The organism is Acidisphaera sp. L21 (genome assembly GCF_009765685.1).
Taxonomy (GTDB): Bacteria; Pseudomonadota; Alphaproteobacteria; order Acetobacterales; family Acetobacteraceae; genus LMUY01.
On sequence record NZ_LMUY01000074.1, the window covers coordinates 1,794 to 49,559 of the forward strand.

Annotated in this window: 45 protein-coding genes and 2 tRNA genes; 28 read left to right on the top strand and 19 right to left on the bottom strand. The window is 64.6% G+C overall.

The window, feature by feature from the left end; all coding sequences use genetic code 11:
• Both GSQ76_RS14190 and GSQ76_RS14195 read right to left on the bottom strand, forming a co-directional pair.
• A partial coding sequence (locus GSQ76_RS14190) for a PAS domain-containing protein (protein WP_158744569.1) occupies positions 1–921 on the bottom strand: 921 nt, incomplete at its 3' end.
• A 64-nt stretch (positions 922–985) separates the two neighbouring features.
• Complete coding sequence (locus GSQ76_RS14195) at positions 986–2,350, bottom strand: PleD family two-component system response regulator (RefSeq protein ID WP_158744570.1); 1,365 nt, start codon at positions 2,348–2,350, stop codon at positions 986–988.
• A gap of 556 nt (positions 2,351–2,906) precedes the next feature.
• Between GSQ76_RS14195 and GSQ76_RS14200 the strand changes: the two genes are divergently transcribed.
• From GSQ76_RS14200 to GSQ76_RS14235, 8 genes are all read left to right on the top strand, one after another.
• On the top strand, positions 2,907–4,139 hold the full coding sequence (locus GSQ76_RS14200) for a branched-chain amino acid ABC transporter substrate-binding protein (protein WP_158744571.1): 1,233 nt from the start codon (positions 2,907–2,909) through the stop codon (positions 4,137–4,139).
• 10 nt (positions 4,140–4,149) lie between these two features.
• On the top strand, positions 4,150–5,079 hold the full coding sequence (locus tag GSQ76_RS14205) for a branched-chain amino acid ABC transporter permease (RefSeq protein WP_254070408.1): 930 nt from the start codon (positions 4,150–4,152) through the stop codon (positions 5,077–5,079).
• Positions 5,079–7,091 (top strand): ABC transporter permease subunit, encoded by a 2,013-nt coding sequence (locus GSQ76_RS14210; RefSeq protein ID WP_158744572.1) that lies wholly within the window; start codon positions 5,079–5,081, stop codon positions 7,089–7,091. The genes GSQ76_RS14205 and GSQ76_RS14210 overlap by 1 nt, the downstream gene beginning before the upstream one ends.
• Positions 7,084–7,830 carry an ABC transporter ATP-binding protein gene (locus GSQ76_RS14215; RefSeq protein ID WP_254070409.1) on the top strand — a complete coding sequence of 249 codons (747 nt, stop codon included), beginning with the start codon at positions 7,084–7,086 and terminating at the stop codon, positions 7,828–7,830. The genes GSQ76_RS14210 and GSQ76_RS14215 overlap by 8 nt, the downstream gene beginning before the upstream one ends.
• Positions 7,831–7,915: 85 nt before the next feature.
• Positions 7,916–8,407, top strand: coding sequence for a (2Fe-2S)-binding protein (locus GSQ76_RS14220; protein ID WP_158744573.1), 492 nt, complete (start codon positions 7,916–7,918; stop codon positions 8,405–8,407).
• Between the two features lie 12 nt (positions 8,408–8,419).
• A complete protein-coding gene (locus GSQ76_RS14225; RefSeq protein WP_158744574.1) occupies positions 8,420–9,211 on the top strand; it encodes a xanthine dehydrogenase family protein subunit M in 792 nt (263 codons plus the stop codon).
• A 2-nt stretch (positions 9,212–9,213) separates the two neighbouring features.
• Positions 9,214–9,516 (top strand): putative quinol monooxygenase, encoded by a 303-nt coding sequence (locus GSQ76_RS14230; protein ID WP_158744575.1) that lies wholly within the window; start codon positions 9,214–9,216, stop codon positions 9,514–9,516.
• Positions 9,513–10,787, top strand: coding sequence for an FAD-binding oxidoreductase (locus tag GSQ76_RS14235; protein ID WP_158744576.1), 1,275 nt, complete (start codon positions 9,513–9,515; stop codon positions 10,785–10,787). Before GSQ76_RS14230 ends, GSQ76_RS14235 begins: the two co-directional genes overlap by 4 nt.
• Position 10,788: 1 nt before the next feature.
• On the opposite strand, the gene GSQ76_RS14240 is transcribed toward GSQ76_RS14235, so the two are convergent.
• From GSQ76_RS14240 to GSQ76_RS14260, 5 genes are all read right to left on the bottom strand, one after another.
• Positions 10,789–11,259: a Spy/CpxP family protein refolding chaperone gene (locus GSQ76_RS14240; RefSeq protein ID WP_158744577.1), complete on the bottom strand. Its 471-nt coding sequence runs from the start codon at positions 11,257–11,259 to the stop codon at positions 10,789–10,791.
• A gap of 55 nt (positions 11,260–11,314) precedes the next feature.
• Positions 11,315–11,938: a hypothetical protein gene (locus GSQ76_RS30890; RefSeq protein ID WP_174247349.1), complete on the bottom strand. Its 624-nt coding sequence runs from the start codon at positions 11,936–11,938 to the stop codon at positions 11,315–11,317.
• Positions 11,939–12,449: 511 nt separating this feature from the next.
• Positions 12,450–13,283, bottom strand: a complete 834-nt coding sequence (cysW, locus tag GSQ76_RS14250; RefSeq protein ID WP_256366983.1) for a sulfate ABC transporter permease subunit CysW — start codon at positions 13,281–13,283, stop codon at positions 12,450–12,452.
• Positions 13,273–14,133 carry a sulfate ABC transporter permease subunit CysT gene (gene cysT / locus GSQ76_RS14255; RefSeq protein ID WP_158744578.1) on the bottom strand — a complete coding sequence of 287 codons (861 nt, stop codon included), beginning with the start codon at positions 14,131–14,133 and terminating at the stop codon, positions 13,273–13,275. The genes cysW and cysT overlap by 11 nt, the downstream gene beginning before the upstream one ends.
• On the bottom strand, positions 14,130–15,137 hold the full coding sequence (locus GSQ76_RS14260; RefSeq protein ID WP_158744579.1) for a sulfate ABC transporter substrate-binding protein: 1,008 nt from the start codon (positions 15,135–15,137) through the stop codon (positions 14,130–14,132). The genes cysT and GSQ76_RS14260 overlap by 4 nt, the downstream gene beginning before the upstream one ends.
• A 187-nt stretch (positions 15,138–15,324) precedes the next feature.
• Here GSQ76_RS14260 and GSQ76_RS14265 point away from each other — a divergent pair, with 187 nt between their 5' ends.
• Together GSQ76_RS14265 and GSQ76_RS14270 are read left to right on the top strand one after the other, a co-directional pair.
• Entirely contained in the window at positions 15,325–16,668 is a 1,344-nt protein-coding gene (locus GSQ76_RS14265) for an LLM class flavin-dependent oxidoreductase (RefSeq protein WP_158744580.1), read from the top strand.
• A 126-nt stretch (positions 16,669–16,794) separates the two neighbouring features.
• Positions 16,795–17,970, top strand: a complete 1,176-nt coding sequence (locus tag GSQ76_RS14270; protein WP_158744581.1) for a helix-turn-helix transcriptional regulator — start codon at positions 16,795–16,797, stop codon at positions 17,968–17,970.
• Positions 17,971–18,202: 232 nt separating this feature from the next.
• Here GSQ76_RS14270 and GSQ76_RS14275 read toward each other — a convergent pair.
• A tRNA-Ser gene (locus GSQ76_RS14275) sits at positions 18,203–18,292 on the bottom strand.
• A gap of 81 nt (positions 18,293–18,373) precedes the next feature.
• Here GSQ76_RS14275 and GSQ76_RS14280 point away from each other — a divergent pair.
• The 10 genes from GSQ76_RS14280 (at position 18,374) to GSQ76_RS14325 (ending at position 28,068) form a co-directional block, all read left to right on the top strand.
• Positions 18,374–19,363 (top strand): lipid A deacylase LpxR family protein, encoded by a 990-nt coding sequence (locus tag GSQ76_RS14280; protein WP_158744582.1) that lies wholly within the window; start codon positions 18,374–18,376, stop codon positions 19,361–19,363.
• On the top strand, positions 19,363–20,331 hold the full coding sequence (locus GSQ76_RS14285) for a lytic transglycosylase domain-containing protein (RefSeq protein WP_158744583.1): 969 nt from the start codon (positions 19,363–19,365) through the stop codon (positions 20,329–20,331). Before GSQ76_RS14280 ends, GSQ76_RS14285 begins: the two co-directional genes overlap by 1 nt.
• Positions 20,328–21,227 carry an SPOR domain-containing protein gene (locus tag GSQ76_RS14290; RefSeq protein WP_158744584.1) on the top strand — a complete coding sequence of 300 codons (900 nt, stop codon included), beginning with the start codon at positions 20,328–20,330 and terminating at the stop codon, positions 21,225–21,227. Before GSQ76_RS14285 ends, GSQ76_RS14290 begins: the two co-directional genes overlap by 4 nt.
• Before the next feature lie 9 nt (positions 21,228–21,236).
• Entirely contained in the window at positions 21,237–22,451 is a 1,215-nt protein-coding gene (locus GSQ76_RS14295; RefSeq protein ID WP_158744585.1) for a D-alanyl-D-alanine carboxypeptidase family protein, read from the top strand.
• A gap of 6 nt (positions 22,452–22,457) precedes the next feature.
• A complete protein-coding gene (gene tmk / locus GSQ76_RS14300) occupies positions 22,458–23,069 on the top strand; it encodes a dTMP kinase (protein ID WP_158744661.1) in 612 nt (203 codons plus the stop codon).
• Positions 23,066–24,067 carry a DNA polymerase III subunit delta' gene (locus GSQ76_RS14305; protein WP_158744586.1) on the top strand — a complete coding sequence of 334 codons (1,002 nt, stop codon included), beginning with the start codon at positions 23,066–23,068 and terminating at the stop codon, positions 24,065–24,067. Before tmk ends, GSQ76_RS14305 begins: the two co-directional genes overlap by 4 nt.
• Positions 24,064–25,599 carry a methionine--tRNA ligase gene (metG, locus tag GSQ76_RS14310; RefSeq protein ID WP_158744587.1) on the top strand — a complete coding sequence of 512 codons (1,536 nt, stop codon included), beginning with the start codon at positions 24,064–24,066 and terminating at the stop codon, positions 25,597–25,599. The genes GSQ76_RS14305 and metG overlap by 4 nt, the downstream gene beginning before the upstream one ends.
• Positions 25,600–26,370, top strand: coding sequence for a TatD family hydrolase (locus GSQ76_RS14315; RefSeq protein WP_158744588.1), 771 nt, complete (start codon positions 25,600–25,602; stop codon positions 26,368–26,370). It begins immediately after the preceding gene.
• Positions 26,370–27,161, top strand: coding sequence for an MBL fold metallo-hydrolase (locus tag GSQ76_RS14320; protein WP_158744589.1), 792 nt, complete (start codon positions 26,370–26,372; stop codon positions 27,159–27,161). Before GSQ76_RS14315 ends, GSQ76_RS14320 begins: the two co-directional genes overlap by 1 nt.
• 79 nt (positions 27,162–27,240) lie before the next feature.
• Positions 27,241–28,068, top strand: a complete 828-nt coding sequence (locus tag GSQ76_RS14325) for a hypothetical protein (protein WP_158744590.1) — start codon at positions 27,241–27,243, stop codon at positions 28,066–28,068.
• Positions 28,069–28,587: 519 nt separating this feature from the next.
• Here the strand turns inward: GSQ76_RS14325 and GSQ76_RS32340 are convergent.
• A complete protein-coding gene (locus tag GSQ76_RS32340; RefSeq protein WP_256366984.1) occupies positions 28,588–28,719 on the bottom strand; it encodes a hypothetical protein in 132 nt (43 codons plus the stop codon).
• Between the two features lie 326 nt (positions 28,720–29,045).
• Between GSQ76_RS32340 and GSQ76_RS14330 the strand changes: the two genes are divergently transcribed.
• Entirely contained in the window at positions 29,046–29,261 is a 216-nt protein-coding gene (locus GSQ76_RS14330) for a hypothetical protein (protein ID WP_158744591.1), read from the top strand.
• 265 nt (positions 29,262–29,526) lie between these two features.
• On the opposite strand, the gene GSQ76_RS14335 is transcribed toward GSQ76_RS14330, so the two are convergent.
• The 5 genes from GSQ76_RS14335 to ssb form a co-directional block, all read right to left on the bottom strand.
• Positions 29,527–29,602 (bottom strand) — tRNA-Lys (locus GSQ76_RS14335).
• A 44-nt stretch (positions 29,603–29,646) separates the two neighbouring features.
• Complete coding sequence (locus tag GSQ76_RS14340; protein ID WP_254070410.1) at positions 29,647–30,171, bottom strand: peptidylprolyl isomerase; 525 nt, start codon at positions 30,169–30,171, stop codon at positions 29,647–29,649.
• Between the two features lie 78 nt (positions 30,172–30,249).
• The gene (gene coaD, locus GSQ76_RS14345) at positions 30,250–30,792 is read right to left on the bottom strand and encodes a pantetheine-phosphate adenylyltransferase (RefSeq protein WP_158744662.1); all 543 of its coding nucleotides are present in this window, start codon (positions 30,790–30,792) and stop codon (positions 30,250–30,252) included.
• Positions 30,776–33,640: a DNA gyrase subunit A gene (gene gyrA, locus GSQ76_RS14350; RefSeq protein WP_158744593.1), complete on the bottom strand. Its 2,865-nt coding sequence runs from the start codon at positions 33,638–33,640 to the stop codon at positions 30,776–30,778. The genes coaD and gyrA overlap by 17 nt, the downstream gene beginning before the upstream one ends.
• Before the next feature lie 9 nt (positions 33,641–33,649).
• Positions 33,650–34,162, bottom strand: a complete 513-nt coding sequence (gene ssb, locus GSQ76_RS14355; RefSeq protein WP_158744594.1) for a single-stranded DNA-binding protein — start codon at positions 34,160–34,162, stop codon at positions 33,650–33,652.
• Between the two features lie 208 nt (positions 34,163–34,370).
• Between ssb and uvrA the strand changes: the two genes are divergently transcribed.
• From uvrA to GSQ76_RS14370, 3 genes are all read left to right on the top strand, one after another.
• On the top strand, positions 34,371–37,259 hold the full coding sequence (uvrA, locus tag GSQ76_RS14360) for an excinuclease ABC subunit UvrA (RefSeq protein WP_158744595.1): 2,889 nt from the start codon (positions 34,371–34,373) through the stop codon (positions 37,257–37,259).
• 178 nt (positions 37,260–37,437) lie between these two features.
• The gene (locus GSQ76_RS14365; protein ID WP_158744596.1) at positions 37,438–37,707 is read left to right on the top strand and encodes a DUF805 domain-containing protein; all 270 of its coding nucleotides are present in this window, start codon (positions 37,438–37,440) and stop codon (positions 37,705–37,707) included.
• Between the two features lie 68 nt (positions 37,708–37,775).
• Entirely contained in the window at positions 37,776–39,005 is a 1,230-nt protein-coding gene (locus GSQ76_RS14370) for a Zn-dependent hydrolase (protein ID WP_158744597.1), read from the top strand.
• Between the two features lie 35 nt (positions 39,006–39,040).
• Here the strand turns inward: GSQ76_RS14370 and GSQ76_RS14375 are convergent, their stop codons facing one another.
• Positions 39,041–40,615: an ABC transporter substrate-binding protein gene (locus tag GSQ76_RS14375; protein WP_158744598.1), complete on the bottom strand. Its 1,575-nt coding sequence runs from the start codon at positions 40,613–40,615 to the stop codon at positions 39,041–39,043.
• Positions 40,616–40,734: 119 nt separating this feature from the next.
• Between GSQ76_RS14375 and GSQ76_RS31820 the strand changes: the two genes are divergently transcribed.
• The 3 genes from GSQ76_RS31820 to GSQ76_RS14390 are packed head-to-tail and all read left to right on the top strand — an operon-like array spanning position 40,735 to position 42,789.
• Positions 40,735–41,211 (top strand): GtrA family protein, encoded by a 477-nt coding sequence (locus tag GSQ76_RS31820; protein ID WP_158744599.1) that lies wholly within the window; start codon positions 40,735–40,737, stop codon positions 41,209–41,211.
• A complete protein-coding gene (locus tag GSQ76_RS14385) occupies positions 41,208–42,167 on the top strand; it encodes a glycosyltransferase (protein ID WP_254070411.1) in 960 nt (319 codons plus the stop codon). Before GSQ76_RS31820 ends, GSQ76_RS14385 begins: the two co-directional genes overlap by 4 nt.
• 13 nt (positions 42,168–42,180) lie before the next feature.
• Positions 42,181–42,789: a DNA-3-methyladenine glycosylase I gene (locus tag GSQ76_RS14390; protein WP_158744601.1), complete on the top strand. Its 609-nt coding sequence runs from the start codon at positions 42,181–42,183 to the stop codon at positions 42,787–42,789.
• On the opposite strand, the gene galE is transcribed toward GSQ76_RS14390, so the two are convergent.
• A complete protein-coding gene (gene galE / locus GSQ76_RS14395; protein WP_158744602.1) occupies positions 42,774–43,781 on the bottom strand; it encodes a UDP-glucose 4-epimerase GalE in 1,008 nt (335 codons plus the stop codon). The two genes, GSQ76_RS14390 and galE, sit on opposite strands and share 16 nt — an antisense overlap.
• Before the next feature lie 127 nt (positions 43,782–43,908).
• Here galE and GSQ76_RS14400 point away from each other — a divergent pair, with 127 nt between their 5' ends.
• Complete coding sequence (locus GSQ76_RS14400) at positions 43,909–46,194, top strand: xanthine dehydrogenase family protein molybdopterin-binding subunit (RefSeq protein ID WP_158744603.1); 2,286 nt, start codon at positions 43,909–43,911, stop codon at positions 46,192–46,194.
• A gap of 45 nt (positions 46,195–46,239) precedes the next feature.
• On the opposite strand, the gene GSQ76_RS14405 is transcribed toward GSQ76_RS14400, so the two are convergent.
• From GSQ76_RS14405 to GSQ76_RS31125, 3 genes are all read right to left on the bottom strand, one after another.
• Positions 46,240–46,548 (bottom strand): putative quinol monooxygenase, encoded by a 309-nt coding sequence (locus tag GSQ76_RS14405; protein WP_158744604.1) that lies wholly within the window; start codon positions 46,546–46,548, stop codon positions 46,240–46,242.
• Between the two features lie 60 nt (positions 46,549–46,608).
• Complete coding sequence (locus GSQ76_RS14410; RefSeq protein ID WP_158744605.1) at positions 46,609–47,349, bottom strand: ABC transporter ATP-binding protein; 741 nt, start codon at positions 47,347–47,349, stop codon at positions 46,609–46,611.
• A partial coding sequence (locus GSQ76_RS31125; protein WP_216851062.1) for an ATP-binding cassette domain-containing protein occupies positions 47,336–47,766 on the bottom strand: 431 nt, incomplete at its 5' end. The genes GSQ76_RS31125 and GSQ76_RS14410, both read right to left, overlap by 14 nt.

The following is a 47,766-nucleotide window of genomic DNA, read 5'->3' on the forward strand; positions in this document are numbered from 1 at the left end:
CATCTGCCGGGCGGAGAGGGTCATGATCGGCTGATAGACCAGCTCGAACCGGCGCTCCACGATCGCGCGGCGCATCGCACCGGCATGCTCCATCGCGCCCTGCACGTAGCTGGCGAGCCCGCCGGCGAAGCCCGCGGAGGTGAGCCCTGTCATGCCTTGCCGGGCAAATACGTCCAATGCCTGGCGCAGCGCGCGCGCCGCCTGGCGTTGGCTTAGCCCCTCCGCATCCAGCGACAGCGCGCGGGACGACACGGTGGCGCTGACCCCGTGGTCGCGCAGCAGCGCTTCCAGCGATGCGGCGACTTCGATCAGGTTCGCGCCGCTCGCATCGGGGCCGAGCAGACCGAATCGGCCGGGTGCGATCTCGCTGGCCATCGCATCGGGCACCAGCGCTTCCAAAACCGGCCCAACGGCGTCGACGCCGTTGCCTTCGATCTCCAACAGACCCATTTCGCAGGCCAACCCGGCCCGCATCCGCATCTCGGTGGCGCGTGCCAGGGCGCTCACCGATCTGCCCTGCACGGTATCGCCCATCGGCGTGGGCGGTAGGGCAAAGGTGACACAAAGCCGCATCGGCCGTCCGGCCGCGGCCAGGCGAAGACCGGCCAGCGCCACCTGACTGCGTTGCTGATTTGCCAGGCGAACTGCGCAGGGCAGCAACCGCCCGCGCTCTCCAAGAACTGTCAAGGCGGACCCGAGTGCCTCGTGGTCCGCCGGGGCGATCATGTCGTATAGGCTACGCCCAACCCAAGATTCGGGTAACGAACCGAGTTTGCTGCGAAACGCTCCGGCGGCGTATGTGATGGACCCGGCCGAGTCGACCTCGGCCACGAGATCGGCCGCGGCGAAGGCAAAGGCGACGAATCGTTCGCTGTTATCTGTCCGTCGCAGCTGTATGCTATCCTTCGGCTGTTCGGACACCGTCAAACTCCCTGACACAAGGGACAGCATCTCGCATCCGGATTAATCACACGGTAACGGCGCGCTAATTGTCGACTAGCTCAACCTCGACGCGGTTACGGCCCTGGTGTTTGGCCCGGTAGAGCGCCCGATCCGCGGCCCCCAGCAATTCTTCGGACGTCACACCCACTCGGGTGCTACGGGACAGCCCGATGCTGATGGTCAGCCGATGCTGGCTGTGCGCCTCCGGGTAGAATTCCATGTTCTGGATCGCCAGACGCAGCCGCTCCGCCGCGCGCGTCGCTTCATCGGCGGAGGTGCCGGACATAATCACGACGAATTCCTCCCCGCCATAGCGTGCGAGGCTGTCGAACACCCGCGTGCGGCTACGCAGCGTATCCGCCACCTGCTTCAGCAAGGTATCGCCGGCGGCATGGCCCCAGCGATCGTTCACCGACTTGAAGTGGTCGATGTCGATCATGAGCGCAACTAGCGCGGCCGGCTCGGCGGCGATTAGGCTGGCGAGATGCCGGGTCAGGTAACGCTGGTTGTACAGGCCGGTCAGCGGGTCCGTCAGTGCAAGCTCTAGCGCGTGGCTCAGATCGGCGCGCAGCCGGTCCTGGTAGAATTTGCGGCGAATCTGGTTGCGGGCGCGCACCCGCAATTCATTATCGTCGACCGGGCGCGTCACCCAGTCATTGGCGCCCAGGTCGAAGCCGCGCAACAGCCGGTCCCGCTGTTCGAACTCTGCCACGAGAAGCAGCGGAATCTCCTGCGTCGCCCGTTCCGCCCGAAGACGGGAGGCGAGGCGAAGCGGGTCATTACCGGCAATGGAGAGGCTGAGCACGATCAGGTCGAAGTTGATCTGGCCGCAAATCTCCAACGCCTCGGCCTCGCTGCGGGCGCGCGTGGGCACGATACCCTCCCGCGACAGCGCGTCCTGTATGCCGAGCGCACCGATATCCAAATCATCCACCACCAGCGCGCGTGCTCCGGCGACAGAAAATTCGGTCCATGGTCCATTGGAAAGGCCCAGCGCATGCGCGGTTTCACTGCGGACCCGCCATTCGTCCAACAGCCGCTTCAGCCGCACCAACCCGCGAACTCGGGCGAGCAGCGTGTCATAATCCAGTGGCTTGGTCAGGAAATCGTCGGCACCAACTTCCAGCCCCTGCAGGCGTTCCGTTGGGTCGGCGAGGGCGGTCACCATCACGACGGGAATGTGGACTGTCTGGTTATCCGATTTCAGGCGCCGGCAGGTTTGATAACCATCCATCTCCGGCATCACAACATCCAGCAGAATCAGGTCGGGTTGCCACGAGTGGGCGAGCCGAATGGCGTCCGCTCCGCTATGGGCAATTTCTACCTGATAATACTCCGCCACTAGCTTCGCCTGGAGCAGCTTCGTATTCACCGGGACATCGTCGACAATAAGAATGCGGGCAGTCATGAACGCTATCCCAGGAAGTCGGCGGCCGGCATGTCGGTGTGTCGCGGCAGTGATAGACGCCCCGGACGGTCTATGAAAGCAGGCGGTGGAGGGGCGAACGACATCCTCAGCATGAAGGACGATCCTCGGTTAAATGGATCGTTTATGAGCGAACTCGACCGGGGTGGCATATCTTTTGCGACAGCGGGTCTCATTAACGGGGCACGTTATCAGTATGAGTGACGTGGCTTCAAGGTTCGTCAGGGGCGTAGCGTGACGCTCCGCGTTACTCGTCGTCGGATATAACGCAATCAGGCAAAGACTCCTCCGATGCGCCGTTGTCACTTTTTGTTAAGCACTGGCCCGTTGTCACGGGCCGTCCTGGCGTCCTCGTCAGAGCTAGGTGCCCGCGCAACCTTCGAAAGCGCAGCTTTGGCGTCAAATTGGCAACGCGCGCGACCGGCTGTATGCGGCTTCAAGGCGGCTACATAAATTTCCCACTAGCGCGAAACCTTCGGCTGTTTCACTGTCCGCATACCGTCTATGCGCCAGACTCATGCCTCAGGAGCTTTCTGCGATGATCACCCGCCGTTCTGCCGTCGGCCTGTTTGCCGGCACCGCAATCGCCACCACGCTGGGCGGCCACGCCTATGCGGCCGACAAGGTCATCAAGATTGGGATTAACTTCTCGCTAACAGGTGGCGATGCCGAGAGCGCCGCCCGCATGCGCGACGGCGCGCTGATGGCGATCGACGAGGCGAACGCCAAGGGCACCGTAAAGGGATACAAGCTGGAAGCGGTCGTGTTGGACGACGCAACCGCCACCGCAGGGCAGTATGACCCGGCGCAGGCCGCAACCAACGCGCGCAAATTCGTCTCCGACAAGCTGGTCGTCGGCGCCGTCGGCCCACAGATGAGCGGTGCCGGCAAGGCAATGGCCCCGATTCTGAGCCAGGGCGGCCTGGCCATCATCACGCCCGCCTCCACCAACCCGGACCTGACGGATCCGAAATTTGCCGCGCAGTATCGCCCTGCTGGCAAGCCGGTCTATTTCCGCACTGTCACCACGGATGCCTATCAGGGCCCGAACATGGCCGATTTCATGGCCACCAAGCTGGGCGTCAAGGCGATCTACATCCTGGACGACCAGGGCGCCTACGGCGTCGGCATGGCCGACGCCTTTCAAAAGCGGATTGCCGAAAAGGGTGTGAAGGTGCTGGGTCGTGACCAGCTGGACCCGAAGGCCGCCGACTATTCGGCGATCCTGACCAAGATCAAGTCGATGAATGCGGACAGCCTGTATTACGGCGGCGTTGGCACCGCCGGCGTGAAGTTGGTGAAGCAGAGCTACGATATCCTGCCGAACATCAAGAAGGCCGGTGGTGATGGCCTGTACGGCGGTGACCTGCTGAAGGGCGCCGGCTTCCCCGCCATGGACGGCTGGTATGCCACCATCGCCGCTCCTCATATGACGGAGGACACCAAACTTTCGACCTGGATGGCGGCGTTCAAGAAGAAGTATGGCGCTGCCCCGGAAGACTACTCCATCACCTCCTACGACGCCGCGACCATCATCATCGAATGCATCCGTGCCCTCGCTGCTGCCGGCAAGCCGGTAACACGCGAGGCGGTGCGCGACGCCATTCAAGTCGGCAAGTTCAAGACCTTGCAGGGCGAGATCACCTACGACACGAATGGCGACGTCAACAGCAAGATCGTCAGCGTGTTCCAAGTGAAGCAGGACGATAAGCAGCCACTGGACGATGTAGCCGCGCAGTTCAAATACATCGGGGTGGCCCCGCAGAGCTGAGCGCCCGCCCGTGACCGCGACCGACCTCCTGGTACAGCAGATCATCAATGGTGTGAGCTTGGGAGCGATGTATGCCCTCATCGCCCTTGGGTTCACACTCGTCTACGGCATTATGGAGCTGATCAACTTTTCCCACTTCAACGTCTTCATGGTGGGATCGTACATCGCTCTGTATGTGCTTGAGGCGTTTGGTATCTCCGGCCAGTCCACGCTCATGTCGGGCTGGCCGTTGGTGGGTGTGCTGGTGGTGGCGCTGCTGGTCGCCATGGTCGGTTGCGGGTTCCTCGGCGTCGTGATCGAGCGATTGTCCCTGCGGCCGCTTCGCGGTGTGAAGGGGCCGTCGGCGATGATCACGACGATCGGCGTGTCCTACATCCTGTTCAACCTGGTGCTGCTTTTCCTCGGAACCGATACCAAGAACTACCCGAACCCATTGCCGCCGTTGACCTTTGCGATCGGCGGGGCGGTGCTGCGGCTGCGGGAAATCCTCATCTGGGTGATCTCGCTCGCGCTGATGGCCGGGCTGTATGTGTTCACCCGGCGTAGCAAGATGGGTAAGGCGATGCGCGCCACTGCGCAGGACCCGGATGCGGCTCGGATGATGGGGGTGGAGGTCGACCGGGTGATCATGACCGCCTTCTTCCTCGGCTCGGCCTTGGCAGGCGCTGGAGGCATGATCTTCGGTCTGTATTACAACTTCACCAGCTTCGTCATCGGCTATAGCGCCGGGTTGCGAGCGTTCACCGCGGCAGTGCTGGGCGGCATCGGCAACGTGCCGGGCGCCATGTTGGGGGGCATGATCATCGGCCTGATCGAAACGCTGAGTGGACAGGTGGTCGCCGTGCGATGGACTGACGTCATCATCTTCTCGTTGCTAGTCCTGGTGTTGGTGTTCCGACCCGCCGGCTTGCTGGGGCGCGTTGCGCCGAACAAATCCTAATGTCGATCGCATCCACCCTCGGCCGGCCGTTCGCCAGCATGGCCCCGGCCCGGCGACGTTCGGCGGCTACCTGCGCCGTCGCCCTCATCGCGATCATCTTCCCTTTGATCCATGGCGACGACGCCGACATCGACTCGTTGGCAAATGCGCTGTCCTACGCGGCGCTGGCGCTTGGGTTGAACATCGTCGTTGGCATGGCCGGGCTGCTGGACCTCGGTTACGCCGCGTTCTTCGCCATCGGCGCCTACGTCTATGGCGTCCTGTCGTCGTTCCAGCTGCAGCCGGACTGGTCCAGCTTTTGGGAGCCGTTTGCATTCTTGGGCCTCGTGGCGCGCATGCCGGGGCAGGGCGCGGTGGACGTGGTGCACACCACGCTGTCGTTCTGGCTCGCGTTGCCGCTAGCGGGCGCAGTGGCTGCCGGGTGTGGCATCGTGTTCGGCGCACCGACGCTGCGGCTGCGGGGCGACTACCTGGCTATCGTCACCCTCGGCTTCGGTGAGATCGTGCCGATCGTGGCGCGCAACTGGACCAGCGTGACCAACGGCGCTTCGGGACTCAACGGCGTGGCGCCGCCGAGCATCTTTGGCACCAGCTTCGGCGTGGACGCGACACCCTATTACTACGTGATCGTGGCGCTGGTGGCGGCGCTCATCTTCGTCAGCCTCCGATTGCGGGACAGCCGGATCGGCCGCGCCTGGATGGCAATCCGCGAGGACGAGATCGCCGCCGGGGCAATGGGCGTCAACCTGGTGCGGTACAAGCTGCTGGCCTTCGCTATCGGAGCGTCCTTTGCCGGCATGGCAGGCACGTTCTACGTGTCCAAGCTGCAAACCGCGACGCCGGAGATGTTCGGCTTCCCCGTCTCGGTCATGATCCTGGTCATGGTCGTGCTGGGCGGCATGGGCAGCGTTTGGGGCGTTGTGTTGGGCGCCATGGTGTTGCAATTGCTGCAATCCTGGTTCCTGCCAGATCTTACCGATTGGCTGCACCAACTCGGCGCGCTCATCGGCAACGACGCGATGCAGAAGATCGACCTGGTGCAATCGATCGAGCTGATCTTCGGCATCGTGCTGGTTCTCATGATGCTTTATCGGCGCGACGGCTTGATCCCCGCTCATCGCAAGGAAGCCGCCCTGACGTTCGAGCAGCAGCACGCCGTGGTGGAGCGGGTAACTGCCTTCGCCCTGCCGGGCATCGCCCCGCCGACCGCCCGCGGCAAGCCGCTGCTGGAGATCAAGGACATCACCGTGCGGTTCGGCGGCCTGGTGGCGCTGAACTCGATGACGCTCACAGTGCCCGAAGGCGGGGTGCTGGCGGTGATCGGGCCGAATGGTTCGGGCAAATCGACCCTGTTCAACGTCATTACCGGGCTGACCCCGCCAGCAAGCGGCAGCATCCGCTTCGGTGGGAAAGACATTACCGGGCTGCCCTCGCACCAGATCCTACAGACGGGGCTGGCACGCACGTTCCAGAACATCCGCCTGTTCCCGAACCTGTCGGTGATGGACAATGTGCTGGTCGGCGCCCACAGCCGAATGCAGTCCGGCGCCGTCCGCTCCATCCTTCGCCTGCCCGCCACGAAGCGGGAGGAACTCATGGCGCGCGAGCGGGTGATGGAAATCCTATCCCTGTTTGGCAACCGCCTGGTTCCGCGCGTAAACCAGGCGGTGGGCAATCTGTCCTACGCCAACCGCCGCCGGGTCGAGATCGCCCGCGCACTCGCCTCCGGCCCGCGCTTGCTGATGCTGGACGAGCCTACCGCCGGCATGAACCCGGCAGAAACCATGGAACTGGCGGAGCAGCTGAAGCAACTGCATACGTTGGGCCTGTCGATCCTGGTGATCGAGCATAAGCTCGACGTCGTCACCCGGTTGGCCGACACGGTCGTCGTGCTGGACCATGGCGAGAAGCTGACCGAGGGGCTGCCCGACGAGGTGCGCCGGAACGAGGCGGTGCTCGACGCCTATCTGGGCCGGGCCCACGCTGCCGTGAAGGATATTGCCGTTGCTTGACGCCACCACCTCGTCGCAATCGCTGTTGGAATTCCGCGACGTCAACACGCATTACGGCGACCTGCACGTGTTGAAGGACGTGAACTACAATATCGCCGCCGGAGAGATCGTGTGTCTGCTGGGCGGCAATGCCTGCGGCAAATCCACCACGATGAAGACGATCATGGGTGTCGTGCGCCCCACCACCGGCACCGTGCTGTTCGATGGTAAGCCAATCGAAAAGCTGTCCACCGCCGAGCGGGTGAAGCGCGGCCTGGCGCCGGTGTTGGAGGCGCGGCGGCTGTTCCCGCGCATGACAGTGTATGAGAATCTGGAAATGGGCGCGTACACACGCAAGAAGGGGCCGGAGTTCCTGGAGGATCTGGAAAAGGTCTACACCCTGTTCCCGCGCGTGAAGGAACGCCGCAGCCAGCTGTCCGGCACCCTTTCCGGCGGAGAGCAGCAGATGGTGGCGATCGGCCGTGCCCTGATGGCCCGCCCGCGGCTGATCTGCATGGACGAACCCTCTATGGGCCTGTCGCCGCTTTTCGTAGAACAGACATTCGAGATCATTCAGACGATCAACCGTCAGGGTATGACCATCTTCATGGTCGAGCAGAACGCCAATATGGCGCTGCAGATCGCCCACCGTGCCTACGTGCTGCAAACCGGAAAGGTCGTACTGTCCGGAAGTGCCGCGGAAATGCGGGTCAATCCCGTGATTCGTGAGGCATATCTCGGCGAGTTGGCGGTCGCCTGAGCCGTCGCCCGGGCGCTCGCCCTTGACCGACTGGCCCCCCGCGCCACACTCTAGAGTAACAGATCGCGAATTCGGGAGAGACGCCATGCCCCAGGTAAGCCTGACGGTGAACGGCACGCCACATACCGTCGAAGTTGAGGGGCGCACCTTGCTGGTAGAGTTGCTGCGGGAAAAGCTGAGCCTCACCGGCACCCATGTGGGCTGCGACACCAGCCAATGCGGCGCTTGCGTCGTACACATCGACGGCTACAGCGTGAAATCCTGCACCATGCTGGCCATGCAGGCCGAGGGTGCAATGGTCACCACGATCGAGGGACTCGCAGCGGCCGACGGAACGTTGCACCCGATGCAGGAGATGTTTCGCGAACACCACGCCCTCCAATGCGGCTTTTGCACGCCGGGCATGGTGATGAGCGCGATCGACCTGGTGAACATGCACCCCCAAGGCATGACCGAAGACGAGATCCGGCACGGGCTGGAGGGCAATCTCTGCCGGTGCACCGGTTACCACAACATCGTCAAAGCGATCGATGCGGCGCAGAAGCTGATGCATCCGATGGCGCAGGCGGCGGAATAAGGGAGGCAGGCCATGTACGATTTCGCATTCCAAACCCCGGCCTCCGTGTCCGACGCAGTGAAGATGTTGGCCGATGATACGGAGGCAAAGCTGCTCGCGGGCGGCCAGACGTTCATCCCCGTGCTGAAGCAGCGACTGAACAAGCCGTCCGTCATCGTGGACCTGAACGGGCTCGGCCTGTCGGGCATTACGTCGGCGCCCGACAAGATCACCATCGGCGGCATGACGACGCATAACGCCATCATGTCGAACCCGGATATCCAGAAGCGCATCCCCGGCTTGGCAAAGATGGCGTCATGGATCGGCGACACCCAGGTGCGGCATCGCGGCACCATGGGCGGCTCGCTGGCAAATAATGACCCATCTGCGTGCTATCCCACCGCGGTGCTGGCGATCGGCGCCACCATCGTGACCGACCAGCGCCGGATCCCTGCGGACGAGTATTTCCAGGGCATGTTCACCACGGCCCTGGCGCCTGAGGAGATCGTGACTGCGATCGAATTCCCGATCCCGGAAAAGAGCAACTACGAGAAGTTCCGTAACCCGGCGTCCCGCTACGCCATGGTCGGCGTCTTCGTGGCCAAGGGACCAGCCGGGATACGCGTCGCAATTACCGGTGCGGCGCAGGACGGCGTCTTCCGTCACACTGCGATGGAGCAGGCGCTAGCCACCAATTGGTCCGCGGACGCCATCAAGGGCATCGTCACCCCGGCCGACGGGCTCAACAGCGACATCCATGCCAGCGCCGAGTATCGCGCCCATCTTATCGGCGTGATGACCCGGCGGGCCGTAGCAGGGGCGTAGGTATGTCCGACACCCAGCCCCTGTTCGTCGTGGCGGAGTGCCGTGCGAAGCCGGGGCTGGCAGATGCGCTGCGCAAGGTGCTGCATGCCGCCGTCACACCCTCGCGCGGCGACGAAGGTGTGATGTCCTATGTGCTGAACGAGGACATCAAGACGCCGGGCCACTTCATCTTCATCGAGCACTACGCCAGCCGGGACGCGCTGAAGCAGCACATGCAGCAGCCGCACTTCAAGACGCTGGTCGCTGAATCGAAGGACCTGATCGAGGGCGAATTCCCCATCGCCATGGTGCGCCCGGTCGATTGAAGCAGGCCTCCGTTCATACCGTCGCAGTCATTGGCGGCGGGATTATCGGGGCATGCTGCGCGATCGAGTTGCTGCGTGACGGTCACCGGGTAGTCCTCGTAGAGCCGGATGCACCCGGCGGGCGGCACCAGGCCAGTTTCGGCAACGGGGCCTGGTTCAGTCCGTCGTCTGTCGTGCCCGTCTCGGTGCCGGGCATGTGGAAAAAGGTGCCGGGATACCTTGCCGACCCGCTGGGGCCGCTGGCGATCCGTTGGCGCTATTTGCCTAAGCTGTTGCCCTGGTTGGTCCGCTTTCTGCGCGCCGGGTCGACCGTGGCCAGGGTAGAGGCGACGGCGCGGGCGCTGCGCCCGCTGGTCACCGACTCACCCGACCGGCACCGCCGCCTGGCCGAGGAGGCGGGGATCTCTCATCTCGTCGCCCGGCAAGGCCTGCTATATGTGTTCCCCAGCCTAGCCGATTTTGAGGCAGAGGCGCTGGCCTGGCGCTTGCGCCGGGAAAACGGCGTGGAATGGATCGAGCTGGATGCCGACGAGCTACGGCAGCAAGAGCCGTCGCTGGATCGCCGCTATACATTCGGTGTACTGGTGGAGGCGGGGGCGCACTGCCTGGATCCCGGCGGATACGTTGCGGGCCTGGTCGCCTACGCCGAAACTTTGGGTCTGCGCCGCGTCACTGCCAACGCCACAGGCTTTCGCGTGCAGCACGGGCGGTTGCAGGCCGTCGAAACCGATGGCTCGGAGATCGCCGCCGACCGTGCCGTCATCGCCGCCGGCGCCCATTCGGCCAAACTCGCAGCAGCCGTCGGCGATACGATACCGCTGGAGACGGAACGCGGGTATCACGTCGCCATCTCCGCGCCGGAAGTGACGCCCCGCCGCCCGATCATGCCCAGCGACGGCAAAATGGCGAACACCGTTACCGGAGGGGCGCTCCGCGTGGCAGGGCAGATCGAATTGGCCGGGCTGGACGCGGAGCCAAACTGGCGCCGGGCGGATATCCTGCGCGACTACGCTCTCCGCACCTATCCTGGCCTACCCCGTGACCTACCGCCCGACCGGGTCACAAGTTGGATGGGCCATCGTCCTTCTATCGCCGACGGCCTGCCGGTGATCGGGCTGGCAAGCGGCTGCACGGATGTGGTTCACGCCTTCGGGCACGGGCATATCGGCCTGGCATCTGGCCCGGTGACGGGTCGGCTGGCGGCCGATCTCGTCAGCGGGACAGCGCCCTGCGTAGACCCGGCGCCGTATCGGCCGGGCCGCTTCCAGTAGGCTAGCGCTTCTTCGCTGTCGCCTGCTGGCGGAACAACGTGTCCGCGGCTTGCTTCTGAGTCGGCGATAGACTGGCGTATAGGCTGTCGAAGGCGGTCGACAACGACGCCGTATCGTCCGCATAGGTCTTCGCCAGCGTGGCGTAGGAATGCATGTTGTCCACCGCGCTCATCGTCACGGCGGCGCTGGCACGTTGCTGGAACAACTGCTCCGTCGTCGCTGCGTTCTCCCGCATAGCCTGTGCGAAGGCGCTCCACAGCGGCGTTTGCGCCGGGGTGATCCCCAATTGCGACTGCAGCGCATTGATCCGCTGCTCGACCGCCGGGTTCGGTGCCGGCACGGGGGCAGGTGCAGGGGCCGGCGTCGCGGCCACTGCGGGGGTGGCCGCCGGCGCCTGAGCGAACGCCGCGCCACACAGGCCGAACGAAAGCGCAACCGCCGCAATGCTTGTGCGGAGTAAAGATGATGTCATGTCAATGCCTCGTCGGTGCAGGAGTCGGAAGAAGGAACGGCGATCCGGGTCGGCGCTACCAGTGGCGGTGATGCCAACCACCCCAGCCGTGATGCCAATGCGGCCCGATGAACAGCGGCGGCGGTTCAAATACCACATAGGGCGCGGGCGGCGGGGGCGCGTAGTAGCGGGTGACGGTGCGGTACTGAACAACTCGACGTGCCGCAACGACCGCGACCGCCGGGATTACGTAGCCGCCGCTGATATAGCCGCCAGTGCGGTAGCTCGGCGGGATCGAGGCGTCCGCCAAAATGGGAGGCGAAATCACCAGACCGCAGCTGTCAGGCGTCGGAATGATCGGCGGTGGCCCGGCCTCGGCTACCACCTGCGGCGGCGGCACTACCATGACTGGCGGCGCATAGGCGGCGCCAATCAACGGGCCGACGTCCTCTGTCACGACTGGCACAGGGGCGGCCGCATACAGGGGCAACGGTGGCTGTATCGCCGGCAAACCCAGGATGATCGGGGGCGGGGCGAAGTAAACCGGGGGCGGCACCACGTAGGCCGGTGGCGCCAGCAGCACGCCGTAGCCCGCGACAGCAACCGTGCCGAGCGCCAGTGCCGCTAGCCCGACGCCTGCGCCACCCCAGCCCCAGTCGCGCTGCCAATCATAGGCATGATAGCCCCATCCCCCTGCCAAAGCCGGGCCCCGAAAACCTGGGCCTCGGAACTCTTGACCCCGGAAGGCTGGGCCTCGGAAGGCTGGGCCTCGGAACGCTGGGCCGGAAAAACCCCGCCCGCGGAAGGCCGGCTCGCCAAAACCTGGCCCGCGAACGCTGTGAAAGGCTGGCCCAGCAAACGCGCGTGGCCCCGGGCCGCGAAGTCCGCCGCCGCCGAACCGTGGCCCACCGGCGAAATGTGGACCCCCACCGCCGAAACGTGGTCCACCGCCGAAATGTGGACCCCCACCACCGAAGTGCGGGCCACCTCCGCCGCCGAAATGGCCGCCGCCGCCATGGCCACCGCCAACCCCGCGCTGAGCATAGGCGGGCGAAATCGCGGTCGTAGCGAGCAAAACGGCAGCAAGGCAGGCGTGAAGTGGTTTCATCGGTCGATTGGATCCCCAACGGCGTCGGCGGGATTGAGTGCCAGAGTTAGGGCAGGAACATGGCACCCACCCCGCAGACCCGGCGTTGACTGAGTTGTGATCGCTAAACGCCGGCGGTCTGCCTTCGTTCCAGCAGCGCCTTCACACCCAATGTCACCAGTGCCATCGCTGCCAGCAGCGACGCCATGGCGAAGGCCGCGGGCAAATTATAGTCGTTATACAGAATCTCGATATGCAGCGGCATCGTGACCGTAAGCCCACGTATGTGGCCAGACACGACGGACACCGCGCCGAATTCGCCCATTGCGCGGGCATTGCACAGCAACACGCCGTTTAGCACACCCCAGCGCACTCGGGGCAGGGTGATGCGTCGAAAAATCTGCCAGCCACTCGCACCCAGGGTCAGCGCCGCCAATTCCTCGTCATCGCCGCGGGCCTGCATGATGGGGATTACCTGGCGCACCACGAACGGCACTGTCACGAACACGGTCGCCAGCACGATGCCGGGTAGGGCGAAGATGATCTGCACGTCATGCGCCCGCAGCCATGGGCCAAACCACCCTTGCAAGCCAAACAGCAGCACCCAGACCAGCCCCGATATCACCGGCGAGACGGAAAACGGCAGCGCCGTCAGCGCCATCAGCGCTGCCCGCCCGGCAAAGCGATAGCGCGTCAGGCACCACGCTGCCGCGAGGCCGAACACCGTATTCAGCGGCACCGCAATCGCCGCCACCAGCACTGTCAGCCGGATGGCGTCCCACGCATCGGGCGAGGAGATCCCCTCCGCGTAGCTGCCGATGCCCCGGCGCAAGGCCTCCACCAGCACCACGGCGAGCGGCATCACCAGGATCAGCACCATCAGCACCATGGTGCAAGCCACCAGGACGATCCGAAGCGCCGGGCGTTCGCCGATGCCGGTGACGCGGCTATGCTGCAACGGTGCGCATCCACAGGCGTACGGCCCGGCTCTGCACGGCGGATAGCGCCAGCAGGATCAGCAGCGCCGCCAGCAACATCGTGGCGCCAAGCGCGGCAGCGGCGGCGTAGTCATATTGTTCGAGCTTGCCCACGATCAGCAGCGGCACGATCTCCGACACGCCGGGCCGGTTGCCCGCGATGAAGATGACGGAGCCGTATTCCCCCACCGCCCGGGCAAACGCCAACCCGGCGCCAGCGAGCAACGCGGGCAATAGCGGGGGCAGCACCACGCGGGCGAACACCTGGCCCGGCCGCGCGCCCAGCGTCAGCGCCGCTTCCTCCGTCCGGCGGTCCAACTCCATCAGCACCGGCTGCACCGTCCGCACGACATAGGGCAAGCCGACGAATAGTAGCGCGACCCAGATCCCCAGCGGGGTGAACGCGATTTTCAGCCCAAGCGCCGCCAGCGGGCCGCCGAGCCAACCGTCATCCACATACAACGCCGTCAGCGCCACCCCGGCGACCGAGGTCGGTAGCGCCAGCGGCAGATCCACCAGCGCGTCCAGCATCCGCCGCCCGGGAAAGCGATAGCGCACCATCGTCCAGGCCAGCAGTAGCCCGATCGGCATATTGGCCAGTGTTGCCAGGGCCGCAATCACGAAACTGACCCGGAACGCCGCCAGCGCCCGCGGGGCGCTGATAACCTGCCACACCCCCAATGGCCCCAACCCGGCGGCGCGCAGCACCAGCCCGGCGATCGGGATCAGCACGATCAGCGTCAGATAGGTCGTCGTGATCCCGAACGTCAGCCCGAACCCGGGCAGCACCCCGCGCCGGGCAGCCCGGCGTTGGGCGTTGGCGCGGCTCACTTCACCGGCTGGTAGATCTGGTCGAACACACCGCCATCGCCGAACTGCTCCGCCTGCACCTTCTTCCAACTACCGAACACCTCATCCACCGTGAAGGTTGTGATGGTCGGAAACTGGCCGGCGTAGCGAGCCATTACGGCCTTGTCGGTCGGGCGGAGGAAATGCTTGGCATCGATCTCCTGCGCCGCGGGGGAGTACAGATACTGCAAATAGGCTGCGGCTTCTTTCGCGGTGCCGTGCTTGGCGACCACCTGGTCCACCAGCGCCACCACAGGCTCGGCCTGGATGGACATCGAGGGTGCGACGATCTCCAACTTGCCCTCGCCGAGTTCGCGCACTGCCAGATTGGCATCGTCCTCCCAGGCGAGCAGCACGTCACCCTGGTTGCGCCGGGCGAAGGTTATGGTGGCGCCACGCGCGCCGCTGTCCAGTATGGGCACGTGGGAGAACAGATCCCGCACGAAAGCCTTCGCCTTCTCGGGCGTGCCGCCGGGTTGCTTCAGCGCGTAGCCCCAGGCAGCCAGGTAATTCCACCGCGCGCCGCCGGAGGTTTTGGGGTTCGGCGTAATCACCTGCACGCCGGGCTTTAGCAGGTCGCCCCAATCATGGATGCCCTTCGGATTACCCTTCCGAACCACGAACAGGATGGTGGAGGTGTAGGGCACCGAATGGTTCGGCAGACGGCTCTGCCAATCGGTCGGCAGCAGATGCGCCCGCTCAGCGATGGCATCGATATCCGGCTGCAGCGCCAGGGTGACGACGTCTGCTTCCAACCCGTCGATCACCGCCCGTGCCTGCGCGCCGGATCCGCCATGCGACGAACGGATGGTGATGGCCTCCCCAGTCTTCGCCTTCCAATCGGCGGCGAAGGCCTTGTTGATGTCGGCATACAGCTCCCGCGTTGGATCGTAGGACACGTTCAGCAGCGTCACCTCTGCCCGGACGACGGTGCTGCCCAACAGGCCAATGGCAAGGATCGCGAGCCCAAGAGTGCGCATTTTCATGGATCGATCTGGCCGAACTACGCCAGCCGCGTCAATCGACTTCTGCCGATAGAAAGTCTTGCTACGATATCACCACCAGCAGGTGAAAACATCCATTGGAGCAGTCATCGGCAGTGCGCCCATTTGTTTGAAATGACCGGTAGCCATCCCAATTTGCGGAAGCAGTCACTTCAGGATGCCGGATACGATGGCTCAGCCCCGACAACTCCGCCTCGGTGCATTCATGCGGCCGGTGAGCATCCACACCGCCTGGTGGCGTTACCCTGGTAGCTGGCCGGACGCGAACTTTAACTTCGCCCACCTGAAGCGCTTCGCCCAAACACTGGAACGGGGCAAGTTCGATGCGTTCTTCATGGCCGACCACCTGGCCGTGCTGAATATGCCTATGTCGGCGCTGAAGCGCAGCGCCACCGTCACCTCGTTCGACCCGTTGACCCTGCTTCCGGCTTTGGCCGTGGTGACGGAGCGGCTGGGCCTGATCGCCACCGCCTCCACCACCTTCGAACAGCCCTATATCATCGCCCGTAAATTCGCCTCGCTGGATCACCTCAGCAACGGCCGGGCAGGGTGGAACCTGGTCACCACCTCCAACCCCGACGCCGCGCTGAATTTCGGCATGGACGACCACATGGAGCACGACGAGCGGTATCGCCGCGCGCGGGAGTTCCACGAGGTCGTCACTGGGCTGTGGGATAGCTGGGCCGACGACGCTTTCGTGAAGGACGTGGAGTCCGGGGTGTTCTTCGACCCCGACAAGATGCACGTGCTGGACCACAAGGGCCCCCATCTCTCCGTTCGCGGCCCGTTGAACATCGCTCGATCTCCCCAGGGTTGGCCGGTGGTGGTGCAGGCCGGCGCGTCGGAGATGGGGCGGCAGATCGCGGCCGAGACGGCGGAGGTGATCTTCGCTAGCGCCCCTCGGATCGAGGATGGGCGAAGCTTTTACGCCGACGTGAAGGGGCGCATGGTCAAGCTGGGCCGTAATCCGGACCATCTGAAGGTGCTGCCCGGCGTGCTGGTCGTGGTGGGCGACACCGTTGCGGAGGCGCAGGCCAAGCGCGCCAAGCTCGACAGCCTGGTGCACGACGACAGCGCACTCCCCAATCTGTCGATGCGGCTTGGAACCGATGTCTCGAAGTTCGACCTGGATGCGCCGTTACCTCCGATCCCCGAAACCAATGCCAGCCAAAGTGGCCGGCAGGCGGCGATCGAGCTGGCAAAGCGGGAGAACCTGACCGTTCGCCAACTGGCCCAGCGCGGCGCCGGTTATGGCGGGCTGGTGATGGTCGGAACGCCCCAAACCATCGCCGACCAGATGGAAGAGTGGTTGATGACCAATGCCTGCGACGGCTTCAACGTCATGTTCCCCTTCCTGCCCGCCGGGTTAGACGATTTCGTCGACAAGGTCGTGCCCGAACTGCAGCGACGCGGGATCTTCCGGCGGAAATACGAAGGTCTGACGCTGCGAGAGAATCTTGGCCTACCCCGGCCCGAAAACCGCTTTTTCGCGCAGCGCAGAGCCGCCGAATAGCGACGCTGCCTGTCCAATTTTGTAACAAAACGACATGGAGATCAGACCGTAAGATCATTCCCAATTCATTACCACAAGCTCTACTGTGTGACTGGCCGTGATCCGGCGCCGGACGAAGGAGAGGCGATGACTTTGTTGATCAACGAAGACCGCCTCTCTCCCGTATTGGACGCGATCTACGACGCCGCCGTGCTGCCCGGGCGGTGGCCCGGCGTGCTGCAGCACCTAGGGGGTCTGTTCAACAGCCATTTCGTCGACGTATTCGCCCGCACCGACGACTGGTCCGACTACCGCGGCATCGCCTTGGGATTGGACAAGGCGGACTACGAAAACGAGTTCCTGGATGTCTGGTGTAACCGGAACGTCTGGGGCAAGGCCAAGCCGGTGCGCAGGGCCGGGGAGGTGCTCCCGACGTGGCAGATGGTTGCCAAGCCAGACGTGCTGCGCAGCGAGATCTACAATGAGTATCTAAAGCCACGCGCCCTGAACGAGGGTCTACGCCTGGCCATCTGGTCTGGTGACGGATGGATCCAGGACATCTCGATGCTGCGCCCGTGGTCGTCTGGCCCGTTCGAGCAGTTGGAGATCGATCTCGGCAAGCTGCTGCTGCCACATCTGCAACGGGCCTCCGAGGCGTCCCGCCGGCTGCATGATGCGAAGGCGGCGATGGAGTTGGATGCGATCGCCGGTGCCGCTTTCCTGCTGGACAAGCGAGGCCGGATGGTTCGCCTGAACGCCGCGGGTGATGACTTGCTGCGGGCGGGGCAGGGGCTTGCACTGCGCGACCAGTGCCTGACGGCGATCTCCAGACTAGACGATGATCGGCTTGCGGCCGCAATCGCCGGTGCCGGCAGGATGCACGGCGCCTTGCGCGAGGCCGCGTTGGTAACGCTGACCCCAGCGCCCTGCCTGAAGTTGACGGTCATGCCGATTCGCGGCGGCACGGAGTGGGATCTGCCAGGCCACCGCAGCGTGCTGGTGTTCGTCAACGCCCCGGCCGTGATGCCTCGATTGTCGCGTCAGGACCTTCAGGACCACTTCGGGATGACCCGGGCGGAGGCTGACTTCGCCATGGCCTTGATGTCGGGTTGTAGCCTAGCCGACATAGCCAACCGCGGCGCCCGCAGCATCCATACCGTCCGTACCCATTTGGGGAAGGTCATGGCCAAAACCCAGACCCGGCGGCAAAGCGAACTCGTGCGGCTGCTGATGGGCATGGAACATGCCAAATCCGGCGTCGCGGTCGAGGCAACCGCGAGTCGATCAAGGCGATTGCGTTCAATAACGCGCGGAACCTTGTAGCGCCCGCGCCACAATTTGCTGCCACATGCCGCAACGACCTGGTCTGGCCTCCCAGCCTATGACGCCTTTGCGGCGCTATGCCCGGCAAGGCAGGGCGATCGTGGCGATGCCCAGGGGTCAAGATCGACGCTGAATTCCGGATGGAGGCACATCTTGCCGCAGGGTAATTCCAGCAGAACTCCCGCAAATTCAGCACCAAACTCAGCACATCCTACGACGCAGCACGAGCGGGTGGCGGACAGGGTGGGATTCGAACCCACGGAACCCTTGCGAGTTCGCCAGTTTTCAAGACTGGAGCCTTAAACCACTCGGCCACCTGTCCGCAGCGCCGGCTATGGAAAGGGTTTCGCGTTTGCGCGCAACCCTTTATTCACTGAGGCTCGCCACGTCGAAACGGGTATCCATGTCGCGTCCGGTCATCGCCTTCGCCGCCGTCAGCCTGCTCAGCCTTCCGGCGTTTGCCGCAACGCCGCAGCAGGATAATGCCAATATCGTGACAATGCAGGTCGAAAACGACGCAGTGTCCACGCTGAAGGGAACGTCGGATCAGTATTACACCAGCGGCCTGCGACTGGGGTGGACGTCCGGCACGCAGCAAGTGCCAGCATTCCTCAGCGATGCCGCCAACAAGGTGTGGGGCGACGGCGTCCAGCGCGTCAGCGTGTCGGTGAGCCAGTCCATCTTCACCCCCCGCAACACCCAAACCCGCAATCCGTCGCCGGACGATCATCCGTATGCCGGTATCCTCGGCGTCACCGGGTCACTGATCCACGACACGGGCGATGCGCAGACCAGCTTGTCGGTCATGCTCGGCATCGTCGGGCCGGGTGCCGCCGGGCGGGAGGTGCAGAACGGCTTCCACGACATCATCGGCGACACGCCGAACAAGGGCTGGGGCACCCAGTTGCGGAACGAACCCCTGTTCGAGATCACGCCGCAGCGGACGTGGCGGGTGGCGCTAGGCTCGTACTCGGGCGTCGCGTTCGACGCGCTGCCCAGTGTTCGGGCCGGTTTCGGCTTGGAGAAGAACTATGTGCAGGCCGGCGTTCGGTTCCGCGTAGGGCAGGGGCTGGAGAGCGATTACGGTGTCGCCCGGATCGACGGTTATGGCGCCACCGACGTCTACACCCCGACGCAGCCCTTCGTCTGGTATGTGTTCGGCGGCCTCGACGGCCAGGTGGTTGGCACCGACGTGACGCTGACGGGCAACAATTTCCACAGCGGCCGCAGCGTTCCCGCGAAATGGGATGTGGGCGAGTTGGAACTTGGCGCGGCGGTGGTCTACCGCGGCGTGCGGATCACCTACACCCAGGTGTGGCAGACGCAGCAGTTCAGCACTGCCAAGTCCGGTTTGTTCAACTACGGCTCGCTGGCCGCAGCCGTGAGGTTCTGATGCAACGCCGGGCCCTTCTGGGCGCCTTAGCCGCAACATCACTCGCCGGTGTTCCTGTCGCGGCGTCGGCGCAGGACAGCTTCGGCGCGTTCCTGAGCGGCGTTCGGGCCGACGCCAGGCGCAGCGGCATTCGTGATTCCACCTTGGGCGCAGCGTTGAACGGCATTAGCGTCAACGACAAGGTCATTGCTGCCGACCGCAAGCAGCCCGAATTCACCATGACCTGGACGCGCTACCGGTCGTTCACCATGTCCGACAAGCGCATCGCCCGGGGCAAGGAGTCCGTCGCCGCCAATCGTGCGCTGTTCGCCGCCGTATCGCAGCGCTACCAGGTGGATCTGCCGCCGATCGCGGGCATCTGGGGCCTCGAGAGTAATTTCGGCACCGACACCGGCAACTACAACGTCATCGAAGCCCTGGCGACGCTGGCCTGGGAGGGCCGCCGCGCCTCCTTCTTCCGCAGCCAGTTGATGAGCGCGCTCAAGATCCTGGACCATGGCGACGTGATGCCCGGCCGCATGATGGGATCCTATGCCGGGGCGATGGGCCAGCCGCAATTCATGCCCGACTCATACCTCCGCTACGCCGTGGATTTCGAGGGCAATGGCCGCCGCGATATCTGGGACAGCCGGGGCGACGTGCTCGGCTCCATCGCCAACTACCTGGCCAAATCCGGCTGGCGGTATGGTGAGCCATCGTGCCAGCCGATCCGGGTGCCCCCCGAACTCGACGCCTCCAGCGTTGGGCGCGACGTGAAGAGGTCGCTGGGCGAATGGCAGCGCATGGGGGTGCGGCGCGATGACGGCAGCATGTTCGGCCGACCCGACCCGATTGGCGCCGTCGTCATGCCGGACGGCACCGGCGGTCCGGCGTTCATGGTCTATGCCAACTTTACCGCGATCCGGCGCTACAACCCGTCCGACTACTACGCGCTGGCGGTGAGCCTGCTCGGCGACATGGTGATTTGATCCGCCGGACGGCCCTGTTTCTGGCGTTGGCCGCCGGGCTCGCCGGGTGTGGTCTGTTCAACCGGAAGCCACCGGCCGCGCCGACCCCGGCGCATTATACACTCGGCTCGCCGTATCAGATGGGCGGCGTGTGGTACTACCCGAAAGACCAGACGGAGTATGATGCGACGGGATTGGCCGCCATCGTGCCGGCCCAGACCGGGCTTACGGCGGATGGGGAGCGGTTCGATTCTTCTGCCCTGGCCGCGTCGCATCACACGCTGCAACTGCCCGCCATTGCGCGGATCACCAACCTGGAGAATGGGCGGGAAGTCCTGGTCCGGCTGAATGACCGTGGCCCCGCCGATGCTGGCCGGGTGGTAGGGCTCACCCAGCATGCCGCCGACCTGCTGGGCGCCAGGGACGGCACCCAGATCCGCGTGCAGTTGGATGGCGGCATGACCAGTGGCCTGACGAACCAGATCGGCGGCGGCCCGAAGCTGGACGTTGCCGCCGCGCCGCTGGCCACCGTCCAATCGCAATCGCTGGCGCCGCCGCCGGGTGTCGGCCAGTCGTCCCGCGGGCGCACCGCCGTCGGCCACGGACCGGCGAGCGCCCCCGTTGATGCCGTCGCCGCCGCCCGCGTGCCGGATCGCTTGCCGGATCAGGTGACTCAGGGCTCTCCCCACCCTGGCCTGATCTATCTGCGTGCTTCGGAGTTTGGCCGAGTCGATTACGCCCGCCGGGTCGCGGCCCAACTCACCGGACTTGGCCCGGAGATCGAGCACACGCACGAAGGGCGCAGCGACCGCTACCGTGTTCGCGCCGGCCCGTTCAACTCCGTCGCGGCGGCCGACGCGGCGCTGGACCAGGCGCGGCGCGCAGGCGTAATCGACTCCCATCTCGTGGTGGAATAGGAGCAGCCCATGACCCAGAGCCTGACCCGGCGCATTCTGCTCGCCACCTCATCCGCCCTTGTCGCCACCCCGGCGTTGGCCCAACGCAGAGCGCCTCGTGCCGGTCGCGGCAAGGCCAGTGCCGAGCCAGTGCCCACCGGCAACCCTGCGCAAACGCCCCTGGGGCCGATCGACACCGCGGCGAAATACGCCATCGTCGTCGACTACAACACCGGCGCCACCCTGTTGGACAAGGATGCGGACGTTCAGCAGCCGCCATCCTCGATGACGAAGCTGATGACCGCCTACATCGTCTACGGCATGTTGAAGATCGGCCGGCTGAAGCTGGACCAGGAACTGCCCGTCAGCGACAAGGCGTGGCGGATGCAGGGCTCGAAGATGTTCGTGCCCCAGGGCGGCAGCGTGAAGGTCGAGGATCTTATCCGCGGCATGATCATCCAGTCCGGCAACGACGCGTGCATCGTGCTGGCAGAGGCGATTGCAGGATCGGAGGATCAGTTCGTCGACCAGATGAACGCGCACGCCAAAGACTTGGGCATGACCAACACCCACTACGCCAACTGCACCGGCTGGCCCGATGCCACGCAGCATATGAGCATGCGGGACATTGCAACGCTGACCGCGCACATCATCCACGACTACCCGGAATACTATCACTATGACAAAGAAACTTCGTTCAAATACAACGGCATCAACCAGGAAAACCGCAATTCCCTGGTGGTGAAGGGTCTCGCCGACGGGCTGAAGACCGGCCACACCGACGCTGGCGGCTATGGGCTGGTCGGCAGCGCGGATCGCGGCGGGCGCCGGGTGATCCTGGTGGTAAACGGCCTCACCTCGATGCACGCCCGAGCGGAAGAGAGCGAGAAGTTGCTAGAATGGAGTTTCCGCGAGTTCGAGAATGTCACCCTGTTCAGGGCCGGCGATACGGTCGAGACGATCAAGGTTTGGCTAGGGACCGAGCCGACGGTGCCGCTGGTCGGTGGGCGCGACCTGACCATCACCATGCCCAAGCAGTGGCGCAACACTGCGAAGATCGAGGTACAATACAACGCGCCGGTCGAGGCGCCGATCGGGCGTGGCGACACGCTGGGCAAGCTGGTGGTAAGCGGCCAGGGCGTGCCCGCGATGCAGGTGCCGTTGCTGGCCGGTGCCGACGTACCGCGCAAGGGCCTGCCGGGCCGCGCGCTGGCGGTGCTCGGCCACTACGTGCTCGGAAGCTGACGACCGCTGTTCATCACGCTGGAAGGCGGCGAGGGGGCGGGTAAATCCACCCAGGCGCGCCGCCTGGCTGCGTGGCTGGCCGGGCAAGGGCGGCCGGTGCTGCTGACCCGCGAGCCCGGCGGCTCGCCCGGCGCCGAAACCCTCCGTGGCCTGCTGCTATCGGGGCTGCATGATTGGTCGCCCGAGGCGGAAACCCTGCTGCACTTTGCCGCCCGGGCCGAGCACGTGGCCCGCACCATCCGCCCCGCGCTGGCCGCGGGTATGGTCGTGGTGTGCGACCGGTTCTACGATTCCACAATGGCGTATCAGGGTTATGGACAGGGGGCGGACCAGGCGCACATCGCCGGGTTGATCGCGTTGCTGGGCATCGCACCCGACCTGACGTTGGTGCTGGACGTGTCGGAGGCCGTTGCGACCGCCCGAATGGCAGCCCGCGCCCGCGCACTAGACAGATACGACCGGCTAGGCGCCGGCTTCCACGCCCGCGTCGCCGACGGGTTTCGCAGCATCGCCGCCGCGCATCCGGCGCGGTGCCGCGTCATCGACGCGAATGGCAATGCGGACCAGGTGCTCGCCGCCGTCACCACCATCGTCGCGTCTAGACTGCAGGGCGCATGACCACTCTCGCCCCCCGGGAAAACCCGCTGCTGTTCGGCCACGCCGCGGCGGAGGGGCAGATCCTCGACGCATTGCGCAGTGGCCGTATGCACCATGCCTGGTTGGTCACCGGCTCACCCGGCGTCGGTAAGGCCACGCTCGCCTACCGCTTCGCCCGCCGCCTTCTCGCCGGCATCCACCCCGGCGACACCCTTGCGGTCGACCCGGCATCCCCCGTATTCCGCCGCATCGCCATCGGCAGCCACGCCGATCTGCTGACGGTGGAGAGGGAATGGGACGAGAAGAAGTCCCGTCTGCGCGGCGAAATCGTGGTGGACGACGTGCGCGCCGTCTCCAACTTCCTGCGCCTGACCCCGGCGGAGGGCGGCTGGCGCGTGGTGGTGGTGGACGGGGCGGAGCACATGAACCGCAACGCCGCCAATGCCCTGCTCAAGATGCTGGAAGAGCCGCCACCCCGCGCCGTCCTGCTGTTGACCTGCGCCGCGCCCGGCCGGTTGCTGCCGACCATTCGTAGCCGCTGCCGCCGGCTGGGCCTGCTCCCGCTGACCCAGAGCGAGATGGAAACCGGCCTGTCCGACTACCTGCCCGACACGCCGGTGCTGGAGCGCAGTCGCCTTGCCGAACTCGCCGCCGGGTCGCTGGGCCGGGCGTTGCTACTGTCGGAGGAGAAGGGCCTGCAGCTCGCCGCCCTGGCCAGTGAAGTGCTGGATAATGTGCCCGACCTGCCCAAACTGCGCGCCTTCGCCATCGCCGAGGCGCTCGGGGGCCGGGCGGAGGATCGGTTCACCCCATTCATGACACTGCTGCGCGATGCCTTGTCGGATTCGGTGCGCCGCGCTGCTCGCGGCTCGTCCGAACGGTTGGCGGATGTGCGTCCCCTAGCCGAGTGGGTCGAAGTGTGGCAGTCGCTGACCCATATCCAGATCGAGACGGAGCGCCTGAACCTCGATCGGCGTCAGGCGCTGCTGTCCTCGATCGCATTGCTGAACGGGCCATGACCGAAACATTCTACATCACCACGCCCATTTATTACGTGAATGGCGCGCCGCATATCGGCCACGCCTACACCTCCATCGCGGCGGACGTGTTGGCGCGATGGATGCGGATGGAGGGCAGGGAGGTCTACTTCCTGACCGGCACGGACGAGCACGGGCAGAAAGTCGCCCAGGCCGCCGCGGCCGCCGGGCAGGACCCGCAGAGTTTCGTGGACGGCCTGGCTGCGGAATTCCGCGACATGTCCGCCAAGATGAACATCTCCAACGACGATTTCATCCGCACCACGGAGGAGCGGCACAAGCAAGGCTGCGCGGCCCTGTGGAAAATTCTGGCCGATAAGGACGAAATCTACCTCGGCCATTACGAGGGTTGGTATGCCCTGCGGGACGAGGCGTTCTACGGCGAGGACGAGGTCACGACCCGCCCGGATGGAACGAAAATTTCGCCCTTCGGCTCCCCGGTGGAATGGGTGAAGGAACCGAACTATCTGTTCCGCATGTCCGCCTGGGGCGACCGGTTGCTGGCGTTCTACGAGGCCAATCCGGAGTTTCTCGGCCCGAGCTCTACCCGTAGCGAGATCATCAGCTTCGTAAAGGGCGGGATGACCGACCTTTCCGTCAGCCGGGCATCGCTGACCTGGGGCGTGCCGGTGCCAGGCGACCCGGAACAGGTAATGTATGTCTGGCTGGATGCCTTGGCCAACTACATTACCGCGCTGGGTTATCCCGACGAATCAGCACCTTTGTGGCGGTTCTGGCCAGCGAACGTGCACTTCGTCGGTAAAGATATCGCCCGGTTTCACACCGTCATCTGGCCCGCGTTCCTGATGGCCGCCGGCATCCCGGTGCCCAAGCGCGTCTATGCCAACGGCTGGTGGACGGTCGAGGGCGAGAAGATGAGCAAGTCGGTCGGCAACGTCATCGACCCGCGCGACCTGGTGAAGGAATTCGGGCTCGACGTCGTACGATTCTTCCTGCTGCGGGAAATGCCGTTTGGCAACGACGGCGACTTCAACCGCCGCGCTTTGATCGGTCGCATGAACAGCGAGTTGGCGAACGACCTTGGCAATCTGGCGCAGCGCTCCCTGTCATTGATCGCCCGCAACTGCGACGCCAAACTGCCCGAGCGCGGCCCGGCGACCGAGGACGACACCGAAATCCTGTCCCAGGCCATGGCGCTGCCCGGCATCATGCAGCCGAAGCTGCTGCGCCAGATCTACGGTGACGCGCTGGAGGATGCCTGGAAGGTGATCCGCGCCGCCAACGCCTATATCGACCGCCAGGCGCCCTGGGTGCTGCGCAAAACCGATACCGTGCGCATGGCCGCGGTGCTGCGCGTCCTGGCCGACGCGCTGCGCCCAATCGCCACGGTGCTGCTGCCGTTCATGCCCGGCGCGATGGGCGCGATGCTGGACCAACTTGGGGTGCCCGCGGACGCCCGCGACTTCGCCGCCTTGGCCACGCCGTTGCCCGGCGGCATTACCCTGCCGCCACCGCAAGGCATCTTCCCACGCTACACGGGTGACGCCGCGTAGATGCTGATCGATTCACACTGCCACCTCGACTATTTCACCGCCGAACTGGACGGAATCCTCGCCCGCGCTGCGGAGGCGGGCGTAGGCGAGTTGGTCACCATAGGCACGACGCTGGATCAATCCCTGGCGATCCGGACCCTGGCGGAGTCGCACGCCAACGTCTGGTGCACGATCGGCGTCCACCCGCAAAGCGCTGCTAAAGCCCCGGTGCCGACTCCCGAGGCGCTCGTCGCCATGGCCGACCACCCGAAGGTCATCGGGATCGGTGAGTCCGGGCTCGACTATTTCTACGACACTGCGCCGAAGGACGTTCAGCAGGCCTCCTTCCGCGCCCATATCCGCGCCGCCCGCATGGCTAGCGTGCCGCTATGCATTCACGCGCGAGATGCCGACACGGATATCGCCACGATCCTGCGGGAAGAACGGGAGGAGGGCGGCCATTACGACTTTCTGCTGCACTGCTTTTCCTCCGGCCGCGGCCTGGCCGAGGCGGCCCTGGAGATGGGTGGCTATTTCAGTTTCTCCGGCATCCTGACCTTTCCGAAATCCACTGAAAACCGTGACATAGCCCGGGACATTCCTGCAGACCGGTTGCTTGTGGAGACGGACTCGCCGTATCTCGCGCCAGTTCCATTCCGCGGCAAACGCAACGAACCGTCCTACGTCGCCAAAACAGCCGATGTATTGGCGGAGGTACGTGGCCTAACGTCCAACGAACTGGCAGCGCTGACGACCGCCAATTTCCGCCGCTTGTTCCGCCGCGCGGCCTGATGCGCGTCACTATTCTGGGCTGCGGCGGCTCCGCCGGGGTTCCCCAGCTTGGCGGCGCCGACGGCCATGGTGACTGGGGCGCTTGCGACCCGGCGGAGCCCCGCAACCGTCGCACCCGCACCTCCATCGTCGTGGAAAGCGCCGCGTGCCAGCGACTATTGGTCGATACGGGGCCGGAAATGCGCTGCCAGTTGCTCGCAGCCGGTGTGCCGAAGGTGGATGCAGTGTTGTTCACCCACTCCCACGCCGACCACATCACCGGGCTAGACGACGTGCGCATCCTGAACCGGCTTGCCAATTCCCCGCTGCCCGCATTCGGCACCCAATTCACCTTGGGCGAGCTGGCGCAGCGGTTCGACTATGCGTTTCTCCCCTGGAAGCCGCCAACGTTCTTCCGCCCGGTAATGGTGCCGCAGCCGTTCGAATACGGCGACACCATCGAGGCCGCGGGTATGGCGGTACAGGTGTTCGAGCAGGATCACCGCGTGATGAAGACCACGGGGCTACGGATTGGCCAGTTTGGTTACTCGACCGACGTGGTGAATTTGGACGAAACCGCATTTGCCACCCTGGCTGGGATCGACACCTGGCTGGTCGGCTGCTTCCAGCGCGCCGCCCACAGCACCCACGCCAATTTCGAGCGAGTCCTCGGATGGGCAAAACGTGTGGGCGCCCGGCGTACCGTGCTTACCCATATGGGCCCCGACCTCGACTGGGCCTGGATGCAGCAGCGCCTGCCGCCCGGCGTCGAACCCGGTTGGGACGGTCAAGTGTTGGAGATTTTGGACTAAGGCGGCGCATTAACGCTTTCTGAAGCATCATCCGGGCATCACCGTCGCCGACTCTAAAACAGAGCCGGAGGCGGGGAAGGTGACTGCGAAGACAACGATCTTGGCCATGCTGGCTGTTTGCCTACCAATCGCGACTGCCAACGCAGACGCGGACGCCGATGCCGAGGCGTTTCGCGCGATCATGTTGCAGCGGCTGCGTCGGCAGACATTCCCACAATATGTGAATGTTCTGGCAAATGCCGCCCAACTCGGGCAGGTCGCCGTATCCTGCGGCGTCCGGGACGAGCCATGGGGCCGCCGGTATCAAGCAGCGGTTCTAGATGCGTTACAGAAGCATCTGGCCGATCAGGACGCCTTACCACGCCCGGTGAACCTTGGCGAAACCGAGCAAGCCACGCATGCGCTGGGCGAGTTGACATCCAATGTTTCCACGACCGAGCCCGTGCCGCCTGCTTTGTGTGACCGCCTGAAGAGCGATCACGGCGTGGCATTGGCCGGGCTGGATGCGCATGCCGCCGGTAGGACGCCGTTCTCCGTGCCAATCCGCCGGACACCCGAACCGGAGGCCGATGCCCGCCGGGCCTACGTTGGGACAGTCGAGAAGGCGCTGCCTGACGATTTCGGCCAACTCGGCATGCAACTCGCCACTGCCGCGCAATGCACGGAGCTACAGTCCAAGATCCAATCCATTCGCAGCGATCTTGCAGCGCTCGCCGGGCGGCTTCCCAACAGGGAGTATGGGGACGCGGCGACCGCGAAGCTCGCAGGCGCGCGGTCGGCGTTGACGGCAGACCAGACGCCCCCATGCGACCGGCTGGCCGTGCAGTTGACCACACTGACCGATCAGGCAATGCCATTCCTGCGCAGCACGATCGACTCGTTGCAGCCAGATGCGCCTTGGCCGTAGGCTCGGCTGCCATCGATGGGTTCTTTCCATAATCTGCATTATGCGACTTTCATTGATGCAGTTGATGCCCGAAGATGCCGATTGGGTCGCCACGACGCCGGATCGCCTGAACGACTTGTCTTCCCCCTCTGCGGCGCAGCACGGCCGCGTGCCGACCGCTGCAGAGCGTATCCAGGGCGCCCAAGTGGCGACTTGGGCGTGCGATAAGCAGGCAGGCCGAGTGCATCACAAACGGCTGTATAGTGGGCGCCGTATCGTGGACGGCGCTTCACGTGCCCTCACCGCCTTAATGACAAAGGCCGTGGCTGGCCGGACGGTGTTGCCTACGGTGGTGCGAGATCTGCTCAGGCTAAGAGTATCATGATGCCTAGACAACGCCCCAACCATCGGACCAAACCGTTGGAGAGCATAGACGCGAAAACGGATCCATACTCGCCACTGTTGCCTTCGGTGTTCCTTTTCTGACTTACCAGCCGAGCTAAAGCGCTTGGCGGCTCTCTACCCTAATGGGTCAGTAACTCACTTCTGTGTTTCAGTAATCGCCGCATCGCTGGACTTAGACTCGATATCCGGGCTGCGGAGCATTATCACGACCAGGCCGCTGATCATTGCAAGTCCGGCTAATGCAAAAGTAAGGCTGAGAGAGATCATCGATTTACTATCCTGTCTGTGTTTCTATTAACAAGGTGCCTCGTATTGGATTGGATTTGAAGTAGATTCTTGTTAAGGCGTTTCAAGTATTGTCAGCGCTGACTAGAATAGGCCAGGGGTTGAGCGCCCGTCTTGCCAGCCTTGATCCAAGTGGACCGTAACCAGCGATCCGTAGCGGCGCGTCACGCGAGATCGTCAGCTGGCAGGAGGCCCAATCGCTCGTCGACTTCGCGAGAGCGCGTGCGTGGTGGAAGCTGGATGCGACGTCGCGAAGGTCATGAGAAATCGCCGATTTCCCACTTTCGTCGATCTGTGATGACGTAGCGGTGAGCCAGGAATCATATTGGCCGAAGGCAGTTTGCACCCGGGCGGCGGCGGATATCCAAGCCGCTGTCTGTTCCGACGCCAAAGCGGAAGTTATGATCGCCGCGTTCGCCTTGGGCGTTCCGTACGCGACTGCCGACACGGTGGAGGATAAAGCCCAGCCGCATGAGTGCACCGCCAGACGGCAGGCGCAGGATCTGCTGAAGGCACTGGCATGAACCCGGACTGGAAGGGTGTGGCGATCGGCGCCTCCGTGGAAATCAGCACCATCGCAGCATTCTGACGCGGCCGGCCCGGTGCCACGCCGAAGGGCGTCGGCGCGACTAGAACCCGCCGGCCATTGATTGGCCTGGGGAGCGTTTGAACGAGATCTAGGGCACCTTGGAGACGGCGTTGAACAGTGCGACGGCGGAAAGATGACGATCCCCTCCGACGAGTCGTCGTCGCCACCATCTGGTAAGTCATTGGTTCTTGGGGATTTATTGGTGGGCCCGCAGGGGTTCGAACCCTGGACCCCAAGATTAAAAGTCTCGTGCTCTACCAGCTGAGCTACAGGCCCGCCGCGGCACCGCCTAACCCGGCGGTGCCGCTATCGTCAACCGATCAGCTGTTTTCTTCAGCCATCAGGCGCATCTTGATGATTTTGTCCGGGTTGGACACGGATCCACTGCTACCAGCGCCCTTCTTCAGGCCGTCGACAAACTCCATGCCGGATACGACCTGGCCCCAGATCGTGTATTGCCCGTCCAAGAACGGCGCCGGGGCGAAGCAGATGAAGAACTGGCTGTTTGCCGTGTTCGGCGCCTGAGTCCGGGCCGCACCCACGGTGCCCCGCAGGAAGTGGGCGCTGTTGGTGAACTCGGCCTTCAGGTCCGGATATTTGCTGCCACCGCCGCCGGTGCCAGTCGGATCGCCGCCCTGGGCCATGAAGCCGTCGATGACGCGGTGGAACGGCGTGCCGTCGTAGAAGTGCTCGTGGCACAGCAGTTTCACCCGCTCCACATGCAACGGTGCCAGATCTGGACGCAGGCGGATGACGACCCGGCCACCCTTTACGTCCAGGTAAACCGTGTTCTGAGGGTCCAGCGCCGGCTGGCCGTCGGCGGTGGAAGAAGCAGCGTCGCTCATCAAAGCTCCGATCGCAATCGTGGTGAGTAAGGTACGGCGGTTTATACGGCTATCCATGGGAACCTCCCGTGGGAGAAATCAAGCACTGGAGCGCACCCGTGCCAGGGTGCGCTCCAACGTCAACGCGGGCACGAAGGAGGAGATGTCGCCACCCAACTGAGCGATCTCCTTGACGAAACGGGATGATATGAATTGGTGCGTCTCGCTGGCCGTCAGAAACACTGTCTCGATCGTTGGGTCTAGACGGTAATTCATCCCCGCCATCTGAAATTCATAGTCGAAGTCACTGACGGCACGCAGGCCACGGATGATCACACCTGCGCCATTGTCCCGGGCGAAGTCCACTAGCAGGCCGCCGAAGCTTGTCACTTCGATGACTGTTCCCGTTCTAGCAGCGATGGCGTCCATTTCGGCACGGACCAACTCCATGCGCTCCTCGATCGGGAAGATCGGGCCTTTACCGGCATTCGCAGCGACGCCCACCACCAAGTGGTCCAAGATACGGGCCGCACGGCTGATGATGTCGATGTGCCCGTTCGTGACCGGGTCGAACGTGCCGGGGTAAACGCCGGTATGACGGTCTAGCGGGCGCACTGCATTGGGTTCAGCCAAGGGAATCATCATCAGTATCTGCGTCACCGGCGCCATCTGGGTTGTCGACCCCGATGGCGCGGTCCTCAGCGACGCCGTCCTCAGCCACGCCGTCCTCAGGCACCTCGCCCGCGGCCTCGTCCAGTCCGGCAATCGCTTCTGCCACTGGGAAGACCGCCGTCACGTGCTCGCCATCGCTGACGCGAAACAGGGTCACGCCCGTTGCCTGGCGCCCGGTGATCCGCACCCCGTCGCTGCTGATGCGGATGAGCCGCCCGACATTGGTCACCAGCATCACGTCCGTGCCGGGCCGAACCGGCAGGGTGCCTACCACGGCAGTGCCCTTGCGGCCGCCGAGGACTATGTTCGTGATCCCCTGCCCGCCACGCCCAGTCACCCGGTAATCGTAGGCCGAGGATCGCTTACCGAATCCGGCATCCGTCACCGTCAGCAGCAGTTCCTCGCGGTGATCCATCTCTTCCAGCCGCTCGGCGCTCACCTCGCTGGCGTCGTCGGCGCCGGACTCCTCGGAGTCCGCATCTGCCTCGACTGAGCTATCTACGTCCTCACCCTGCGCCCGGCGACGCGCGGCCGCACCCCGCAGGAAGGTCGCGCGCTCGTGCACCGTGGCCTCAACATGGGACAGAACCGACAGGCTGATCACCTCGTCCTGCGCGCCAAGCTTGATGCCCCGCACCCCGGCGCTATCACGCCCAGCGAACACGCGAACCACGTCATCGGTCACTGGGAAGCGGATGCAGCGACCGCGCCGGGTCGCGAGCAACACGTCGTCGCCCTCGCGGCACGTTGCGACGCCGACCAGATGGTCACCTTCGTCCAGCTTCATCGCGATCAGACCTGAAGACCGTACGCGGCCAAAATCGGACAACTTGTTTCGCCGCACCCCGCCGCTGGCCGTGGCGAACAGCAAGTGCAGATTGTCCCACAGCCCCTCATCCTGCGGCAATGGCAGGACAGTGGTGACCGTATCGGTGCCGAGGTCGGGCAGCAGGTTGACCAGAGCGCGACCCTTCGCGGCGGGTTGTGCCTCCGGCAGGCGCCATACCTTCTCCCGGAATGCCTTGCCGCCGGAGGAGAAGAACAGAACCCATTGATGCGTATGGGCATTGAACGAGCGCGTTACGACGTCGTCACCACGCATCCCCGCTGCAGACCGGCCGCGACCGCCGCGAACCTGCTGGCGGAAGGCATCCAGCGGCGTCCTTTTGATGAAGCCGTCGCGAGTGATGGTGACGACCATCTGCCCTGGTTCGATGAGGCTTTCATCGTCCTGGTCGGCGACGGCGTCGACGATCGAGGTCATGCGCGGCGTGGCAATTTCGGCCCGAACGGTAGCCAATTCCTCGCGCATCACCTCCAGCCGGCGCGGACGGCTTCCGATGATCTCCAGCAACTCGGTGATCCGCTCGGCGACCTCGGTCAGTTCCGCCTGGATCTTCTCGCGCTCAAGGCCGGTCAACCGGGCCAGGCGAAGTTCCAGGATACCCCGGGCTTGCGCCTCGGTCAGGTGAACGGTGTGGTTCGGCGGCTCGCCAATAACTTGATTGCCCAGGTCATCGATCAATGCCAGCAGCGCGTCGATATCGCCGGCGGGCCAAGCTCGCGCCATCAGTTCCGTGCGCGCGACCGCCGCGTCGGGGCTGGCGCGGATGACGCGGATCACCTCGTCGATATTGGCAACGGCAATCGCCAAGCCCACCAACAGATGCGCCCGCTCACGCGCCTTATTCAGCTCGAACCGGCTGCGGCGAAGGATCACTTCCTCGCGAAACGCGATGAACGCGGCCAGCGCGTCCTTCAGGCCCATCAGGCGCGGGCGGCCCTGGTCAAGCGCCAGCATGTTGACGCTGAACTGGGTCTGCAGCTGGGTGAACCGATACAGGTGGTTCAGCACCACCTCCGGCGTGGCATCGCGCTTCAGCTCGATCACGATGCGCATGCCGTCGCGGTCCGATTCGTCGCGCAAATCGCTGATGCCCTCGACTTGCTTGGCCCGCACCAATTCGGCGATGCGCTCGATCAGCGTGTTCTTGTTCACCTGGTAAGGGATTTCGCTCACGATGATCGCATTGCGATCCTTGCGGATCTCCTCGATCGCCGCCTTTGCCCGTAGCGGGATGCCGCCTCGCCCGGTCTCGAAGGCCGACCGGATACCGGAGCGCCCGAGGATGATCCCACCGGTCGGGAAGTCCGGCCCGGGAATGATCTTCATCAGTTCGTCGAGGGTGATCTCGGGGTTCTCGATCATCGCAAATGTCGCGTCGATCACTTCTCCGGCGTTGTGCGTCGGGATGTTGGTGGCCATACCCACCGCGATGCCGCTGCCACCGTTGACCAGCAGATTCGGGAACGCGGCCGGGAGCACCTTCGGCTCAACATCGGCTTCGTCGTAGTTCGGCCCAAAATCGACCGTATCCTTGTCGATATCGGCTAGCATGTGCATCGCAGCGCGCGACAGCCGGCTTTCCGTATAACGCATCGCGGCTGGCGGATCGCCGTCGATCGAGCCGAAATTGCCTTGCCCGTCGATCAGCGGCACGCGCAGGCTGAAGGGTTGCGCCATGCGCACCATAGCGTCGTAAATCGCCGAGTCGCCGTGCGGGTGATACTTACCCATCACCTCGCCCACGATACGGGCCGACTTGCGGTAGGCCTTGTCGTGCGTGAAGCCGCTTTCCTGCATCGCATACAGGATCCGGCGATGCACCGGCTTCAGCCCGTCGCGCGCATCCGGGAGCGCACGGCTGACGATGACCGACATGGCGTAGTCGAGGTAGGAGCGACGCATCTCCTCCTCCAGCATGACCGGATGAAGGTCGGGCTGGTCCGGGGGCGTCGGGGGGGTGGTTTCACTCATGTTCAGAACTTAAAATGGGATGTCGTCGTCCAGGTCGCCCCCCTTGTTGGGCTCCCAGGATGGCGCGCCACCGCCACCGGTAGCACCACGCGCTGGCTGGCGAGTGGCCGGCTGGCGCGGCGCGTAGCCACCACTATCGCCGCCCATGCCGCCGCCTTCATCCGCCCCGCGCTGGCTATCCAGCAGGGTGATATCGCCGCGGAACCGGTCCACCACGACTTCAGTGGTGTATTTTTCCTGGCCGGATTGGTCGGTCCATTTGCGGGTCTGCAAGGAGCCCTCGACGTAGAGCTTGCGGCCCTTCTTCACAAACCGCTCGACCACGTCGACCAGGCGATCGTTGAAAATGACCACCCGATGCCACTCAGTCTTCTCCTTGCGCTCACCGGACGCCTTGTCGTTCCAGGTCTCGCTGGTCGCCAGGGTCAGGTTCGCAATCTTGCCGCCGCTTTGCGTGCTGCGGATCTCCGGATCCTTGCCGATATTGCCGACCAGGATCACTTTGTTGACGCTACCGGCCATACCCGAAACCTCCGAATCCGCGTGTCATACCCTGCCCGCCCCCGTGGGTCCATGCCGGGGTATCACTTCATGCAACCAATGGCTCACCAGGTCGCTTGGTGCCAAACAGCGTGCAATGCGGAAAACTCGTTGCCGCGCGTGTCATAACGCCCCATATATCGGGAACAAGACAGGAACGCCAGTGGCGTTTGGTCATTGCGGAGGCTTGATGGACGGATCGATCCCACCGGGGGCAGGCGCTCGCGGCTTCATTACCGTGCGCGGCGCACGGGAACACAACCTCAAGAACATCGACGTCCAGATTCCACGGGACCAGCTGACAGTCATCACCGGGCTGTCCGGCAGCGGGAAGTCGTCGCTCGCCTTCGACACGATTTATGCCGAGGGTCAGCGGCGCTATGTCGAGTCGCTCTCCGCCTATGCCCGCCAGTTCCTGGAATTGATGGGTAAGCCGGATGTCGACAGTATCGAGGGTTTGTCCCCCGCGATCTCGATCGAACAGAAGACCACCAGCCGCAACCCGCGGTCTACCGTTGGCACGGTGACGGAGATCCACGACTACATGCGCCTGCTTTGGGCCCGCGCCGGGGTGCCGTATTCCCCGGCGACCGGGCTGCCGATCGAGGCGCAGACCGTGAGCCAGATGGTAGACCGTGTGCTGGCCATGCCGGAGGGCACGCGCCTTCTGCTGCTGGCCCCCGTGGTACGCGACCGTAAAGGTGAGTACCGAAAGGAATTGGCCGAGTTGCAGCGCCGCGGCTTCACCCGCGCCAAGGTGGATGGCACGCTATACGAGATTGCCGACGTCCCAGCGCTCAACCGCAAGACGAAGCATGATATCGAGGCGGTGATCGACCGTATCGTGGTGCGCCCCGGCATGGAAAGCCGCCTGGCCGATAGCTTCGAAACCGCGCTCGCCATGGCCGATGGCATCGTCTACGCCGAAACTGCCGACACGAAGGCGGAGCGAACGGTGTTCTCCTCCCGTTTCGCCTGCCCGGTTAGCGGTTTCACGATCGAGGAAATCGAGCCGCGGCTGTTCTCCTTCAACTCCCCACACGGCGCCTGCCCGGCCTGCGACGGGTTGGGAATGGAGACATTCTTCGACCCCTCCCTCGTCGTGCCGGATGAGCGCGCCTCGATCGCCGAGGGTGCGGTCGCACCCTGGTCCGGCGCCAAGAGCGAGTATTACGACCAGACGCTCACCTCCATCGCCCGGCACTTCAAGGTGACGACGCGTAAGCCCTGGGACGAACTGCCCGAGCATGTGCGCGACGTGATCCTAATGGGCGGCAAGGAGCCGATCGAGTTCACCTATAAGGACGGCGTGCGCAGCTACAGCGTCACGAAGCCTTTCGAGGGCGTGCTGCGCAACCTGGAGCGCCGTTGGCAGGAGACGGATTCCGCCTGGGTGCGTGAGGAAATGAGCCGCTACCAGGCAGAAAAGCCGTGCAAGGTATGCGATGGCGCACGGCTGAAGCCGGAGGCGCTGGCGGTGCGCATCGCAGGTGAACACATCGCGGCTGCCTCCGATCTGTCGATCCGCCGGGCCCTGGAATGGTTCTCCAAGGTGGAGGCAACGCTGACCCCGCAGCGCGCCGAGATCGCCGGGCGTATCCTGAAAGAGATCCTGGAGCGGCTGCGCTTTTTGGACGATGTGGGCTTGGAATACCTGACCCTATCGCGCGGCAGCACCACGCTGTCCGGCGGAGAAAGCCAGCGCATCCGCCTGGCCAGCCAAATCGGTAGCGGGCTGACCGGCGTATTGTACGTGCTCGACGAGCCCAGTATCGGTCTGCACCAGCGCGATAACGAGCGCCTGTTGGGAACGCTGCGCCGGCTGAAGGCGCTTGGCAACACCGTGCTGGTGGTGGAGCATGATGAGGACGCGATCCGCGCCGCCGACCACCTGATCGACATGGGCCCGGCGGCAGGGACGCTCGGCGGTCATGTGATCGCGGCCGGCACCCCGGCGGAAGTCGCGGCCAACCCAAAATCGCTCACCGGTGACTACCTGTCGGGGCGGCGACGGATCGAGGTACCGGCGCAACGGCGCAAGGTGGATCCTAAGCGGTTCATTCGCGTCATCGGCGCCCGCGGCAATAATTTGAAGGGCGATGTCGCCGAGTTCCCGCTTGGCACGTTCACCTGCATCAGCGGCGTGTCCGGTGGCGGCAAATCCACGTTGGTGATCGACACGTTATGGAAGGCGGCAAGCCGGCGGTTGATGGGCAGCGGCCAGGTACCAGCGCCGCATGAGCGGATCGAGGGACTGGATCAACTGGACAAAATTATCGACATCGACCAGTCCCCAATCGGCCGTACGCCGCGCAGCAACCCGGCGACCTATACCGATCTGTTCGCGCCGATCCGCGATTGGTTCGCCGAACTACCGGAAAGCCGTGCTCGTGGCTACAAATCCGGCCGATTCAGCTTCAACGTGAAGGGCGGCCGGTGCGAGGCATGCCAGGGCGACGGCGTGCTGAAGATCGAGATGCACTTCCTGCCCGACGTGTTCGTTACTTGCGACACCTGCAAGGGTGCGCGCTACAACCGCGAAACGTTGGACATCAAGTTCCGCGGCAAGTCGATCGCCGAAGTGCTGGACATGACGATTGACGAAGCCACCGCTTATTTCAGCGCCCAGCCCAAAATCCGAGACCGGTTGAGCATTCTACAGCGCGTAGGCCTGGGCTACGTCAAGCTCGGCCAGCAAGCCACCACATTATCGGGTGGTGAGGCGCAGCGCATCAAGCTGAGCAAGGAACTCGCCCGGCGCGCCACGGGGCGGACATTGTATATCTTGGACGAACCCACCACCGGATTGCATTTCGAGGATGTGCGCAAGCTGCTGGAGGTGCTGCACGCCCTGGTGGATCAGGGCAACTCCGTCATCGTCATCGAGCACAATCTCGAGGTCATCAAGACGGCCGATTGGGTCCTGGATCTCGGGCCCGAAGGTGGCGAAGGCGGCGGCCGCATCGTGGCGCAAGGTACACCGGAGACGATTGCCGCGTCGGCGGAGAGTCATACCGGGCGCTTCCTGGCGCCCTTGTTAGTAGCGATCGGAAAGAAGAAAATCCGCAAACGCGCGTGAGACCTCGTACTGAATCGGGGCGCTTTGTCAGTTGCGGCTCCCGCATCATCATCCCGAAATGACAATTCGGATGTGACCGCCAGGGTGATGACCCAAGCTTTTCTGACTGGATCAACCGGAAGGTCTACTGACTGAAGTAGGCGTTGCGCGTCATCGTCGCCAACATGGGGAGGCGGCAATGGATGTCGTCGCTCTGGATAGCGACATATTGTCGTCGCTCATGTCGCTGCGGACGATCGTCCCGAACCTGGCTCTGGGCATAAAACGGTGCCAAGACCGGGACCATGCCGGCTGGTTTCTGCTGATCGGGCTGATACCGCTCGTTGGCGCGGTCTGGTTGGGCGGCGAACTCGGCTTTCTCCGCGGTATGGAGGGGACCAATCGCTTCGGTCCGGATCCGCCTAACAATACTGACGGCGGCTTTCGTCCAGCCCACGGCCCGATATAGGACCCGCAACCCCTTCCCTCCCTCGGCAGATCGCTTCAGGATCGCGCTTTCGCCCGTCGGAGCGCACTATGGCCACCATCGATACTGCCCGTTTCCTTGCCGACCTGAACGATCTGCGGAAGATCGGCGCGTATAAAACCGGGGTGCATCGCCCCACTTTCTCGCCACAGGACATGGAATCCCGGCGCTGGCTGATGGCGCGCATGGCTGAAATCGGGCTGGAGCCGGTGTTGGACGGCATCGGCAACGTCTACGGCCGCAACACGGGGCCTGGCCCGTACATGCTGGTCGGCAGTCACATCGAATCTCAGAACTACGCCGGGTGGCTGGATGGCGCGCTGGGTGTTGTGGCCGGGCTCGCCTTGGCGCGCGCCGGGTTGCCCGTCGATGTCTGCGCCTTCGCCGACGAGGAAGGGCATTTCGAGGGTGGCTTCCTGGGCAGTCGCTCCTTCATCGGGGATCTGAGCGACGACGAGATGGACCACGCCCGCAGCCGCAACGACGGCTCCCCGCTGCGGGACGCGCTGAAGGCGGCCGGGTTGGAAGGTGTCCCCCGCATCACCGTGGAAAAGGGCCGGCATAAGGGCTACCTCGAACTCCATATCGAACAGGGCACGAGCTTGGAGGGAGCCGGGCAACAGACCGGTATCGTCACCGGTATCGTGGCAATCTGGCAATTCCGCCTCACCATCATTGGCCAGCAGGACCATGCCGGCGGCACAACGATGGCGGAACGCAAGGACGCCGGGCTTACGGCAGTGCGGCTGCTGGCGGCGATCGACGAAACCTTCCCGCTCGTCTGTGGTGACCGCACGGTGTGGACCACCGGTTCCATCGTGCTGGAGCCCGGCGCACCCTCGATCATCCCCGGCAAGGCGGAGATCCTGTTCCAATTCCGCGACGTGGATTGGTCGACGCTGGAAAGGCTGGAGAAGCATTTGCGTGCCCTGGTGCAGGAGAGCAATCGCCGCGAGCGCTGCACCACCGAGCTTTCGATCATCCGCCGCTCCATCCCCGCCATTTGCGACCCGGCCATCATGACTGCACTCGAACGGTCGGCCGAACAGCGCATTCCTGGCGGCTGGCGGGCCATGCCCAGCGGTGCCGGGCACGATGCGCAGGTGCTGGCACAGGTGATGCCGTCGGCCATGCTGTTCAGCCCCAGCATCGGCGGCATCAGCCATCACTGGGCAGAGGACACCAAGGAAGAAGACCTGGCCGTCTGCTGCGAAGTCATGGGCGACGCGGTGGAGATGTTCCTGAAGTCAAACGACTACACGCCGCCTGCTAAGGCGTAGGGCAGCCCTAAGCGTGCACTACCGGACCGACGGTGTCAGCTTTTCTTCAGGTTCCAGAACAGAGGGAACCCGTCCAGCACGCCGGTCAACCCGCGATAGGCGGTGGTGCTGAAGCTTTGGCCCAACGGGATGTAGGGCACGGCCTCGAACGCTTGTTTCTGAATGTCGGCGGCCAGGCGCTTCTGCTCCGCCTCGTCCGCCGCCGCGAGCCATCGGTCACGCGCTGCCTCGATCCCCGGGTTGCTCGGCCAGCCGGGGGACGCGGCCAGGCCGTTGCCGCGCAGCATGACGTTGGTGGCCGGGTTCAGCTGGTCCAGCCCGTCCCAAAAGGTGTGGAATACGTTCCAGCCGCCTTTGTCAGGCGCAACCTGGCTGTCGCGACGCTTCAGAATGGTGCCCCAATCCATGTCCTGCACGTCGACCTTCAGTCCCAGCCGGCGCAGCAAGTCGGCGCCCATGTCGGATACCGCCTTCAGCATTGGGACGTCCTGTGGCGTCAGCACCACCACGACTTCGCCCTTATAGCCGGCGTCGGTGATCGCCTTCGTGGCGGCGGCAAGGTCACGCGGGGTGGTCATCGCCTCCATCCCGGAATCAGTCGCCATGGGAGTGCCGGGGCAGAAGAACCCGGCGGGCACGTGCTTCAGCAAGGCCTGGTCCCCCACCGCAGCGGTCAAGAAGTCCATCTGCGTCACGGCGGACAGCACGGCGCGCCGGATGGCAGGGTTATCGAAGGGCGGGTGCAACTGGTTCATTCGCATCACCGGGATCTGCCCGGTGGGGTTTTGGACATCCAGCGCCACTGCTGGAACTCGCTTCAGACGGGCCAGCATGTCCGGCAGCGGCGCCTCCCACCAATCCACCGTGCCGGATTCCAACGCGGCGGCCGCGGCGTCCGGGTTGGGCGTCACCATCCATTCCACACGGTCGACATTCACCAGCTTCGGCCCGGCCGTCCAATCTGGCGTGCCGCTGGGGCGCGGGACATAGCCGTCGAATTTCTCGTAGACCACACGGCTTCCCGGTATGCGCTCGCTCGCCACGAAGCGGAACGGGCCACTCCCTACCATCTCCGTCAGTTCCTGAAACGGATCGGTTTGCGCCAGGCGTTCGGGCATGATCGCGCACATATTGGTCGCCGATTTACCAAGGGCGTCTGGCAACAGCGGAAACGGACGCTTGAGACGGAATTGGATCGTTTCATCATTCAGCGCGACGACGTCGTCGCTCGCAGCCATCAGCGCCTGGCCGAACCCGTCCCGGGCTGCCCAGCGCCGGATGCTGGCGACGCAGTCCCGCGCCAACACCGGGGTGCCGTCATGGAATTTAAGCCCAGGACGCAGGCCTAGCCGCCATTCGGTGGCGTCTGCGTTCTTCACGGCACCGGCCAGCATTTGCGGCGTAGGGCGAAACTTGCTGTCCAAACCATACAGGGTATCGAACACGGCAAAGCCGTGATTGCGGGTGGTGTAGGCAGTGGTCCACACCGGGTCCAGCACCGTCAGATCCGCTTGCGGGATGAACCGCAACACACGGGGGCTGGCGGCGTGGGCGATGGCCGGCGCGGCTAGGATAGCCGCCGAGCCTGCCAGGAAGTGGCGACGATGCATGCACGGCTCCAGTCGATGCGCCGGGGCAACACACCACGGGCGCGACGATGGCGCTAGCGACGGCAGACGGCTTTTTTGCGGCATCGTCGCCATGCAATAGGGTTGGGTCGCCCGGTGGGATGCCGTATAGCGGCGGGATGCTCGCCCTGTTGGACTGGCTGGTAGACGCCCTCCCCGGGCCGATGCGGCGTTATGTCGTGCCGGCGCATGTCCGGCTACTTGCGCAGTTCATGCAGTTCGGCGTCGTCGGGGTCGCTGGCTTCCTGGCCGACACCGCGGTGGTCTATGCCACCCGGGACATGGCGGGGCTTTATGTCGCGGGGACGCTCGCCTACGCGGTGGCGGTTACCGTCACCTGGTGGCTCAACCGCATCTGGACATTCCGGGGCGCCGGTGCGATTGGCTCGGTGTTTCGGCAATGGCTCACCTTCGCAGCGGCCAATCTGCCCGGCCTCTGCCTCAACTTAGGGACGTATTTCGTGCTGGTGACTGTCGTGCCGGTCTGCGCCGTCCATCCCATACTCGCTATCGCGGCGGGCGCCCTGGCCGGTATGTTCGCCAACTTCACCCTCTCCCGCGCCATGGTGTTTCGGTGATCCGGGTCGCTGTGCTCATTCCCTGCCATAACGAGGAGGTTGCGATCGGCCGGGTCGTGCACCAATTCCGCTCGGCGTTGCCGCAGGCGGTGGTGTTCGTTTACGACAACAACTCCACTGACCGTACCGTTGCGGAGGCGAGTGCGGCCGGCGCCGTGGTGCGGAGCGAGCCATTGCAGGGCAAGGGCAACGTCGTGCGCCGCATGTTCGCGGATATCGAGGCCGACGCCTACATCCTGGTGGATGGCGACGACACCTATGACGCCACCGCCGCGCCGGAAATGCTGCGTCTGCTGGTCGACGGGCCGCTCGACATGGTGACCGCCGCCCGAATCAGCGACACCGCCGGCGCCTATCGCACCGGGCACCGCACCGGCAACGTCGTTCTCACCCGGTTGGTGACAATATTGTTCGGCGACCGGGTGAGCGACATGTTGTCCGGCTACCGCGCCTTCTCCCGCCGGTTCGTGAAGTCGTTCCCCGCCCTATCCACAGGGTTCGAGACGGAGACGGAGTTCACAGTGCACGCGCTGGAACTGGCCATGCCAGTCGGCGAATTGACCGCGTATTACAAGGATCGCCCGGCAGGCTCGGTATCCAAGCTGCACACCTATACCGATGGGCTGCGGATCCTGCGCACCATTCTGCTGCTGATCAAGGAGGCCCGGCCGTTCCAGTTCTTCTTTGCGGGAACGGCCGTCCTCGTATTGGTCGCACTGGTGCTGGGAATACCCGTTGTGGCAGATTTCATGACGACCGGCCTGGTGCCCCGGCTGCCGACCGCCATGCTTGCCACGGCGCTGATGGGGCTGGCCTTCCTCTCCTGCACGTGTGGCTTCATCCTCGACTCAGTTGCGCGGGGGCGGAAGGAAGCCAAGCGGATGGCATATCTTGCAATACCGTCAATCGGGTCGGCCGACATTCCCTGGAGCCGCCACGCAGCGGACGCTGGCTGAGGTGTGTGCGAAGGTGACCACGCCGCTCTGCCGCTGCCATTGGGCTGGCACCGACCCGCTTTATTGCGCCTATCACGACGAGGAGTGGGGCGTTCCGGAATGGGATAGCCGGGCCCTGTGGGAAAAGTTGGTGCTGGATGGCTTCCAGGCCGGGCTCGCCTGGATCACCATCCTGCGCAAACGGGAGGCGTTCCGCACCGCTTTCGCCGCGTTCGATCCGGAAATCGTCGCGCGCTACGGCCAGGCAGATATCGACAGGCTGCTGGGCGATGCCGGGATCGTTCGCTCGCGGGCGAAGATCGAGGCCGCGATTGGCAGTGCGCGCATCTACCTGGCGATGCGCGATGGCGGCGAGGATTTCGCCCAGTTCTGCTGGGGTTTCACCGGCGGCAAGCCGATCCAGAACCAATGGGCCGGCCGTGGCGAGGTGCCTACCGACACCCCGCTGGCGCACGAGATATCGAAGGCGCTGAAAGGCCGCGGGGTCAAGTTCGTCGGCCCGGTGATCACCTATGCCTGGATGCAGGCGGTTGGCATGGTCAACGACCACACGGCGGAGTGCTTTCGCCACCAGCAGGTGCGCAAGCTGGGCTCCAGATCCGGGCTTCAGCGGTCGCGATAACCGCCTTGATGCGCCTTGCGCCAGGTTAAAGCGGTGCGGACGATGTCGCTCAATTCACCATAACGGGGCTGCCAGCCAGCCTCGGCCTTGATCCGGCCAGAGGCGGCGACCAGCACCGCCGGGTCCCCTGGGCGGCGGTCGCCGTAGCGCACCGGCACGGTCAAGCCGGACACTGCCTCCACCGTCGCGATCACCTCGCGGACGGAATGGCCTTTCCCGTTGCCGAGATTATAGATGACGCTGGCCGCATCCTTGCCCGCGGTCTCCAACTGGCTCAACGCGCAGAGATGGGCGGCGCAGAGGTCGGTCACGTGCACGTAGTCGCGGATGCAGGTGCCGTCGGGGGTGGGATAGTCGGTGCCGAAGACCGTCAGTTCGCCCCGGCGGCCCAGGGCGGCGTCGATCACCAGAGGGATCAGATGGGTTTCCGGATCGTGATCCTCGCCGATTCGGCCATCGGGGTCGGCGCCGGCCGCGTTGAAGTAGCGCAGGCAGGCATGGCGCAGCCCGTGGCGTTGGCCGGCCCAATGCAGCGCCCGCTCGATCATCAGCTTGCTCTCGCCGTAGGGCGAACTTGGGCGGAGCGGCGCGTCCTCGGCGATCGGCACAAGGTCTGGTTCGCCGAACAGATTGGCGGTGGAGGACAGGATGAAGCGGGGCACGCCGTGGCGGATGGCAGCGTCGATCAGCGTGAAGCCCCCGCTGGCATTCTCCCGCAGGTAGCGCATCGGCTGCTGCATGCTCTCTCCCACGAGGGACAGCGCGGCGAAATGGATGATGGCATGCCATTCCCGGCCCCCCATCGCCGCGTCCAGGGCCGCCTGGTCGGCGATATCGGCCACGATCAGCTCGACATCCGGCGGCAGGGCGGCTCGGTGGCCCTGGCGAAGGTCGTCGATTACCGTCACGCGTGCTCCCCGTGCCACCAGCAACGCCACCATGTGGCTGCCGACATATCCGGCACCACCGGTGACAAGGAAGCGTTGGGTCACGTAAGCTCCATGCTGCGAATGCGAAACCGACGCTAAAGCAAGGGCCGCCCAAGGCAAGCCTAGCCACGCGGGGGTTTCTTTTCTGCTGAACAGGCCGACATTCTACCGGACGACAGGAGTGACGCTCATGGACATGCCAATCGACGCCAACACCCGTTTTGCGATTGGGCAACCCGTGTCGCGCAAGGAGGATCCGGTGCTGCTGCGGGGCGAGGGCCGCTATAGTGACGACCTGTCGCTGCCCGGGCAGGCCTACGCGGTGGTGGTTCGTAGCCGATACGCCCATGGCGAACTGCGCGGCATCGACGCGGCAGAGGCACTCGCCATGCCCGGCGTACTGGCCGTGATCACTGCCGCCGACCTCGACGCCGCCGGGATTGGCCCGATGCAAGCCGTCGTCGGGAAGCACCGGGATGGGACTGCCACCCCGAAACCGCACCAGACCGCCCTGGCGCGCGACCGCGTGCGCTATGTGGGTGACCCGGTGGCCCTGGTGGTCGCCGAAACCCGCGAACTGGCGAAGGACGCGGCCGAGGCGGTGATGCTGGACATCGACCCCCTGCCCTCCGTAACGGAGGCGCGGGAGGCCGCGGACCCCGGTGCGCCGCAACTGCATGCCGAGGCGCCGGGCAATCTGGTGTTGGACTTTCACTACGGCGACACGGAGGCCGTCAACGCCGCCTTCGCCAAGGCCGCGCACGTGACCAAGCTGGACCTGCGCAACAGCCGCGTGGTGGTCGCCCCAATGGAGCCGCGGTCCGCCTTGGCAACCATCGAGGACGGGCGGCTGGTGCTACGTGTCGGCTGCCAGGGCGTATTCGGCCTGCGCGGCACATTGTCATCGGTGATGAACGTGCCGAAGGAGGAGATCCGGGTGCTGACCGGCAATGTCGGCGGCTCGTTCGGGATGAAGGCGGGTGTCTATCCCGAATACATCGTGCTGCTGCAGGCGGCCCGGATGCTGGGCCGGCCGGTCAAGTGGACGGATGCGCGGTCCGATAGCTTCATGTCCGACAGCCACGGCCGCGACCACGATTTCCTGGGTGAGTTGGCATTGGATTCGGATGGTACCTTCCTGGCCGTCCGGCTGACGGGCTTTGGCAATTTGGGCGCCTACCTCAGCAACGCCACGACCATTCCATCGACGATGAACACCGTGAAGAACGTGATCGGCGTCTACCGCACCCCGTTGGTCGAGGTCGCCAGCATCAATGTGTTCACCAACACCACCCCGGTGGGCGCCTACCGCGGTGCCGGGCGGCCCGAGGGCAATTACTACATGGAGCGGCTGGTCGACACCGCGGCGAAGGAGATGGGGATCGACCGGGTGGAACTGCGCCGGCGCAACCACATCCAGCCCGACCAGATGCCCTACAGGTCGCCGTCCGAGATGGTGTACGATTCCGGTGATTTCCCGGCGTTGCTAGAGGACGCTCTGGGCGCCGCCGACTGGGACGGCTTCGCCAGCCGCAAGGCGGAAAGCCGCCGCCGTGGAAAGCTTCGTGGCATTGGCATAGGCCACTACCTGGAGGTAACGGCCCCTGCCGGCAAGGAAATGGGCGGCATCATCTTTGACGAGGATGGCGGCGTCACGATCGTCACGGGAACGTTGGATTACGGCCAGGGCCATGCGTCTCCCTTCGCGCAGGTGCTGTCCGACCGATTGGGCGTGCCGTTCGACAAGGTGCGGCTGGTGCAGGGCGACAGCGACCGGCTGCTGGCCGGTGGCGGCACTGGCGGTTCCCGCTCGATGATGCAAAGCGGCGCGGCGATCGTCGAGGCGTCGGCCCTGGTGGTGGATAAGGGTCGCGCCCTGGCCGCGGACGCGCTGGAGGCGGCGGAGGCGGATATCGAGTTCTCGACCGGCCGCTTTAACGTAGTCGGCACCGACCGCGCGATCGGCATCATGGACCTGGCCGGCCGGTTCCCCGGTCAACTGAACGTGGAACATGTGACGGAGGGCGTTCCCTCCGCCTTTCCGAACGGGTGCCATGTCTGCGAAGTGGAGGTGGATGAGGAAACCGGCGTCGTCGCGGTGGTGCGTTACACGATGGCGAACGATTTCGGCGTGCTGGTCAACCCGATGCTGGTGGAGGGCCAGACCCATGGCGGTGTCGTCCAAGGCATTGGCCAGGCGCTGCTGGAGCGGACGTCCTATGACTCGGACGGTCAGCTCCTCTCTGGCTCGTTCATGGACTACACCCTGCCCCAGGCGATCCATGCCCCGGGTTTCGTGTTTGTCAGCCATCCCGTGCCGGCGCGAACCAACGCATTGGGCGCCAAAGGCTGCGGCGAGGCCGGCTGTGCCGGGTCGTTGCCAGCGGTGATGAACGCGCTGGCGGACGCGCTGGGCAAGCACATCAGCATGCCCGCCACGCCAGAGCGCGTGTGGGAAGTCATGAAGGCGGCCTGAGGCAGAGAAGCGCCCGCTCCGGCTGAAGCGGGCGCTTCGTTCAGCCTATGCGGCGCTTAGGACGTGAACGGCGCGATTGGCGATGAATTCCTTCGTCTTCGCGCCATACGCGGCCATGTGCGGCGACTTCGCGTGGGCCGCCAATGCCTCCGCGCTCTCCCACTTCTCGATCACCATGAACGTGTCATCGCCGATCTTAGCCTGGAAGCTGCCGATGCCCAGCGCGTCGATCACGGCGGTATACTCGACACAGCCGACCTCGGCATGAACCGCTGGGGTGTTGGCGCGGAACGCCTCCAGGATGTGAGCGCGCTGGCCCGGCTTGGCTGTGATGACGGCGACGACTTGGATCATACTGACACTCTCGTTCCTTCACGGGATATGTAGACCCCGTCGGATGCCCCGACTAGGCGGCTAGTGTTCCGTGCCAGTGCCCGTACTGCCGCCGAGATAGGCCGCGCGCACGTCGCCATTCGCCCACAACTCGTCCGGGCTGCCGGACGTCAGAAGGCGCCCGGTTTCCAGCACGTAGCCGCGGTCGGCCACGGACAGCGCCATATGGGCATTCTGTTCCACCAACAGCACCGTCGTCCCGCGGGACCGGATGTCCGCCACGATGCGGAACACCTGCTGCACGATCAGCGGGGCCAGCCCCAGAGACGGCTCGTCCAGCAACAGCAGTCTCGGCTTCGCCATCAGTCCACGAGCGACCGCGACCATCTGCAGTTGGCCACCCGACAGCGTCCATCCCAGCGCATGCTGCAAGCGGCCGAGATCGGCGAAGTAGCCGATCATCTCGTCCACCTCCGTCTCCAGCGCACGGCGCTTCATGCCCTTGCGATTGCTGGCGCCGAGCAGGATGTTCTCCCGCACCGTCAGCCCCGGGAAAATCCGCCGGCCTTCCGGCACGTGCGCGATACCCAAGCGAACGATCGCCTCCGGCTTCATGCCGCGCAGTGATTGCCCGGCGAGCACGATATCGCCCACCACATCCGGCACCAGTCCAGAAATCGAGCGCAGCGTCGTGCTCTTCCCGGCGCCGTTGGAACCGAGCAGGGCGACGATTTCGCCCTCGCCCACTTCGATGTTCAGGCCCTTCAACACCGGGCCAGCGCCGTACCCGGCCTGCACATCGCGCAGTTCAAGCAGCTTCATGTTCGACCTTGGCCCCTGGAGCTTCGCCGAGATAGGCGGCGATGACATCCGGCTCCCGCAGCACGGTTTGCGGCAGGCCATCGGCGATGCGGCGGCCGAAGTTCAGCACGGTGATGTGGTCGGCCACCGATTCAACGAGGTGCATGTCATGATCGACGATCAGGATCGTCAGCCCATGCCCCTTCAGGCGGCGCAGCAACGCACCCAGTTCGCCTTTCTCGGTCATGTTCAGCCCGGCGGCTGGTTCGTCCAGCAACAGGGTGAGCGGGCTGCCAGCGAGGGCACGCGCGATTTCGACGTGGCGTTGATGGCCGTAGGACAACTCCCCCACGGGCCGCAGCGCATCCTGGCGACGGCCGACGAACTCCAATGCCGCAAGCGCGCGTTCCACAACGGGGCCGGGCTCGTTGGCGACAT

Coding starts and splice junctions, on each gene's coding strand:
- GSQ76_RS14410 (WP_158744605.1), bottom strand. CDS start 47,349: ATGAAGCTGCTTGAACTGCGCGATGTGCAGGCCGGGTACGGCGCTGGC.
- GSQ76_RS14340 (WP_254070410.1), bottom strand. CDS start 30,171: ATGAGCGACGCTGCTTCTTCCACCGCCGACGGCCAGCCGGCGCTGGAC.
- uvrA (WP_158744595.1), top strand. CDS start 34,371: ATGGACGGATCGATCCCACCGGGGGCAGGCGCTCGCGGCTTCATTACC.
- GSQ76_RS14225 (WP_158744574.1), top strand. CDS start 8,420: ATGTACGATTTCGCATTCCAAACCCCGGCCTCCGTGTCCGACGCAGTG.
- GSQ76_RS14240 (WP_158744577.1), bottom strand. CDS start 11,259: ATGACATCATCTTTACTCCGCACAAGCATTGCGGCGGTTGCGCTTTCG.
- GSQ76_RS14260 (WP_158744579.1), bottom strand. CDS start 15,137: ATGAAAATGCGCACTCTTGGGCTCGCGATCCTTGCCATTGGCCTGTTG.
- GSQ76_RS14285 (WP_158744583.1), top strand. CDS start 19,363: ATGCAACGCCGGGCCCTTCTGGGCGCCTTAGCCGCAACATCACTCGCC.
- GSQ76_RS32340 (WP_256366984.1), bottom strand. CDS start 28,719: ATGATCTCTCTCAGCCTTACTTTTGCATTAGCCGGACTTGCAATGATC.
- GSQ76_RS14280 (WP_158744582.1), top strand. CDS start 18,374: ATGTCGCGTCCGGTCATCGCCTTCGCCGCCGTCAGCCTGCTCAGCCTT.
- GSQ76_RS14400 (WP_158744603.1), top strand. CDS start 43,909: ATGGACATGCCAATCGACGCCAACACCCGTTTTGCGATTGGGCAACCC.
- GSQ76_RS14270 (WP_158744581.1), top strand. CDS start 16,795: ATGACTTTGTTGATCAACGAAGACCGCCTCTCTCCCGTATTGGACGCG.
- GSQ76_RS14315 (WP_158744588.1), top strand. CDS start 25,600: ATGCTGATCGATTCACACTGCCACCTCGACTATTTCACCGCCGAACTG.
- gyrA (WP_158744593.1), bottom strand. CDS start 33,640: ATGAGTGAAACCACCCCCCCGACGCCCCCGGACCAGCCCGACCTTCAT.
- GSQ76_RS14265 (WP_158744580.1), top strand. CDS start 15,325: ATGGCTCAGCCCCGACAACTCCGCCTCGGTGCATTCATGCGGCCGGTG.
- metG (WP_158744587.1), top strand. CDS start 24,064: ATGACCGAAACATTCTACATCACCACGCCCATTTATTACGTGAATGGC.
- GSQ76_RS31820 (WP_158744599.1), top strand. CDS start 40,735: ATGCCGTATAGCGGCGGGATGCTCGCCCTGTTGGACTGGCTGGTAGAC.
- GSQ76_RS14370 (WP_158744597.1), top strand. CDS start 37,776: ATGGCCACCATCGATACTGCCCGTTTCCTTGCCGACCTGAACGATCTG.
- GSQ76_RS14230 (WP_158744575.1), top strand. CDS start 9,214: ATGTCCGACACCCAGCCCCTGTTCGTCGTGGCGGAGTGCCGTGCGAAG.
- GSQ76_RS14295 (WP_158744585.1), top strand. CDS start 21,237: ATGACCCAGAGCCTGACCCGGCGCATTCTGCTCGCCACCTCATCCGCC.
- GSQ76_RS14220 (WP_158744573.1), top strand. CDS start 7,916: ATGCCCCAGGTAAGCCTGACGGTGAACGGCACGCCACATACCGTCGAA.
- GSQ76_RS14375 (WP_158744598.1), bottom strand. CDS start 40,615: ATGCATCGTCGCCACTTCCTGGCAGGCTCGGCGGCTATCCTAGCCGCG.
- GSQ76_RS14195 (WP_158744570.1), bottom strand. CDS start 2,350: ATGACTGCCCGCATTCTTATTGTCGACGATGTCCCGGTGAATACGAAG.
- GSQ76_RS14305 (WP_158744586.1), top strand. CDS start 23,066: ATGACCACTCTCGCCCCCCGGGAAAACCCGCTGCTGTTCGGCCACGCC.
- ssb (WP_158744594.1), bottom strand. CDS start 34,162: ATGGCCGGTAGCGTCAACAAAGTGATCCTGGTCGGCAATATCGGCAAG.
- GSQ76_RS14365 (WP_158744596.1), top strand. CDS start 37,438: ATGGATGTCGTCGCTCTGGATAGCGACATATTGTCGTCGCTCATGTCG.
- GSQ76_RS14405 (WP_158744604.1), bottom strand. CDS start 46,548: ATGATCCAAGTCGTCGCCGTCATCACAGCCAAGCCGGGCCAGCGCGCT.
- GSQ76_RS14210 (WP_158744572.1), top strand. CDS start 5,079: ATGTCGATCGCATCCACCCTCGGCCGGCCGTTCGCCAGCATGGCCCCG.
- GSQ76_RS14320 (WP_158744589.1), top strand. CDS start 26,370: ATGCGCGTCACTATTCTGGGCTGCGGCGGCTCCGCCGGGGTTCCCCAG.
- GSQ76_RS14200 (WP_158744571.1), top strand. CDS start 2,907: ATGATCACCCGCCGTTCTGCCGTCGGCCTGTTTGCCGGCACCGCAATC.
- coaD (WP_158744662.1), bottom strand. CDS start 30,792: ATGATTCCCTTGGCTGAACCCAATGCAGTGCGCCCGCTAGACCGTCAT.